Genomic DNA, 54,366 nt, shown 5'->3' on the forward strand with positions numbered 1-54,366 from the left:
CGGCAGATGCTCGATGACGTTGTAGCAGATCACGAGATCGAAAGTCTCGCGCCCGAAGCGGTAGGTCTGGACGTCGCCGAGGATCGCCTCGTCGGCGTAGGTGTTGTTACGGACCTGGTCCTCGTCGATGTCGACGACGGTGACTCTGCTGCGGCCCAGCAATTCCGGCGGCAGGACGCTGCACGAGCCGCCGCCGGCTTCATAGATGGCGAGCCGGTCCTGCGGCAGCTCGCGGCACAGCACATCGTGCACGGCGAGCAGGCTGTCGCGTGCTTCGCCGGGGACCAGATCGTGCAGCGCCTGGGTGGGTGGTGTGGCCGCGGAGACGTTGATTGCCGTGGCTGTCGCGAAGTCGATCGTGGCTGGCTTGTTCATGATTTTCTGACCGCGCTTGTTCTATTCAAATTTACAGGAAAAGACTTGCTTGCCCGAAGAGCAAATCTGATGCCGCGCCGTCTCACTGATCGCAGTGCTTACGGGCAGGTTAATGCGTATAGGCGTTAACTACGGCGTTGTTCATGTTGAGATGCTGTCGGCGCACTGGACCGCGAATTGCACTACCACGCGTGCGAGGTTCTGCGGCAGAAGCACGCGAAGGCGGTTAACTGCATGGTGTTGGGCCAAGATGACTGCAGATGGCCGGCGTGGCGTGGCGGATGTGCCGCGCGCCGACCGTTCATTTTGGCACGCATCTGTTCCGCTGCGGCGTGCCATCGCGGGACGAGGTCGATCCGCGCGATCGAAGCAGGGCTTTTTCAATATATCTCGGACATCTAGGACGTCATGACATTGATCCCGACAGACCTGTCCGCCACGCGCATCTCGGACGTCGTGTGCGATCCCAACCGGGAGATCGTGGCGAGCTCCCGCGTCATCGACCTGTCGGTTGGAATTGTCGTCTGCATTCCCTGTTTCCGGCGCCCGCAGCATCTGCGGCTGACCCTGGACTCGCTTGCGAGCCAGCGTACACCCCGCTCTTTCGCCGTCGTCATGGTCGAGAATGACGCTGCGCGGCGCGAGAGCGCGCCGGTCGCCGCCGAGTATCTCGCCGATGGCCGGCTCCAGGGCGTCTGCCTCGTCGAGAAACGGCAGGGCAATTGCCAGGCGATCAACGCCGCGTTCGAGACGGCGCAAGCGTTGTTCCCCGCCGCGACCCGCTTCCTGATGATCGACGACGACGAGATCGCCTCACCCGACTGGCTCGAGCTGATGGTTCGCACCGCGGAGGCGACCGGCGCCGACGTGGTCGGCGGGCCGGTGCTGCCGGTGTTCGACGACGACAGCCAACCCTGGCTGGCGCGGCATCCGGCCTTCTGTCCCGCCTATGACTATAGCGGGGCGGTGCCGCTGATCTATGGCTGCGGCAACTGTCTGATCACCCGTGCCGCTTTCGAACGATTCGAGCGTCCCGCGTTCGATCTGCGCTTCAATTTCCTCGGTGGCGGCGATTGCGACTTCTTCGTGCGGTGCCGTGACGCCGGCCTGCGCTTCCACTGGACTGCGGAGGCCGTCATCACCGAGACCGTTCCGCACAACCGCACCAGCCTCGGCTGGATCGCGAAGCGCGGCCTGCGCATCGGTGCGATCAACTATCGTGTGCAGTACAAGGCCGCGCAGAGCGCGGCGGCGCGGGCGCGGGTGTTCGCGCAGATGCTTGGACGGCTGCCGCTGTCGCTGGTTCGCACCGCAGCCTTGTTGACGTCGTCGAAAGCCGTCGTCGCGATGCATCCCATGATGGTTGCGTTTGGCGCTGCCTTGGCGGCTTTCGGCGTCGAGCCGAAGCCTTATGAGGCCTCAAAGATCGTCTCTTGAGGCGGCGGCGGACTAGATGCCGAAACGGGCGAGGGCGACCCTGATCGCGGAGCGTGGCAGCGATTTGAGCGACCGCCGGCCGATCATCGCGAGATAAGCGAAGGCCTCGCGATACCTGCCGAAGCGAACCGCTTGCATCGCCGAATAGGTGACGAGATGGATCTCGGCTGCCTGGCGCAACCCGCTCGCCGTGCCCTCGGGCAGTCTCGCCAGGATCAGCCCGTCGTCGAACACCCGTGCGACCGCCGGCAAGAAATCCTGCGGTGTTCGCACCGCCGCGTTCATCGTGTTGGCGGTGTGCAGGCGATAGTCCAGCAGGAGCTTTGGCGCGAATTCGAACTCGCCGATTGCCGCAAGGCGGCACCAGCAATGCCAGTCTTCGCAATATTTGAGGGAGACGTCGAAACCGCCGATGGCGCGGAAAGCCTCCGCGCGGGTAAGCGCGATGCCGCCATTGACGATGAAGTTGCCGCTCGCGAGCCGCTCCAGCACGTCGCCTGATGGCTTGCGGCGTGCTTTCAGCAGGTCGCGCCGACCGATCTGCCGTCCTTCGCTGTCGATCGTGTTGTAATCGCCATAGACGAGAACCGCGCGTGGAGCACCGCGCGCTGCCGCCAGCAGCGCCGCCACCGCGCCGGGCCGCAGGCGGTCGTCGGCATCGAGGAAGATGAGCCACTCGCCGCTCGCATGCCGGGCGCCGAGATTGCGCGCCGCCGAGACGCCGGCGGAGTCGTTTTGGATCAGGCGCACCCGCGAGTCGTGCACGTCACGGACGATCGCAACAGTGTCGTCGGACGAGCCGTCGTCCACGACGATCACCTCGCCGACATCGGCTTGCGCAAGCGCGCTCGCAATGGTTTCCCCGACATAGGCTGCAGCGTTCTTGGCGGGAATGACGACGGATACCGCGACCGGGTTCGCCGGCAGCGGGCTACGTATGCCGGCAGACGCGCGCGGTGCGACCGGCAGTTCGAGAACGTCGTCGGCGGTGATCACGAGGCAGCTCGCCTTCTTAATGGACTATTAACCAGGGCGCATCTGCCGCGCTTGCCAACGCCAGCGGACGCAACCTCGGGCGCTGCGGATGATATCCCCATTGTGGTCGAAGCGTTGCCGCGAAGGTCTGCACGGCGCCGGTTTCGTGTATTAGCGTTAAGCCGGAGCCATCGAGCCGATGGCAAGCCTGGAAGAATGCGGCCGCAGCTCGATTGCACGAGTGTCCGCCATCGTCGGGATGCTGGTTGACGGATGGTTAACGGGGACGAGCTAGAAATTGAGGCCCCCCGCCCATCACTTGCCTATGGATTGCAGTTTGGATCGCAGCGCCGCAGACACGACTGAGATCGAGGCGAGATCGCTCGGCCATGTCCTGCGCCACGCCCTTGCGGGGCTCAACGCCTTGCACGCAGCGCGCTGCGTCGTGGCGGTCGGGTCGCTGCTGCTGGTGCTGGTGACGCTCGATCCGTTCCCGGACCTGCGCAATCCCGACGTCACCGCCATCGTGGGCGGACGAATGGCACTGACCTATGTCTCCTGGGGGCTCCTGGCTGCGGTCGCGATGCTGTGTGTCGCAATCTCGGATGCGCCTGCGCTGAAGAGCCTGCTGACACCGCTTCATCTCTGTCTCGTGGGGTGGCTGATGGTCAACATCGTCTTCTCCGAGAGCCGCGGCGTCTCGCTCCAGCGGTTCGTGCTCACGGCCAGCGTGACATCGCTCGCCGTCTTGCTGCCGTTGCTGCCGCCGACGCAGCGCAGTTTCAACCTTTGCCTCGGTGCCGCCGCGCTGGCGCTGCTAGCGCTGTGCTATCTCGGCGTCTTCCTCGCGCCGCAATATTCGATCCACACGGCGCTCGATATCACCGAGCCGCAGCTCGCCGGCGACTGGCGCGGCAGTTTCGGCCACAAGAACGTCGCCTCGCCGGTGATGACCATACTGGTCTATGTCGGCATCTACCTGTCCGCCGTCGGCTCCTTCGTGATGGGCCCGGCGATCGCCGCGCTTGCCGGCATCTTCCTGATCTTCACCGGCGGCAAGACGTCCTCGGTGCTTTGCGTTGCGATCTACGCGCTGGCGTCGCTGGTCTTCGTCACGCGGAGCGCGTGGCTGAAGCGGATCATCTGCTTCGTGCCGCTGATCCTGATGAACCTGCTCACGGTCGGCAGCGTCATGAGCCCGGCGCTCGGTGGCTTGACGCGGCTGCTTCCGCTCGATCCCACCTTCACCGGCCGCTCCGCGATCTGGGAGTTCGCGCTCGCGGCCGTCGCGGAGAAGCCGATCATCGGTCACGGCTATGCGGCGTTCTGGGACGACGTGACGGCACGTCAGACCGCGCAAGGTGCCGAATGGGCGACCACCGCGGCTCATAGCCACAACAGCTATCTCGATCTCGCAGTCACCATCGGCCTGCCTGGCCTGTTGCTGGTCGTTCTCGTCTTCGTGCTGGCGCCGCTCGGCAATTTCCAGACGGCCCAGGCGCACAGCCGCAGCAGCGCGCTGGCCAAGCTGTTCCTGACCGTATGGCTGTTCGGTCTGTACTACGGAGCCACCGAGACCTTCCTGCTCGATCGGCAGAATCCGATCTGGTTCATGTTCGCTTTTGCCGTGGCCGGCCTCCACTTCCTGGCGAGGTTCCAATGCGTCGAGCAGATGGAACCAAAACCCTGACAGCTTGTCGCAGCCGGGCCGTCCCGAGTGGCAACTGCTTAAGGATGAGCAGAGACGTTGCTTGTGGTCTGCAGCAGAACATCATCTATCTGGAAACACTCAGTAGTCGTATGCGCAACGAATGACCTTTCTCAGCGTCGAGCAATTGGATGGTCGGGCGTCGAGCACGTCGGGAATCGCGATCGATTTCCTGCGTGACTGGCGGCAGGTGGCCTCGCGCCTGAATGGCGGACACCGCACCGCGTTCCAGCATGTCTACTGGCTGGGCGCCTGGTACGAGGCGTTTCGCGAAGTCACCCCGCTGATCGCCGTGGTCTCCGATGCCGCCAGCGGCAAGGACATCGCGATCGTGCCGATGATCAGCCACGTCAGGCGCGGCATCCGCGTCGTCGAATTCGCGGACCTCGGCGTCTCCGACAATAACGCGCCGATCCTGATGCTCGATGCTGCGTTGGACGCGGGGGCAGCGGGTGCGTTCAACAGGGCCCTGATCGACGCGCTGCGGGCGCTGCCCGACGGTTTCGATCTGCTCCGCCTGAGGAAGATGCCGGCGCAAGTCGGCGGCAAGCCCAATCCGCTGGTGTCGCTCGGCCGGATCGGATCCTCCTCGCTCAATGGCAATCTCGTGCTGATGGGCGACGACTACGAATCCTACCAGGCCTCGATCAAGCGCATGCAGATGCCGCGCTGCTGGCGCGTCTTCACCCGTCATACCGGCGCGCGGTTCGAGATCGCCACGGATATCGCGCGCGCGCTCGAACTGCTGGACGTGATGGATGTGCAGCAGCAGGCGCGCATGCAAAAGCTCGGCTCGCCGTTCGTCCTCAACGACGAGACCCATGCGCGGTTCTATCGTGAGGTTGCCCGCCAGGGCATCAGAGAAGGTTATGCCGTCGTCTCGGCGCTGGTTTGCGACGAGGGCGTCATCGGCACCTCGTTCGGCGTCAGGCAAGGCGCAACCTATTATCTGCTGCGCATCAGCCACGGCGGCGATTCATGGTCGAGTTGCTCGCCCGGGCTGCTCGTCATCGAGCGCACCATGGCGGCGCTGCATGCAAAGGGCGTGCGTCGTTTCGATCTCAGCATCGGCAACCAGGATTACAAGCGCCGCTTCGGCGCCACGAAGATCCCGCTGACCGATGTCAGCGTCGCGCTGTCCTGGCGCGGCCTGCCCTATGCATGGCGGGACCATGCCGCGCAGGGCTTGCGCCGCCACCCGAAGCTCGCCTCACTCGCGGCGCGTGCGATTGGCAAGGGACCACGCTGATCGTTGCCGTCCTTCTCGCCGTCACCTCCGCAGGCCCGCACTGAAAGCGTCCAGCAATGCGCGTCCCTGCGGCCAGTCGCCGAGCCCGCTCGAGGCATTGATGTGGCCGAGTGCGCCAGCCACGATCAGGCCGGACTGCCAATCATGTGCCCGTTGCCGGGTCGCCTCGAGCGCGCCATAGGGATCATTGGTGCTCGCGATGACGAGCGCGGGAAAGCGCAGCGTGCCGTTCGGGACCGGCCGGAACGCGGCGGCCTCCGCGGGAAAGTTGGCGCCGTCCGGATCGGGGACAGCGACCAGAAAGGCGCCCGCAATCGCGGAGGGGAAGCGAGCGGCCCAGTGCGCCACCAGCAGGCAGGCGAGGCTGTGTGCGACCAGGACAGGCGGCCTCGCGCAGCGCTCGACCGCGCGCTCCAGGGACTGCTCCCAGTCGCGGAGGTCCGGCTGGTCCCAGCTCGCCGGCTGAAATCGCCTGGCGCGGGCATCAGCCTGCTCCCATAGCGTTTGCCAATGGGCATCGCCGGAGCCGCCGAGGCCGGGCAAAGTGATGATGTCGTGCATGATCGTCCCGTGATATCTGAGGTGACGTCGCAGTGTGGCCGATCGCGGTCCTGCATCACATGGCAAGTCATCGGCGGAAGCGGCCGTCTGCCGATGATCTCAAGGTGGAACGGAGAATTTTGTTGGATCGCTTCGGGAGCGTCGACGCCAAGGATTTGAAGATCCTCGAGGCACTGCAGGCCAACGCGCGGGTGCCGCTGTCCGAGCTTGGCCGCTCCGTAGGGCTGTCCCAGCCGGCCGTCTCCGAACGGGTCAAGCGGCTCGAGGAAGCCGGGATCATCGAAGGCTACGGCGCCCGTATCAACCCGCGCGCCCTCGGGCTCGGCCTGATGGCGCTCGTGCGCCTGCGCACCTCGCATGAGCATATCAAGACCTGCCTCAAACGGTTCAGCGAAATTCCCCACATCGTCGAAGTCCATCGCGTGACGGGCGATGACTGCTTCGTGTTGAAAGTGCTGGTGCCGGCGCCGGAAGATCTCGAAACGATCGTGGATCGTATTGCCGGTTTCGGCGCCGTCACGACCTCGCTGGTGCTGCGGAGTGAGCCTGCGCGGCCGATCGGCAAGGAGCTTGTCAGGAAGAAAGCCGAACGCGCTTGAGGCTGGCGCCCGGCTTCAAGATCCCGCGCAGCCGGCGCACATCCGGCCGCGTGACGCCCGGAACAGGCTGCGGCAATACCAGCGCCGCATCAGTGCCTGGGCGGGCCTGCGGATCGTCTGCGCAATCAGCAAGAGTTCGAAAGCCATTCTCGTCGTCTTCGTCCAATATGATCCGTCAAATAGATGGGGCGGCATCCTCGAATCAGAATGCCGCCCAGATCGCATCAGCCATGCAGTCGATCGTAAGGCTTTGACTGCGCGGCTTGGCCATACAGCTCAGCCGTGCAGTTTCTTCGCGGTCTCCGCGATCTGGCGGCCCTGATAGCGTGCGCCGGCGAGCTCGTTGGCGCTGGGCTGGCGGCTGCCGTCGCCGCCGGTGATCGTGGTAGCGCCGTAGGGTGCGCCGCCGGTGACCTCGTCGAGCTTCATCTGGCCGGCGAAGCCGTAGTTCATGCCGACCACCACCATGCCGAAATGCAGGAGGTTGGTGATGATCGAGAACAGCGTCGTCTCCTGGCCGCCGTGCTGGGTCGCGGTCGCAGTGAAGGCGCCGCCGACCTTGCCGTGCAGGGCGCCCTTGGCCCAGAGCCCGCCGGCCTGGTCGAGAAAGTTCGCCATCTGCGAGGCCATGCGGCCGAAGCGTGTGCCGGTGCCGACGATGATCGCGTCGTAGTTCGCGAGGTCCTCGATTTTGGCGACTGGCGCGGCCTGATCGAGCTTGTAGTGCGAGGCTTTCGCGACCTCGGCCGGCACCAGCTCCGGCACGCGCTTGATGTCGACAATGGCGCCGGCTTCGCGCGCGCCTTCCGCGACGGCGTTGGCCATGGCTTCGATGTGGCCATAGGCGGAATAATAGAGGACGAGAACTTTGGTCATGGGTGGTCTCCGTTGGGATTGGGATAGATGATGGATTGCTTGGATCGTTACGCCGCGTCGACGAGCACGAGCTCGGAGTCTTCCAGAGCCGTGATCTTCAGCCTGGCCTCGTCGTGGATCGCGGCGCCGTCGCGCGCATTGACGCGCACGCCGTTGATCTCGACGGAGCCGGCCGCAGGCACGAGGTAGAGATGCCGCGACGTCTGCGGCTCATACTCGGCGCTCTCGCCGGCCTTCAGCGTGGTGGCGAGCACCCGCGCATCGGCCCGGATCGGCAGCGCGTCCGCGTCGTCCTTGAACCCGCTCGCAATGGTGACGAGCTTGCCGGAGCGGTCCGACTTCGGAAACGGCTTCGAGCCCCAGGTCGGCTGTCCCCCGTGCTCGGTCGGCTCGATCCAGATCTGGAAGATCCGCGTCCTGGTCGGCTCGAGATTGTACTCGGAGTGGCGGATGCCGCTGCCCGCGCTCATCACCTGCACGTCGCCTGCCTCGGTCCGCCCCTCGTTGCCGAGGCTGTCCTGATGGGTGATCGCGCCCTCGCGCACATAGGTGATGATCTCCATGTTGGCGTGGGGATGGGCGGGAAAGCCGGTGTTGGGCGCGATTTCATCGTCGTTCCACACCCGCAAGGCGCCATGGCCCATGTTGTTCGGGTCATAATGGCTGGCGAAGGAGAAATGATGCTTGGCCTTGAGCCAACCGTGGTCGGCGCCGCCGAGCTTTGCGAAAGGTCTGAGTTCGATCATCTGCGTCACTCCTGATGACGCTTGGATAAGCCGTCCAGCCTGGTATAGAAATAGAAACTGCTGAAACCCATTGTTTCCCAAAGAGACCCGGTGCCGCCATGGCCAAACTCCCCGATTTCGAGGCGCTCGCCATATTCGCGAAGGTGGTGGAGCTGCGGTCGTTCGCGGCCGCGGCCGGTGAGCTCGCCACCTCAAAGGCGACGGTCTCCAAGGCGGTCACGCGGCTGGAGGAGCGGCTCGGCGCCCGGCTGTTCAACCGCACCTCGCGTCGCCTCGCGCTGACCGATGCAGGGCACAAGCTCGCGGAGCGCGCGACGCGCCTGCTCGTCGATGGGGAAGCCGCGGAGAACGAGGCGCTGGCGCAATCGGTGGCGCCACGCGGGCTGGTCCGGCTCGCCGTGCCCATGACGTTCGGGATCAAGGCGGTAGCGCCGCTGTTGCCGGAATTCTTCCAGGCCTATCCGGAAGTCTCGGTCGATCTTCATCTGAGCGATGCGACCGTCGATCTGATCGGCGAAGGCTTCGACATGGCCGTGCGGATCGCGCGGCTGCCCGATTCGTCGCTACTCGCACGCCAGCTCTTCACCATGCCACGCTATACCGTGGCCGCGCCGTCCTATCTCAAGCGCCACGGCAGGCCGACGCATCCGATGCATCTCGCCCAGCACAAGTGCTTCAGCTACGCCTATCTCTCGACGCCGAACGTCTGGCACTACACCAATTCGGCCGGCGAGCAGGCCAGCGTGCGCCCGGGCGGCCCGCTTCGCGTCAACAACGGCGAAGCCGTGATGCCGGCGCTGATCGCCGGCCTCGGTATCGCCGAGCTGCCCGAGTTCATCGTCGGTGAGGCCATTTCCTCCGGCGAGGTCGAAGTCATCCTGAAGGACTGGAAGCAGGCCGAAGGCGCGGTGCACCTGGTGACGCCGCCCGGCGGCCCGCGGCCCGCGCGGGTCGAGGCGCTCGGCGATTTCCTTGCGGCCAAGCTGCCGGGCACCTGCAAGCGGCGGATGCGCGGAAAGGCAAAGGCGTCGTAGAACGAGCACCTTCAACGACCTCGTCATTGCAAGCACAGCGAAGCAATCCAGAATCGTTCCGCGGAGGGATTCTGGATTGCTTCGTCGCAAGAGCTCCTCGCAATGACGGTGCTGAACTACGACACCTCCACGCCGTCGATCGCGACGATGCGCAGGCTTGGCTTCAGCGTTTCTTCCAGCTGCGACTTCAATTCGTGGACGCGAGGGTCGCTCGAGCGTTTCGCGCAGACTGCATATTGATGGACGGATTGCGCCAGCGCGCGCCGCGCTTCCGGCGTTCGCGTCAACTCGGGCTTTGAAAGCCGCAAGACGATCGCGGCGAGATTCACCAGCATCTCGTCCAATGCAACGTCGATGGTTCCGAGATTGCGCATCGCTCCCTCCGTCCGTTGGGAGGGCAACAGCGGGTGCTGGCACGCGTTCCGGGCTCGATCGAACATGGCTAACGCTTCGTAAACATCTCGGGCGCGATATCAGGATGCTCCCGCTTTTGCCGAGTTCGTCGTGACCGACAGCGCCCTGCTGATCGCGGCAGTGAAGAAGATCGGCAAGGTGGAGCGGTCCTAGAACTCGCTGCGGACCACGCCTCGCACCGTGTGCCGGTCATATCCCGGCGCAAATGCGCCCTCATAGGACGCCTTGAACGAGGTCGCAGTCGTGAGATCCCACCGGATCTCCGCGCCGGTGAGCGCGACCGTGCGTGCACGCTCGACGCCGGTGATCGCGAACGAAATGCCGGGGGCGCCCTCCAGGGCCGCGGTGGTGGACGCCGCGCTGCCGGTCAATTGGTGGCGGACGGCGAGCGTGGCGCCGAGCTGGGCCGTCTGGCCGTTCGGCATCATCACTTGGTGATGGGTGCGCAGACCTGCCGTGCCATAGGCGACGTCGAAGCTGCCGGCCTGCACCAGCTGGTTTACGCCCGGTGCCCCCGCTTCGGATAGACTGCCCTGCCGCGTCGAATACCAGTCGGCCTCGGCGAACGGCTCGGCCGTAAAGCCCCATCCAGTCGCGAAGGGACGTGCGACGCCGAGCGAGGCGGCAAAGGTGTTCGCGCGCGAGGAGGCGGTCGCAGTTTCGCCCAGGAATCCGATCGTACGAGAGGATTCGAGTGCCGCGAAGGAGTAGCTGATGGCGGATGCGAGATTGAAGCCTCCGCTCTCGCCGCGCGCGTAGAAGCCCGCATGACCGGAATTGGCGTCGATCCGGTCGGCACGGCCGGCCATCCGCAGCTGGCCCGTCGATGCGCCGATCGCAAGCCCTGCCGTGAAGCCCGGCATGTGCCAGAGATCGGCGCCAAGCGCGGCGCCAGCGACGGTCGTGTTCGTTCCGAAGGCAATGCCGCTCGTCGCCACCTTGTCCCAATTGCCGTAGCCGCCGAACCAGACGCTCCGCGCCGGCGTGGCGCGCCGGCCCGCGAGGGCCTTGCCGATCGGATCGGCCGGCTCCGGCGCGTAGGCCGTGGCCGACATGCGCACCGCTTCGCCGCGCGATTGCGTGCCGGCATTCCACATGAATGTCTGGAACATGTCGGCCTGATCGGCGACGAAGCGGCGTCCATCGGCGTGAACCTGACCGGCGAGATCATCGAGACCGGCCTTGATGCCAGACGCATTGAGCGCGGCGAGGGTGTTGATCGCCGTGGTCAGCGTCCCCGATGCGCCGCCGAGCTGCGCCTGGTCCAGCGCGCCGGCCACTGCGGTCTGATTCGGCGTCAGGCCCGACAGCGTGCCGAAGCCCCCGATCTGCTGAAGAATGAAGTAGACGTTGTTGACGTCGTAGCTGAGCTGTCCCGAGACCAGCGGGCTGCCCGAAGTCGTGAGGCCAGCGAAAGTCCCGTTGACGCCGCCGGTGGCGGTCAGGATCGTATATTGGGTGTTGGCGATGAAGCCGGCGCCGAGCGGCAAGATCTGCACGGTCCCGCCATTGAGCGTGGCGGTCCCGGTTGCCGCGATCTTGTCGGACTGGCCGGCGGCATTGATCTCGACCTGATAGATCGATCCGGCGTTGAAGGCGACGTTGCCATTGACGTTGAGAGTCCCAATCGAATTGCCGGGTGCGACCGTGCCGCCACTGCTGACGACGAGACCGCCCACCGTGCCGGTGCCGCCGACATAGCCGCCATTCACGGTCACGACGGAGGGCAGCGTGCCGTTCACGACGAGGCCGCCGGCGTCCACCGTGGTGGTGCCGTTGAAGGCGGTGGTGCCGGTCAGGGTCCAGACCGACGAGCCCGTCTTCGCCAGCTGCTCGAACTCATCATACTGGAGAGCCGGGCCGCCGAGATTACCGAGGTCGAACGAGGCGCTGCCGCTGCCGCCGAAACTCAGCGTGTCGGTGCCGGTCCCGCCACGTACGGTCCCGGTGATCGTCGAGCCTGGGGCGAGGGCGAGCACGTCATCGCCCCCGAGCAGGTCAATCGCTCCGCTGCCGCCGCCTGAGATTGTTCCGACATTGAGGATTGTGTCGGCGCCGGAAGAGCCCTGGATCGCGATCATGAAGCCGCCGGAAATCGTGCCGGCATTGATGAGAGTGTTGCCCCCGGCAGCGAATTGCACGCCGGTATGGTCGCCGCCGATCGAACCGCTCTCGTAAACGAGGACGACGTTGCCATTCGAGGTCCCGCTTATTCGGAGTCCCGTTGTGTTTGGTCCGGTGCCGACTGCCGTCCCGCGAATGTTGATGACGTTGTTGTTCGAATTGTCGATGACGATCGCCGCTTCGACGTTGCCCGTACCCTCCGCGATCCCGCCGGCTGCGATCGTCACAGTGTTACTGTTCGATCCATTGGAGAGCAGGACGGCTCCGCCGTAGGTCGAGACCGTGGCTTGATCGCTCACGGTTACATGCGAAGCGATGGTGCCGTCGAACACGATGGCCGGAGTTACGGCTCCCGGTGTGAGCGAGGTCGTCGCCCCGTTGCCGACGTTGACCGTGACGTTGCTTTCGCCCGTGGCGTTGATGTGATCGGTGTTGCCGACGCCGGTGCAGGTCGCCACGTCGCCTGAATTGAGCGCGCCGATCGTGCCGGTACCGGCCACGGTGCAGGCGGCAAACGCCGGGCCGGGCAGCAGGACCGGCAACGCGGCGAGCACCAGCGGCGCCAGCGCCGTGGTGACGAGCATGTTGCTCAGGAAAGCGGCTCTTCTGGCGTTAAAGGTATAGACCGGCATTGCGTTCGGCATCGACGATTCCTCATTCCAGCACGATTGCTAGCGGGGACGTCGCCAGGCTTCTTGGCGTTATGCGAAGCGCCCTATGGAGAAAGGTGCAGGATGCTCTTTTGCACGACCCTGTTGCGGCGATGCCACGGACGGTGGCGCCGGCGGCGCGGCCGGTGCCGCAGGAAATGGACTGACGCGCAAATTCAGTTTGCCTGATGCGCAACGTTAATCGAAACGTATTGCGCGCTGCAACCAAAGCGATATCAGTGCTTTCGGAAGAGGAGATGCGCGTTGACGGCGACCGACGGCCGATCGATCCCCGATGTGCCGCGCCTTGGCTACTCCGGCGACCCGAGCGGACCGGCCTATGAAATGTGGCGGGAGGAATTTTGCCGCCGCGTGATGGCAGCCGATCTTGCGCCCTTGTCCGACGGCTCTTTTCAGTGCGACGTCAAAGCGTTGATGCTGCCACAGGCAACGATATCCTCCTGCAACGGCACGCCGATCAGGTTTATGACGCTCGGCGTCAGCGATAATCTGGCCTTGCTGATGGCGCCAGATTCGCCGTTGCATGCGGTCATGGGCCGTCGCGCGCTCGAAGTCGCGCCGCTGGGAGTCACTCTCATCGACGCCTCCATCAAGGGTGCATTCGTCTCGCAGCTCGGGGAGGGCAGCAACAAGGCCGCTTTGTTCGATCGCAAGACGCTGCTGTCTTATTGCCCCGATGCCGAAGATAGAGTTGCGCGGCCGCTCGATCATGACCCCGGGCTCACTGCGCTTCTTCGTCAGTATTACGACTTCGCCGTTCAACACGCCCCGGGACTGGATGCGCTGGCGCAGCACGCCGTTTCGCAACACCTGATGGACTTGATGGTGTTGGTGCTCGGCGGCAGGCGCGACGCCAGCGAAGTAGCGAAGGAGCGCGGCCTCGCTGCGGCTCGGCTGGAAGCCATAAAGGCCGACATTCTGGCGCGGCTCGGCGACGGCAATCTGACTCTCAGCGACCTCACGCGGCGCCACCGCGCCAGCACGCGTTCGATCCAGATGCTGTTCGAGCGCGACGGCACCACGTTCTCGGAATTTCTCCTGGAGCAACGACTGATGCGGGCGGCGCGGCTGCTGCGCGATCCGCTGCACCGGCTGAGCAAGATCAGCGAACTCGCCTATCTCGCCGGCTTCAACGACGTCTCTTACTTTCATCGGACATTCCGGCGACGCTTCGGAATGACACCTTCGGATGCGAAGGGGCACCAATTGGGCGCGGGCAGCTAGCCCTGATCGGAATGACGCTCGAACGCACCGAGTTTTCACAATTTGTTGTTGGTCCAGAACCTTTCGCCCGCCTCATTGATTGAGGAGGTTTGGGGAACTTGGAAGGACCGAACATGCGAACAGAGCGGATTGCGCTGGGTATGGCGATCGCGATCGGCGGCATCCTCGCGCAGAGCGCGGCTTCCGCGCAAGAATACCGCGGCACGATGGAACAGCAGATGGCCTGCACACCGGATGTGTGGCGGTTGTGCAGCGACCAGGTCCCGGATGTGAATCGCATCGTGGCATGCCTGCAGCAGAACACGCCGCAGCTCTCGAGCGGTTGCCGTGCCGTGTTCCAGTCCAACAATCAGGCGCAATCGCCGCAGTCGGCGCCGCGCAATCGCGCCGCGCCGCCGCCGCGCTACAACACCGCGCCGCCGCCCGCTATGGCACCGGCACCCTACGACGAGGACGATTAGAGCTCTTGGCAGGTCGGTCGTTTGTGTTCACCTCTCCCCAGCGGGGAGAGGTCGGATTGCGCTCGGCGATGCAAAGCATCGTCCGCAGCAATCCGGGTGAGGGCCGCAGCGATTGGTGAGACCTGATCCCCCTCACCCGGATCGCATCTTTCGATGCGATCCGACCTCTCCCTCCGGGAGAGGTGTACTCGCCGCCACCATCGCTTCAGCCCAGACTCATCGCGCTTTAGCCGCCCTAGGGTCGGTGTTCGCAGACGTCGACCCATTCAGCCGCCGTCAGCTCGGCCATCCGCTCGGGCGTGATGCGCACGGCGCTGTGGGTCGAGCCCGCCGCCGGCACCACCACGTCGAACGCCTTCAGCGACACGTCGCAATAGACCGGCAGCGGCGACTTCAGTCCGAACGGGCAGACGCCGCCGACCTCGTGCCCGGTGATCTCTGCGACCTCTTCCAGTCCCAGCATCTTCGGCTTGCCGCCGAACTGCGCCTTGACCTTCTTGTTGTCCATGCGCGAGGTGCCCGCGGCGACGATCAGGATGACGCGCTCGCCGATCCGCAAGGACAGCGTCTTGGCGATCCGCCCCGGCTCGACCCCATAGGCTTCGGCCGCCAGGGCCACGGTCGCCGAGCTGATCGGGGATTCGATGACGGATATGTCGGGGGCTTTCTCGGCGAAGAAATCACGAACGGATTGAAGGCTCATTCCAGGCAGCTCATTCCAGGCGGCTCATGACAAACTCATAGGCGGGCCGCGACGCCTAGGCGATCCCGGGCAGCTCCAAGAGCGCGCGGACACGATGATCCGGCGCAAAGCCGAGCTCGTCCATCTGGGTGCGGATCGCCTTGAACATGGTGAGCGGTGCCACGAGTTCGGTCTCGACGCAAGCCAGCGCCATGGCCTCGGGCGTGACGCGCTCGATCCAGGCAACGTTCAATCCGAACGATTTCGCACCAGCCACGTCCCAGGGATTGGAGGAGACGAACAGAACCTCATGCGGCGCGGTGCCGAGCACCTCGCCGATCAGCTCATAAGCTTCCGGGCTGGGCTTGAAGATCTTCTTCGCGTCCACGCTGATGGTGGCGTCGAGCAGGGTGTCGAGGCCGGAATTGCGCACCAGTGCGTTCAGCGTGTCCGGACTGCCGTTGGAGAGGATGGCAAGCTTTCGCGGTTTCAGTGCGGTGAGCGCTGCGGTCGCATCCGGATAGAGGTCGAGTTGCAGATATTTCGCAATGACGCGCTCGAACGCGTCGTTCTCGTAAGCGAGCCCGAGGATACGCAGCGTATAGGCGAGCGAGTCGTGGGTGATCGCGGCAAAGTCCTGGTAGCGTCGCATCAGCGAGCGCAGCCAGGTGTATTCGAGCTGCTTGATGCGCCAGACCTGCGTGATGATCTCGCCATAGCCCGGAAACGCATCCTCGGTGATCTCTGCGACCGACTGGATGTCGTAGAGTGTTCCGTAGGCATCGAAGACGACGGCGTTGATGGTCATCGGTTCGCTCCCTTTGTCGTCCAGCCCTCCCGCTCGGCGAAGACCCGGCTCACCTCCGCCATATGCTCCGTGCCCCAGGAGCAGAGCGGCACGAGGGCCTGGGCCAGGCTGCCCCCAAGAGGCGTGAGACCATAGTCCACGCGCGGCGGCACCTCCTTGTAGTCGGTCCGCTTGACCAGACCGTCGGCCTCCAACTCCTTCAGCTGCTGGATCAGCACCTTGTCGCTAACGTCGCGCACGGCGCGCCGCAGCTCGCCGTACCGGGTCGGGCCGTCCTGGGCGAGGAAGTACAGGATCAGCGGCTTCCACTTGCCGGAGACGACCCGCAGGGTCGCATCCAGGCCGCACGTGAAGCCGGGCAGGTTCGGCGTGCAACGCTGGACGTCTGCTTGAGCCTGCGCCGGTGGGAAAATTGAGGCTGAACGATCTGAAGACATTTTTCGGGTACTTACCAAAAGGTGCATACTTGTCGATAGGTGGGTACACCGCCAGCTCAGTGCAACCTCAATGAAGGAGCACATCATGAGCAGACTAAAAGGCAAGACGGCGGTGGTGACCGGCGGTGGAACCGGCATCGGGCTCGGAGCCGCCAAGCGGTTCGTCGATGAAGGCGCGTTCGTCTACATCTTCGGGCGGCGGCAAGAGCCGCTCGACGCTGCCCTCGCGCAGCTGGGGTCCTCGGCGCGCGCGGTCAGGGGCTCGGTCACCGATCTGTCCGATCTCGACCGACTATACGCGACAGTGAAAGCCGAACGCGGCAGCCTCGACGTGCTGTTCGCCAATGCCGGGACCGGGGCGTTTGCGCAGCTCGGCGAGATCACGGTTGAGCACTACGATCAGATCTTCGACGTCAATGTAAAAGGGCTGGTGTTCACGGTGCAGAAAGCCCTGCCGCTGATGCGGAAGGGATCGTCGATCATCCTGACCGGTTCGAGCACGGGCGTGATGGGAACGCCGCAGTTCAGCATCTACAGTGCGACCAAGGCCGCGATCCGCAATCTGGCGCGGAGCTGGGCGCTGGACCTGCGCGGCACTGGCATTCGCGTCAACGTGCTGTCGCCCGGGCCGACCAAGACGGAGCTTGCGCTGGAGGTCGTGGGCGAGGAGGCTTTTGACGCGCTCGGGAGCACGACGCCCATCGGGCGCGTCGGCGATCCGAGTGAGACCGGCGCGGTGGCCGCGTTCCTGGCGTCCTCGGACAGCAGCTACATGACGGGCGGCGAGGTCTTCGTCGATGGCGGCCTCGCGCAGGTCTGAGGCCACGAGCATGCGAGCCTGAGGGCTTCGATCGCGAAATCGAAGCCCTCAATGCTCTGCCAAATGAGTGAGCGCCTAGATCCCCAGCAGCTTCCTTGCGTTCGCCTTCAGCACCTTCGGCCGGATTTCGTCGCGGATGTCGATCTTGGCGAAATCCGACAGCCAGCGGTCCGGCGTGATCACCGGCCAGTCCGAGCCGAACAGCATCTTGTCCTGCAGGATCGAGTTGATGTAGCGCACCAGGATCGGCGGGAAGTATTTCGGCGACCAGCCGGAGAGGTCGATATAGACGTTCGGCTTGTGGGTCGCGACCGACAGCGCCTCCTCCTGCCAGGGGAAGGAGGGGTGGGCGAGGATGATCTTGAGGTCGGGGAAATCCGCCGCGACGTCGTCCATGTACATCGGGTTGGAATATTTCAGCCGCATGCCCATGCCGCCGGGCATGCCGGAGCCGACGCCGGTCTGGCCGGTATGAAACAGCGCGATCGCGCCGCCATTGTTGATCTCTTCGTAGAGCGGATAGGCCATGCGGTCGTTGGCGTAGAAGCCCTGCATGGTCGGGTGGAATTTGAAGCCGCGCACGCCGTATTCCTCGATCAGCTTGCGCGCCTCGCGCGCGCCGAGCTTGCCCTTGTGCGGGTCGATCGAGACGAAGGGGATGAGGACGTCGAGATGCTCGGAGGCCACTTCCAGCATCTCGTAATTGTTGTAGCGGCGGAAGCCGGTCTCGCGCTCGGCGTCGACCGGGAAGATCACGGCGGCGATGTTCTTGGAGCGGTAATAGGCCGCAGTCTCCGGCACGGTCGGCGGATGCTTGTTCGGCGACTTGAAGTACTCGGCCATCTGCGCCTGGAAATCATCGTAACCGTCGTCGGGATGGCAACCGCACGGCTCCTCGGCATGGGTGTGGATGTCGATGGCGACGACATCGTCGATAGCAGGCAGCTTCAGCTTCGGCATTGGTTTCCTCCCGACCGGTTGCCAAATTGATTATAGGATATAACGAATTTGGCAAGGCATTGCCGCAGGTTGCGATTGGGCAAATCAGGCCGATCCGGGCGGTTATGCTGTGTACGGGTTGTTTTCCGGAATTTGCTGGCCCGGAACGGGGCAGTTAACATTGACATCACCTCCTGCCATGCCTTAAGAACCGCCCCGTCCCGGGCGGTCGGTCCGCCAGCGGGAAAGATCTCATTTTGCCACATTCGCGCGTGCCGAAACGGTAGTGCCGAACACGGCCTTTCGAACGTTCAGGATTCCGCCATGAAGGTCCGTAACTCGCTGAAATCGCTGCGCGGTCGCCATCGCGCCAACCGCTTGGTCCGCCGCAAGGGCCGGGTCTATGTGATCAACAAGGTGCAGCGCCGCTTCAAGGCGCGGCAGGGCTGATCTGGCAGAGGGCTGATCTCGCCCGGCCGGACGCCTTCGCGCGCTCCGCAAGACCACGCTCACACGAGTTTGACGCCGCCTTTGCTTTGCAAGGGCGGCTTTGCGTGTTTAGACTTTCACCATGGCAGTGAGATTCCCTCGTCCGCGTACCCTGTGCCTAGCCCTCGTGCTGGGCACCGCCGGTCTGGCTCCAGCCTTGGCGCAGCAGGTTGAACCGCCCGGCAAGCAGAAGAAGCTTCCCGAAGCGCCGGCCAAGCTGCCCAAGGTCGATCGCGGCAAGAATCTCGATTTCCTGTTCGGCGCGCTGAAGGCGGCCCCCGATGAGGCCAGCGCCAAGCATGTCGAGGCGCGGATATGGGCGATCTGGCTCCAGACCCCGAGCGACACCGCGGCGCTTCTGATGTCACGCGCCAAGACCGCGGTTGATGCGAAGAAGATCGAGGTCGCGATCAAGCTGCTGGATTCCGTCATCAAGCTCAGGCCCGATTACATCGAGGCCTGGAACCGGCGCGCGACGCTCTATTACATGCAGAACGACTATGGCCGCTCTCTCGCGGATATCCAGCAAGTGCTGATCCGCGAGCCGCGCCATTTCGGCGCGCTCGCCGGTCTCGGCATGATCATGCAGGAGGTCGGCGACGAGAAGCGCGCGCTCGACGCCTATCGCAAGGCGCTCGCCGTCAATCCGCACCTCGAAAAGATACCCGATCAGGTCAAGGCGCTGACCGAGAAGGTCGAGGGTCGCGACATCTAGCGGATAAATTGATCATTTCCCGAGTGATCGGAGCCTGCGCCGATTAACCACATTCGCATGCGCCGCGTCGGAAGGACTATGGCCGGCGCCGCCGCAGGCCTACCTGCATGGCAGGAGCGAAAGCCATGAAGCGTTTGATGGTCGCAGCCGTCGTGCTGCTCGGGTCCGGGACGGCGAGCTTCGCCGACGGACTGTTCTGGGTGGTCGGTAACCGCGCCACCGGCAAATGCACCATCGTGACCAGCAATCCGGTCATCATCGGCGACATCTGGTTCGGCGACGGTCCCTACAAATCCCGGGCCGATGCCAAGCTTGCCCGCTCGACGATCCGCGTCTGTCCCCCAGTCACGCCCGAGGAGGAAAAGGAGGAGGACGGTACGAACTAGCCTGTTCTCAATGCAGGACGCTGCTGCCGCGCTCGACGAGGCCGCGGTCGGCGGCTGCGGCATAGGCCTTTGCAAGCTCGGTCTCGAGATGCTCGTTGATCAGGAGCAGCGCCCGCACGGCACCGCGCAGGTCGCCGTTGCAGCTCGCAACGATTTCGTCGATCGCAGTGTCGTTCGATCTGAAGCTCATCGAAATTCTCCGGTTCAAACCAGGACAAATCCTGCCGGTCTCCACATCGCCTGAGTTTGCGAGGAGGATCGGCGCCCACCCGCGCCTAGATGGCGGAACCGACCATGGCGATTATATGGAAGCCGTGATGACGGCCGCATGAAGCTGTTCCGGGGCGTGTGTGCGCGCCAGAATATCATTGATTTCATTGAGTTTTTCCGGTCGTCAATTATGCACATATCCACAGCCCCGGGTTTTCCAGTGGAAGCGTGTCGAGCAGACGGCGAAACTGCCGCCCATACAGAACCGTAACTGCCCTGTGCCCAGGAACATCCGGATTCCCTCCATGATCGTGATGTCAGTCGTGACGGCGCTGGTTCTGCTGGCGCTGGTCACGCAGGCGGGGATCGTCGCCGTGCAACGCACCTATCCGCCGCAGGGCCGCATGATCGAGGTCGACGGCGCGAGGCTTCATGTCGTCGATATCGGCCCACGCGATTCGGGCCTGCCGATCGTGATGCTGCACGGCGCGAGCTCCAATCTCGAAGCGATGCGGCGGCCGCTCGGCGACATCCTCGCCGGCGATCGGCGCGTGATCCTGATCGACCGCCCCGGCCACGGCTGGAGCACGCGCGGGCGGCGCCAGGACTCGACGCCGCAAATCCAGGCGCGGATGATCGACGAGGCGCTTCACAAGCTCGGGATCGATCGCGCGGTCTTCGTGGTGCATTCCTGGAGCGGCGCCCTCGGCGCGCGGATCGCGCTCGATCATTCGCACCGCGTTGCCGGTCTCGTGATGCTCGCGCCCGTCACTCATCCCTGGCGCGGCGGTGTCGGCCGCTACAACGAGATCATAGCAACGCCCGTGATCGGTCCGCTGCTCGCCTACACGATCACGCTGCCGCTCGGCTACGCCCTCGCTGAATCCGGCGCGCGCAACGTCTTCCTGCCGCAAACCATGCCGGACGGCTTCGTCAAGGACTCCGCGACGCCGCTGCTGCTGCGTCCGCGCGAGTTCATCGCCAACGCCCATGATCTGGTGACGCTGAAGGAAGCGGTGGCCGCGCAAGTCGCGCGCTATGGAGAGATATCGGTGCCGGTGACGATCATCGCCGGAGAGCCCGACAAGACCGTGAAGACCGACATCCACGCACGCCCCTTTGCCGCGACCGTGCGGAATGCGAAGCTGATCGTGCTGCCCGACCTCGGCCACATGGTGCAGAATGCGGTGCCGGATCTCGTGAAGGCGGAGATCGAGACGATGATCGGGAGGATCGTCCCGGCGCGGGCGGCCGCAGATTAGAGCGTATTCGAGCGAAGTGGATGCCGGTTCGCGTGAAGAGAAGAGTCACGACAAAACTGCTACAGCTTCGGTTCTGGCTCAACCGGAACCGAAGCCGTAGCGGCCGCCTCTTGGGCGCTTATTGCTTGATCTTCCCGTCCTTGTCGTATTGGGCGAGGAAGGCCCAGAGATTGTTGATCTCTGTCTCGTTCTTGATGCCGGCGAACGCCATCTTGGTGCCGGGGATCTTGGCCTTGGGGTCCTTGATATATTCCTTGAACGTGGCCTCGTCCCAGGTGATGCCGGAGTTCTTGTTCGCGTCCGAATAATTGTAGCCCTCAGCGGTGCCTGACTTGCGGCCGTTGAGGCCGTTGAGCTCGGGGCCGACCTTGTTCTTGGCGCCTTCGCCGATCGCGTGGCAGGCCAGGCATTTGTTGAACGATGTCTTGCCGGCCGCGACATCCTGCGCCATCGCGGCGGGTGCGGTGGCAATCACGGTGAGGATCGTCAGTGCGCCAAAAGTCAGTTTTGTCATCGGGTGCTCTTCGTCTCTTCCCTGGTGGGTCTGATCGGTCTTTTGCCTGCTCGACAATCGCCGGCCCGCCGCTTTTGGCAGGCCTGCTCGGCTTGGACAAGCCACCAAACCATGACAGGTTTCACGATTTCCTACTTGTCCCAGAGCGAACTCGCGGAACATCTTCGATCCGACTTTCGGATGGCCTACCCAAACACGTGCGGACGTGGTTGATTTGCCGCGACAAATTTGATCGTGGGCTACGAGCCGGAAGGATATGTCATGGCCATCATGATGCCTGCGAGTGACCAGGTGGTGCTCGCGCGCCGCGCGGAGATCATTGCTGCGTTGCGTGCAATCGTGCCTGGCGAGGGCGTGATCGACAGTGCAGCCGAGATGCGGGCCTACGAATCCGACGGGCTGACGGCCTACCGACAGCCGCCGATGGTCGTGGTGCTGCCGGATACGACCGAGCAGGTCTCGCTCGTCCTGAGATATTGTGCAGAGCAGGGCATCAAGGTGGTGCCGCGCGGCTCCGGTACCTCGCTGTCCGGCGGCGCGTTGCCGCTCGAAGACGGCGTGCTGCTGGGGCTCGGCAAGTTCAAGCGCATCCGCGAGATCGATTTCGACAACCGCGTCGTCGTCACCGAGCCCGGCGTCACCAATCTGGCGATCAGCCAGGCGGTCGCGCATGCCGGCTTCTATTACGCGCCCGATCCGTCCTCGCAGATCGCCTGCTCGATCGGCGGCAACGTCGCGGAGAATTCCGGCGGCGTCCATTGCCTCAAATACGGCATGACCACCAACAACGTGCTGGGCTGCGAGATCGTGCTGATGAGCGGCGAGATCCTGCGTATCGGCGGCAAGTCGGCGGAGACCGCCGGTTACGATCTGATGGGCGTCATCACCGGTTCCGAAGGCCTGCTCGGCGTCATCACCGAGATTACGGTGCGCATCCTGCAAAAGCCGGAGACGGCACGCGCGCTCATGGTCGGCTTTGCCGAGGTCGAGGCGGCCGGCGAATGCGTGGCGCGCATCATCGGCGCCGGCATCATTCCCGGCGGCATGGAGATGATGGACAAGCCGGCGATCCACGCCGCCGAGGCTTTCGTCCATGCCGGCTATCCGCTCGACGTCGAGGCGCTGCTGATCATCGAGCTCGACGGTCCCAAGATCGAGGTCGACGAGCTGATCACGCGCGTCGAGACCATCGCCAATGCCTGCGGCTCGACCACCTGCCAGATTTCGACCTCGGAGACCGAGCGCAACCTGTTCTGGGCCGGCCGCAAGGCCGCATTTCCGGCCGTGGGCCGCATCTCGCCCGACTATCTCTGCATGGACGGCACGATCCCGCGCGGCGCGCTGCCGAAGGCGCTCGCCCGCATCCGCGAGCTCTCGGAAAAATACCAGCTCGGCTGCGCCAACGTGTTCCACGCCGGCGACGGAAATCTGCATCCGCTGATCCTCTACGATGCCAACAAGCCCGGCGAGATCGAGCGGGCCGAGGCCTTCGGCGCCGACATCCTGCGGGCCTGCGTCGAGTTCGGCGGCGTGCTCACCGGCGAGCACGGCGTCGGCATCGAGAAGCGCGATCTCATGCCCGAGATGTTTTCCGAGATCGACCTCAACCAGCAGCAACGCCTGAAATGCGCCTTCGATGCGCAGGGCCTGCTGAATCCCGGAAAGGTGTTCCCGACATTGCACCGCTGCGCCGAGCTCGGCCGCATGCATGTCCATGCCGGCAAGCTCGCATTCCCGGATTTGCCGCGGTTCTAGCTCCGCCACGAACGAATTGCTTTCCCTTGTAAACTTCGATACCGGCTCAGTCGTGGATACGCTCAAGGTCAGAGACGCCAAAGACGTCGAAGAGGTGGTGCGCGCGGCGATTGCCAATGAGCAGCCGCTCGAGATCATCGGTCATGGCAGCAAGCGCGGCATCGGGCACACGATGGCGACCAATGCGGTGCTCGACGTCTCCGCGCTGAATGCCGTCACCTCCTACGAGCCGAACGAACTGATCGTCACGCTTCAGGCCGGCGCACCGCTCGCCGACGTGCTGTCGCTGATCGATGCCAAGAACCAGCAATTCGCCTTCGAGCCGATGAACACCGCCCCGCTGCTCGGCACCCCCGCGCTCGGCACCATCGGCGGCATGATCGCGGCCGGCCTGGCGGGTCCGCGGCGCATCAGGGCCGGCGGGGCGCGCGATCACCTCCTCGGGGCGCACGCCGTTTCCGGTTTCGGCGACAGCTTCAAGACCGGCGGCAAGGTCGTGAAAAACGTTACTGGCTACGACCTCTGCAAGCTTCTCGCCGGATCCTGGGGGACGCTCTCGGTGATGACCGAGGTCACGCTGAAGGTGATGCCGAAGCCGGAAGCCGAGCGGACGCTGCTGCTGCGCGGGCTCGACGAAGCCGCGGCCAACAAGGCGATGACCGCGGCGCTCGGCTCGCCCTTCGACGTCTCCGGCGCGGCGCATCTGCCCAAGTCGGCATTCCGGGCCAAGGCCGACGGACTCGGTGAAATCGCCGGCGGGGGTGAGGCGCTGACCGTGCTGCGGCTTGAGGGCATCACGGCTTCCGCCGCTCATCGCGCCGGCTCGCTGCGGGAATTGCTTGCGCCGTTCGGAACCGCGACGCTGGTCGAGGATGCCGCCTCCGCGGCGCTGTGGGCCACGATCCGCGACGTGCTGCCGTTCGCGGCCAGTGGCGCGCTCGGCGCCTGGCCGGTCTGGCGGATCGTCTGCCCGCCGGCTTCAGGCGCGGCACTCGGGACCCAACTGGCGCGCGAGACCGGGGGCGAGGTGATCTACGACTGGGGCGGCGGATTGATCTGGGCGGCCCTGCCGCCGGGGCCGGACGCGCATGCGCCGGCCGTGCGCCAGCGCAGCGAGGCATTCGGTGGGCACGCCACGCTGATCCGGGCGGCCGAGGACGTCAGGCGCGATGTCGATGTATTCCATCCGCAAGCGCCGGGCGTGGCTGCGCTGAGCGAGCGGGTGCGCGTCAGCTTCGATCCGAAGGCCATTCTCAACCGGGGACGCCTGAGGCGGGGCGCTTGCTGAATGAAGACCGAATTCTCACTGGCGCAGCTCGCCGACCCCGATATCGCCGAGGCCGACAAGATCCTGCGGGCCTGCGTCCATTGCGGCTTCTGCACGGCGACCTGTCCGACCTATGTGCTGCTCGGCGACGAGCTCGATAGCCCGCGCGGCCGCATCTACCTGATCAAGGAGATGCTGGAGAAGGACCAGGCGCCGACGGCCGAGGTGGTCAAGCATATCGACCGCTGCCTGTCGTGCCTTGCCTGCATGACGACCTGCCCCTCGGGGGTGAACTACATGCACCTCGTCGACCAGGCCCGGGTCCGGATCGAGCAGCGTTATCAGCGGCCGCTGGCCGAGCGCATGCTGCGCCAGGTGCTGGCCTTCGTCCTGCCGGACCCCCAGCGCTTTCGCATCAGCATGTGGCTGGCGCGGCTGGCCCGTCCGCTGAGCGTCCTGCTGCCGACACCGCGGCCTTCGGCGACGCCCGGATTGATCCAGCGGATCAAGGCGATGCTGGCGCTGGCCCCGAACCGGCTGCCGCCGGCAGGGCCTGCCTCGGGCAGTGTATTCGCAGCGCTCGGCAAGAAGCGCGGACGTGTTGCGCTGCTGCAGGGCTGCGCCCAGCAGGTGCTGGCGCCGCGCATCAACCAGGCTGCCATCAGTCTCCTGACCCGCCACGGCATCGAGGTTGTCCTGGTCCGGGACGAGCAGTGCTGTGGCGCGCTGACCCATCACCTCGGCAACGACCAGGATGCGCTGGCGCGTGCTCGCGCCAACGTCGCGGCGTGGCGGAAGGAAGCGGCGGGCGAAGGGCTCGACGCCATCCTGGTGACGACGTCGGGCTGCGGCACCGTGATCAAGGATTACGGCTATCTCCTGCGCGAGGACACCGCGTTCGCGGCCGATGCGGCGAAGGTGTCGGCGCTCGCCAAGGACATCACCGAATACGTCGCCGGCCTCGGTCTCGCGACGGCTCCGAGACAGGACAACATCGTCGTCGCCTATCACTCAGCGTGTTCGTTGCAGCACGGGCAGAAAATCACGGCCCTTCCGAAAGAATTGCTTTCCAAGAATGGATTCGTGGTGAAAGATGTGCCCGAGAGCCATTTGTGTTGCGGTTCGGCGGGCACCTACAACATTCTCCAGCCCGAGCTTGCGGGCCGGTTGCGCGATCGCAAGGTCGCCAACATCGCCAGCGTCAAGCCGGACATGATTGCCGCGGGCAATATCGGCTGCATGGTGCAGATTGCCAGTGGCACGTCAGTCCCGGTCGTACACACGATTGAGCTTCTCGATTGGGCTACGGGCGGGTCGCGGCCGACATTGAACGCGCAAGTTTGAGCTTTCAAAGGCTGAGCTTTCGTCCGGAGGTGACGGCAGAACGACGCCCGATCGACCATTGTTCGGCACAACAGGAGGACCACGATGGCGAAAGCGAAGAAGAAGAAAAGCAAGAAGGCCAAAAAGGCGAAGAAGGCCGTAGCAGCGAAGAAGACCGCAAAGAAGGCAGCCAGGAAATCCGCGAAGAGGCCTGCCAAGAAGGCGACGAAGAAAGCCGCAAAGAAATCTGGCAAGAAGGCCGCGGCAAAGTCGGCCAAGAAGGCCGCCCCAAAGAAAGCCGCCAAGAAAGCCGCCAGGAAAGCGGCACCGAAGAAGGCGAAGGCAGCACCTGCTCCGAAGCCGTCAGCACCGATGGAGGCTCCGGCTCCCGAGCCTGCCGAGACAAGCTGGGCGATGCCTTCGTCTTCTGCGGAATCGGCGCCGGCCGAGGGACAGGGATAGGGACCCGGCCTCCCCCATCTGCTCTTGGATGGATATGGAAACAGAAGGGCCGCGGCACTGGAGGCTGCGGCCTTTTCGCATCATCGCAGGCGCGTTTGGTCGCCGCCATTCCCGGCGCCAGTCTGATTCGTAGCCTGGGTGTCACGCTGCCCGGCGATCCCCGGACTTTCACGGGACTCCTGCGCACTTTGGAATGCAAATAATGTGATCAAGAAGCAACACAGGCCGACAACCTTTCGTGGAATCGTCAAAACGCCTAAAAAGTCGGCAGATGCCCGCGCTTTTTGCTTCACGGTTCGCGCCCCCCGATCCAGATTGTCGCAGTAACGCGATTTTGCAGACACATCGTTTGCCCCGGGGGGCTTCCGGGATCCGACTGGTAAGAATTGGTGATGGGGATCGAAATGAAAAAAGTGGCTTTGTTGGCAACGGCGCTGGCAATGGTGACGACGGGTTCGGCTTTCGCGGCAGACTTGCGGGTGAAGGCGCTGAAGGCCCCGCCGCCGCCGGCCTTCGATCCCTGGGACATCGCCTTCGGCGGTGGGATCATGAGCGATTACATCTTCCGCGGTATCACCCAGTCGAACCACAAGCCGTCGGTCACGGCCTATTTCGAGCCGCGCTACAACGTCACCAAGGACCTCCAGCTCTACGTCGGTACGTCCGCCTCGAGCATCTCGTTCCCGAACCGCGCCGCGGCCGAAGTCGACATCTATGGCGGTATCCGCCCGACCTTCGGTGCGTTCGCCTTCGACATCGGCGTCTGGGGTTACCTGTATCCGGGTGGGACCTGCTACTACGGTGCGCCCGGTATCGACTTTGCCGGCAACTTCCAAGGCGCCGATTGCGCCGAGAAGGCCTTGGTGAACACCAATGTCATCAAGAAGGACCTGAGCTTCTTCGAAGTCTATGGCAAATTCACCTACACGGTGAACGAGAACTGGTCGTTCGGCATCAACGAATACTACACCCCGAGCTACCTGAACTCGGGCGCGTGGGGCAACTACACCTCGATCGTGGGCAAGTACATCGCGCCCAGCACCGTGTTCGGCTCGAGCGGCGTCGGCATGTACGTGTCGGGTGAGTTCGGCCGTCAGTGGCTCGGCACCTCCGACAGTTTCTACGGCGTGGCGGCTTTCCCGAACGGCATCAAGTATGCCGATTACAACACCTGGAATATCGGCGTCGGCTTCACCTACAAGGTGATGACGCTGGATCTGCGCTACTCCGACACGGACCTGTCGAAGGGCGACTGTAACGCCTTCACCAGCGATTTCTCGGCGCGTGGCAACATCACCGCTTCGAGCGGCACCTTCGTGACGCCCATCAACCCGACGGGCGTCGGCTCCAACTGGTGCGGCGCGGCCGGTATCGCCAAGCTGTCGTTCGACCTGACAGCGATGACCAACCTGAAGTAAGTTTCTTCCCGAAACGACTTAGCTGGGGCGGCAGGGCAACCTGCCGCCCTTTTGCTTTTGAGGGAGCCACTTGCGTTGACGGCCGCTCCAGATGCCCGTCATGGCCGGGCCTGTCCTGGCCTGTCCCGACCATCCACGCAGCCGCCCCACGGAACGTGGATGCCCGGGACAGGCCCGGGCGTGACGATGTGACTGCCTGAGCGCCGACTCAGCTCGCCGCACTCGGCTCCTTCTCGGCCAGCGCGCCGCCGCCGAGGACGTGGATCGCACCATCCTTCACCAAGGCCACCTTACGCGTGTGGAAGGCATCCAGCGTCGAGCGGTGGCCGATCGAGACGATGGTGGCCTGCGGCAGCTTCTCCGTCAGCAGCCGATAGAGCCGGGCCTCCGACGGCTCGTCCAGCGACGCCGTCGCCTCGTCCAGGAACAGATAGTCCGGCACATGCAGCAGCGCGCGCGCAAGCCCCAGGCGCTGCTGCTCGCCGAGCGACAGCATCCGGTTCCAGTGGCCGTCCTCCTCCAGCCGCTCGGCAAGGTCGGGCAGCCCGACGGCGATCAGCGCGTCGCGGACTTGCGCGGGGTCGAACGCGCCGGGCGCTGCCGGATAGACCACGGCGTCGTGCAAGATGCCGACCGGAAAATAGGGCCGCTGCGGCAGCATCATCAGCTTTGCCTTCTCCGGGACGAAGATCGAGCCGGTCCCGAACGGCCAGATCCCGGCAATGGCCCGGAACAGTGTCGACTTGCCGGAGCCGGACGGTCCGGTCACCAGCACCCGCTCCGGCGCCCGGATGGCGAAGGCGTCGGCGGCGACCAGCGGCGTGCCGTTGGGCAGGTTCACGCAGAGCTGCTCGAGCTCGATATTGCGGCTGCCGCCGGCGGCCTTGAGCGCGATCGCCGGTTCGTGGGCCGGCAGGTTCGCGGCTGATTCGACCGACATCTCGAAGCCGTCGAGCCGCGCAACGATCGAGCGCCACTCCGCCAGCGACCGGTAGGCCGTGACGAAGAACGACAGCGCGCCCTGTACGCTGGAGAAAGCGGATGCGGTCTGCATCATGTCGCCGAGCTGGATCTTCTTGGCGAAGAAGGCCGGCGCCACCAGCACGTAGGGAAAGATCACCGCTGCCTGCTGGTAGCTGGCCGTGAACGCGGTGAGGCGTTTGGTCCGGCTCATGATGGCGTACCAGTTGGCGATCACGAAGCCGAAGCGATCGAGCAGGCGGGCGCGTTCGGCGCCTTCGCCCTTGAGCAGCGCGATCTGCTCGGAATTCTCGCGGACGCGGACGAGGTTGAAGCGGAAGTCGGCCTCATAGCGTTGCTGCTCGAAATTGAGGTTGACCAGCGGTGCGCCGATCCAGTGCGTCAGCGCTGTGCCGAAGATCGCGTAGATCAGCGCGCCCCAGCACAGATAGCCGGGGATCATGACATCGGTGCCGAACAGGCGCAGCGGCGCGGCGTTGGAAAGGCCCCAAAGGATGATCACGAAGGAGAACAGCGTCACGATCGATGAGAGCAGGCCGAGCCCGATGGTCAGGGTCTGCTCGACGAAATTCTTGACGTCCTCTGTGATGCGCTGGTCCGGGTTGTCGGCCGCATCGCCCTTGAGCTGCATGCGGTAATGCGTGGCGCTCTGGAGCCATTCGCCGAGATAGTGCCGGGTGAGCCATTGCCGCCAGCGAATCTGGAGCCACTGGTTCAGGTAAAGCTTGTAGACGGCCAGCGCGATATAGGTGGACGCAAGCGCGACGAAGATCCAGATCTCCCTGACGAAGTTGTCCCAGTCGCTGTTCTGGAGCGCGCTGTAGAACCGGTTCTGCCACTGGTTCACCAGCACGTCGATCGCGACCAGTGTCAGCTCCATGGCGACCACGGCGGCGAGCAGGCCGCGGCCCGCCCATTTGTCCTCGGATCGGAAGTAGGGGGCGGCGATTCGCCAGACGATCGCGAGCGTGGCGCTGATGTTCTTCACAGAGCAGGGTCTCCTCGGGGAATGTGCGCAACGGTCCAGAGCCAAATCGCTGAAGCAATGGCGGAAACGGGCGCGCCTAGACTAAAGTCGAAAGTTCTGCAATTTGCGTTGGATTGTCGCAGTCTGCAACCTTAGCATGGGCGCGACGGCGCGGGGCGGGGTGCTTCCGGGTTTCGCGCGCTTGTGAGCGAAGGGGAACCGCCCGCATCGCGGGGTAGCCCCGTCCAATCGGGGGTGTCGCTTTCAGCGTCAAGCAGGACCGGCTCTCCACGCGGGCCGCCTGCGGCAACATGCGTGGGGAGGAAGACCATGTGGAATCAAATCTATGATCCGCTGAACAGCCCGGTGCTGTCGACCATCGCGGCGGCGGTGCCCGTCGTCACGCTGCTGGTCCTGATTGCGAGCGGCCGGGTCCAGGCGCATATCGCGGCCATCATCGCCGTGATTGTGGCCAACCTGATCACGATCTTCGTCTTCACCATGCCGGCGAACATGTCGATCCGGGCCTCGGTGCTGGGCATCGTCACCGGCTTCTTCCCCATCGGCTGGATCGTCCTCAACGTCATCTTCCTCTACCAGGTGACGGTGTCGACCGGGCGCTTCGAACTCCTCAAACGCGCGATCGGTGGCGTCACCGAGGACCGGCGGCTGCAATTGCTGCTGATCGCATTCTCCTTCGGTGCCTTCTTCGAGGGCGCCTCGGGCTTCGGCACGCCGGTCGCGATCACGGGTGCAGTGCTGATCGGCCTCGGCTTCTCGCCGCTTGCGGCAAGCGGCCTGTCGCTGATCGCCAACACCGCGCCGGTCGCCTATGGCGCGCTGGGCACGCCGATCCAGGGTCTTGCCTCGGTTACCGGGTTCGATCCCTACATCCTGGGCGCGATGGTCGGACGGCAGCTGCCGTTCTTCTCGCTGATCGTGCCGTTCTGGGTGATATGGGCTTTTGCCGGATGGAAAGGCATGAAGGACGTCTGGCCGGCGATCCTGGTCACCGGCGTATCCTTCGCGATCCCGCAATTCGTGATCTCGAACTACATCAATCCCTGGATCGTCGACATCGGCGCGTCGCTGATCTCGATGGGTGCGCTGATCCTGTTCCTGAAGGTGTGGCAGCCGAAGCAGCTCTGGCTGTCCCCGGCGCTACGCGGCAATGATGAATCGGCCTCCACCATGGCCGCGGCAAGACCGCTCGACAAGACGCCGCTCACGCAGAGCGAGCTGTTCAGCGCGCTGCTGCCTTGGATCATCGTCTGCATCGTGATGCTGATCTGGGGCAACGGTGGCTTCAAGACCTGGGCGAACTCGATCTTCACCTGGAACTATCCGGTGCCCGAACTGCACCAGATGATCAACAAGATGCCGCCGGTCGCGCCAGCGCCGACGAAAGAGAGCGCGGTGTTCGGCTTCACCTACCTCTCCTTCACCGGCACGGGCATGCTGATCGCCGCGATCATCTCCGGCCTCCTGATGGGCGTCGGTCCCGGACAACTCGTGACCCAGTATGGCCGCACCATCCGGCTGTGCGCGATCTCGCTGATCACGATCTCGGCGATGCTCGCGATCGGCACGCTGACGCGGCTCTCCGGTGTCGACGCGACGCTCGGCCTCGCCTTCGCGGCCACCGGCGTGCTCTATCCCTTCTTCGGCACACTGCTCGGCTGGCTCGGTGTTGCGCTGACGGGGTCGGATACGTCGTCGAACATCCTGTTCGGCAACCTTCAGAAGATCACGTCCGAGCAGCTCGGCCTGTCGCCGATCCTGATGGCTGCGGCGAACTCGTCCGGCGGCGTGATGGGCAAGATGATCGACGCGCAGTCGATCGTGGTCGCCTCCACCGCCACCAACTGGTACGGCCACGAGGGCACCATCCTGCGCTTCGTGTTCTGGCATTCGATCGTGCTGGCGTGTCTCGTCGGTGTGCTCGTGACGTTGCAGGCCTATGTCTGGCCATTCACGGCGATGGTTCTGAAGTAGCGGTCAGCGCCTCGCTTCGACGCAACCCCCCGCGAGGTCTGCCCCGCGGGGATTTTTGCGCCGCGGCCGGGCGAACCTTCTCAACGGCGCAGCCGTCTTATAGAAGGTGCCGCAGGTCAGGTCGGTCGAGAGGTCTCATGGTTTTGCTCAGTCGGTTGGCGTATGCGGCACTTGCAATGCTCGCGATGTCCTCGCTCGCTCGCGCCGAGGAGGGGTTCCCCTTCGGCACCGAGATGACGCTGGAAGCGCTGCCGCAGCCTGGCTCGAAGCGAATTCCGAACATCGAGATCGGCGACCATGGCGAGGTCGTGCTGGAGCTCTGGTGCAAGGGCGGCAAGGGCCAGTTCTCCGTTGCCGGCAACACCGTGATCTTCGTTCCCGGGCAGATCCAGGATCGCAACTGCCCGCCGGCGAGAGCGCAGGCCGATGACGAACTCGTCGCGGCGCTCGGCAGCGTCGAGACCTGGAAGCGCCAAGGCGATGTGCTCACGCTCGTCGGTCCCAAGCCGCTGCGCTTTCGCACGACGGGGAATTAGCGTCTCGCTGGCTGTCGTACTCCGGCTTGACCGGGGTACCCAGTACGCCGTGACCCATCGATTCAACTACTGCCGTCTCGGAGTACTGGATCGCCCGGTCGAGCCGGGCGATGACACCGACCTGGGGCTATCTCACTTCCACTCCGATTTGTCGGCGTCCCAGCGCTGCCCCTTGAGCTCCTTGGCGAGCGCCTCGATCGAGCCGTTGTCGTCGGGCAGATCGCCTTCTTCGTCCAGGCTCGCGTCTTCTGACAGATTGAGCTTTGGACCGCTGCTCTCGTCGGCGGTCGTGGTCGCGGGGCTGCCGATCCACAGCATGAGCTTGTCGGTCGTGCCGGGCTTGTCCGGCGAGACGAGCCCTGCGACCTCGACCGTGTCGGTGAGCTCGAGCGCCGGAAAATCCTGGTTGGGGCGCTTGAACACGAGCTTGAGCTTGCCGGTCGCCGGGTTGAAGCTCTGCGAGACCGGCTTGGCGGCGAGCGTCCTGCTCAGCACGCTCGCCACCTTGGTCGCAAGCTTGCCCTTGTCGATCTTGTCGCCCTCGCGCCAGTCCGCCGCGGGGAAGCGGATGGTGCGGTCCATCTCGGTCATGCCAGCGGTCCAGCCTGCGGCCGTGACGCCGGGCATCGCCTTGAATTTCGACAGCAGCGCGCCGGCGCGCTCGGGATCGACCGACATGTTGATGGTCTGCTCCCCCGCGCGCAGCGCATCGCAGCCGACGGTGAGGCTGGTCAGCGTCACCTCGATCTCCTGGCCCTTCAGGCTCTTCAGGAAGTCGGTTGCAGTGTCGAGCTTGACCTTGACCGCGATCGCTTCCGGCGAGACGTCGGTGAAATCCTTCGGCTGCGGCGTGATGCCGTCGTCGGAAGTCTGGTTGTCCAGAAATTCCCTTTCGCTGAGATCCGAATTGTCGGAGGAGGTGACCTCCGTCACCGCCTGGCCGACCGCGATCTGGCCGCGGAATTCGAACGCGTCGCCGGACTGTTTGCGCAGCAGCTTGACGCTGACCGGCGACTTCTCAATGATGCTCTGCGTCGTCCCCGTCAGAGTCTGGCCGGCGACCTGGAGATTGACCACGAAGCGGTCCTTGCGGTCGGAATTCTTCGCGACCGGATAGCAGACGTCGAGCACCGCCGCGGTGACCGTCTTGCCCTGGCGCGTCTCCTTCAGGATCACGTCGGCATTGCCGTCCATCAGCCCGTCGAGCGAGGTGAAATAGCGCGTCTCGGTTCCGCCCGGCGCCGCGGCTTTCGGCGACAGCTTCATCTGGGCGGGCGCGGGGTGCGGCGAAACGGCGAGCAGGGCCGCCAACACGGCTGTCGAACAAACCAGAAGCGCACGCATTGATGGGAACCTCGCGCAATCGAATCGGCGCGCCACCGTAGTGGGTTTTGCCCGCTGGTTGAATCGGAAAGCGAAAGAGCAGGGTGGGCAAAAAAGAAGGCCGCCCGGAGGCGGCCTTCGCAAAACTGTCGTGATTAGGAGGCTTAGAAGCCGCCCATGCCGCCGCCGGCCGGCATGGCGGGCGGGGCTTCCTTCTTCGGCGTCTCGGCGACCATGGCCTCGGTGGTCACCAGCAGGCCGGCCACGGAGGAGGCGTCCTGGAGCGCGGTGCGCACCACCTTGGCGGGATCGATGATGCCCTTCTCGACCATGTCGACATAGTCCTCGGTCTGGGCGTCGAAGCCGAAGGTCTCGGACTTGTTCTCGAGGATCTTGCCGACGACGATCGAACCCTCCACGCCCGCGTTCTCGGAGATCTGGCGGATCGGGGCTTCCAGCGCCTTCAGCACGATGTTGATGCCGGCCTGGACGTCGTCATTGGCGTTGGTGAGACGGCCGACCGCCTTCTTGGCGCGGAGCAGCGCGACGCCGCCGCCGGGGACGATGCCTTCCTGCACCGCGGCGCGGGTGGCGTTGAGCGCGTCCTCGACGCGATCCTTCTTCTCCTTGACCTCGATCTCGGTGGCGCCGCCGACGCGGATCACCGCGACGCCGCCGGCGAGCTTGGCGAGGCGCTCCTGGAGCTTCTCACGGTCGTAGTCCGAGGTGGTCTCCTCGATCTGGGCCTTGATCTGGCCGACGCGGGCCTCGATGTCGGGCTTCTTGCCGGCGCCCTTGACGATCGTGGTGTTCTCCTTGTCGATCACCACCTTGCCCGCGCGTCCAAGCATCTTCACCGTGACGTTCTCCAGCTTGATGCCGAGCTCCTCGGAGATGAGCTGGCCGCCGGTCAGGATCGCGATGTCCTCCAGCATGGCCTTGCGGCGATCGCCGAAGCCCGGCGCCTTCACGGCGGCGACCTTGAGGCCGCCACGCAGGCGGTTGACGACCAGGGTGGCCAGCGCCTCGCCCTCGACGTCCTCGGCGATGATGACGAGCGGCTTGCCCGACTGCACCACGGCTTCCAGCACCGGCAGCATGGCCTGCAGGCCCGAGAGCTTCTTCTCGTGCAGGAGGATGTAGGCGTCCTCGAGCTCGGCGGTCATCTTCTCGGCGTTGGTGACGAAGTAAGGGCTGAGATAGCCGCGGTCGAACTTCATACCCTCGACGATGTCGACCTCGGTTTCGAGGGACTTGTTCTCCTCGACGGTGATGACGCCCTCGTTGCCGACCTTCTGCATCGCCTGGGCGATCATCTTGCCGATGGCGGCGTCGCCGTTGGCCGAGATGGTGCCGACCTGGGCGACCTCGGAGGAGGCGGCGACCGGCTTGGCGCGCTTCTCGATGTCCTTGATCACGGCGGCGACCGCGATGTCGATGCCGCGCTTGAGGTCCATCGGGTTCATGCCGGCGGCCACCGCCTTGGCGCCTTCGCGCACGATGGCCTGGGCCAGCACGGTCGCTGTGGTGGTGCCGTCACCGGCGAGGTCGTTGGTCTTGGAAGCGACCTCGCGCACCATCTGGGCGCCCATGTTCTCGAACTTGTCCTCGAGCTCGATCTCCTTGGCGACGGTGACGCCGTCCTTGGTGATGCGGGGCGCGCCGAACGACTTCTCGATGACGACGTTGCGGCCCTTCGGGCCGAGCGTCACCTTGACGGCGTTGGCGAGAATGTCGACGCCGCGCAGCATGCGATCGCGCGCGTCTCCGGAAAACTTGACGTCTTTGGCAGCCATGTCTGCAATCCCTCGTGTTTCGTGATGTGTCGGCCGCTTTTTCTTCGTCATTGCCGGGCTCGACCCGCCTGCGCGGCCGAAGCCGCTTCGGCGTGGCGTAGGCCCGGCAATCCATCATCTTGCGACAATGCGATGGATGCCCGGGTCATCTAGCGCGAAGACGCGCTTCGCGCTTTTGCCCGGGCACGACAGCGACCCATTCAGCGGCTGTTCAGGCGGATGGCCTTAGGCCAGCACGCCCATGATGTCCGACTCCTTCATGATCAGGAGCTCTTCGTTGTCGATCTTGACCTCGGTGCCCGACCACTTGCCGAACAGCACGCGGTCGCCGACCTTGAGGTCGATCGGAATCAGCTTGCCGGTCTCGTCGCGGCCGCCCGGGCCGACGGCGACGATCTCGCCCTGGGAGGGCTTTTCCTTGGCGGTGTCGGGAATGATGATGCCGCCCTTGGTCTTTTCCTCGGCGTCGATACGTTTGACCACGACACGGTCATGCAGCGGACGAAATTTGGATTTAGCCATGACGTTTCCCTTTGGAGGCTCGCTTCGGAAGTAGTGGAAGTCGGTGGGGCGGCGCTTCCGTCCACCCCCTCCTCGAGGACTGAACGGCGCGCTTAGCAATCGGGCTTTCCGAGTGCTAATAGTGGGCCCGGAAATATGGCTTGGCCGCGATCCTGTCAAGCAAAGGTGGTTAAGCGATTGTTGAGGCGGATATAGGATGGTGGGATTGGAAACTCGTTCGGGGCGCCGGCGTATACAACGACGTCATTGCTCCGGCAGCGGTTTTGCGCTTGGCTGCGGGAGGGGTGCGGCCATGGTTTTGTTCGGGGGAATGCCATGATCAGTTCGGCTCACGCGCGCACGGTTGCCAATCTGGCAGCCGCCTCTTGTCTGGCGCTGTTGCTGGGCGCCTGCGGCGGCGGCATGAGCCTGCCGTCCTTCTCGTCGTCCTCGCCGCCGCCCGAAGCCGAGCCCGGTACAGCTCCGGAAATGCCCGCCACCATCCGCGCCGACGAGATCGTCGGCCGCTGGGGTCTCGCCTCGTTCCAGAACCCGGCCGACCGCGCCCGCACCGAGAAGATGGCGCGTGAGCAATGCAGGAATCCCTATGTGATCACTGCTGGTTCCTCCGGCGGCGTGATCATGCATCTCGCCGACCAGGCGACGCCCCAGGAGCTGCGGCTGAAAGGCTCGCCGAGCGGCAAGAACTACATCGGACCCGCCGGCCCCACTCCGGGCGAGCAGGACCGCGAGATCATCTCCTTCGACGGCCGCGTCCTGATCACCCGTTTCATCGACAAGGACGCAGCCAACCGCTACGGCAACATGGTCTACGTCCGCTGCGCGCCCCGGGCGTGAGTTTCTCTCCGTCGTCATGCCCCGCGAAGGCGGGGCATCCAGTACGCCGCGGCCCTTCGATTCAATCACTGCCGTCTCTGGAATACTGGATCGTCCGCCTTCGCGGACGATGACAGCGAGGACGAGGACAACAAAAAACGCCGGCTTTCGCCGGCGTTTTGTTTTTCTCCGTGTCCCGTCCGCTCAGTCGAACAACGCGTCGATGTCGTCCTGCGAAGCATGGCCGACCTCGCCGGCGAGCTTCGGGCCGTTGAGGAGCTTCTCGTCCTCGCTGCGGTTGTCGACCTGCGCGGGCACATGGGCCTTGATCGCGTCGACGCCGCCCCAGATGTCCATCATCGCATTGATGTGCTGCTCGATGAACTTCATGGTGGTCATGACCTTGCTGATGCGCTGGCCAGTGAGGTCCTGGAAGTTGCAGGCTTCGAAGATCGAGATGACGCGTTCCTGGATGTCGTCGGCGAGCCGCTTCTGCTGATCGGCCGAGTCCACCTTGGACATTGCGCTGGCGGCCTGGTCGATCGATTCCGCGGCTTCGAGAATTTGCTGGGTCGCCTGCTCGGTGCCGCCGACCACCGCGCCGAGCTCGCCATTGACCTTGGCCATCTCGCCGCCGTCGAAGCTCTTGCCGTGCAGCGTCGCGATCTCGCGCTTGGTGCGATCGATGGCGTCGTGGATGAGGTCGAGCTCGACCTTCAGCTTCTCGCACTGCTCGATCTGCGCCCGGTAGGTTTCGAGCATGGTACGCGCTTCGGCAAGCTCGTGCGCCGTCGAGGCGTCGATCGCCGCCATGGCGGCGCTTCCGGACAGCGGAGCCGCGGCGACGCCCTTCGCCATCTGTGCGCGGATCGCGCGCAGCTCGGCCATGATCTCGCTGTGCATCGGGGGTACCTCTTCAGCCACGTCTAGTGTGGGCATCTCGCCACCGACGATATCTTCGACACGAAAACGCTTGCGGTGAACAGCCATCAGGATACTCCCCCCACCTCACTCACGCGTCTTTGTAGACAGAAGCGATTTAACACGAGGTTCACAACCGGAACTGAAGGGGCGGCTGCGCGCGACGCTGCGCAAAGAAGCGGTTAACCATGGAGGCGCGGCGTTCATCGAAAATAAACGCTGATCGCCAAATTGCGCCGCCACTCGCGACGTGGTGAATCCAAAAGCCCGTTTCGTTTACCAAACAAAACGGCTTTTGCTTTTTATTGACCACGTCGCCGGCGCCGTCCAGCCGGGCACCTTCCAACGGCGCGTGCGATCCAGACGAAACAGTACAGAGTACGTCGATGTTCAAGAAAATGTCCGTCGCGCTGCTCGGCAGCGCTTGCACCTTCATTGCCGGCGCGAACGGCGCCAGCGCCTTCGACAACAGCGTGCCGAACGATCCGCCGGCGGTGCTTTATGCGCCGCAGGTGCCGCCGGCACCGGTGCGCGTCGCCTCCAATGCGAACATGGGTGGCGGATTCATCGAGTTCCTGTTCGGCGATGGTCCGGGTCGAGGTCCGGCTTACGCGCCGCAGCAGCCGGTGTATCAGCAGCAGCCGGCTTACTACGACCAGCGTCGCCTGCCGCCGATGGGCGAGCCGCAGATGCAAGGTGCAGCTCTTCAGCAGGAGGCGGTGGACCCGCGGCAGCGTCCGCTCGATCCGAAATTCGAGAAACAACTCGTTGACTATAACGGCAATGAAAGTCCCGGCACGATCGTGGTCGATACGCCGAACAAGTTCCTCTACCTCGTCGAGGGCAATGGCAGGGCGATGCGCTACGGCATCGGCGTCGGCCGTCCCGGCTTCACCTGGTCCGGCGTGAAGTCGATCACCGCCAAGCGGGAATGGCCGGACTGGACGCCGCCGAAGGAAATGCTCGCGCGCCGTCCCGATCTGCCCCGGCACATGGAAGGCGGTCCGGAAAATCCTCTCGGCGCCCGCGCGATGTATCTCGGCTCGACTCTCTATCGCATTCACGGCTCCAACGAGCCCTGGACCATCGGCACCAACGTCTCATCCGGTTGCATCCGCATGCGCAACGAGGACGTCATCGACCTCTACGGCCGCGTCAATGTCGGCACCAAAGTCGTGGTGATGTGATCGCGCCACCTTCTCCCACAAGGGGAGAAGGGAAGATACCTGCGCGATAGCTGAAAATATAAACGGCCGCCCTGTAGGCGGCCGCTTTGCTTGGGGCGTTACACAGCAGCCCTTACGCGTAATCGCTGCCGCCGTCGTCTCCGTCGCCGAAATCGCTGTCGTCGGCCATGTCCATGTTGTCGTCGTGATCGTCGTAGTTCTGATCGTTGTTGTTCCGGTCGTCATTCGACGCCTGGTCGAAGAAGCCCTGGCGGGAATCGCGGTTCGATCCGATGTCGTTGACGCCGGCCTCGCGCGCGAGCGATCCGCCCGACTGGTCGCCGCCGCCCCAGGGGCTGCGGTCGCCCGCGGCGTTGGTGTCGCCAAAAGCCTGCTGATGCGATCCACCCATCATGCCGCGGATGCTGGAGAGCAGCAGCGAGCCGCCGACGACGCCGGCCGCCGCCGCCGCCGCCGTGCCCAGAAACGAGCCGCCGCCACCGCCGACCGGCGGCGCGCCAAAGCCTTGGCCGGGAGCTTGGCCCGGACCTTGGCCGTAAGCCGGCGGCTGGCCATAACCCGGCTGACCCTGTTGCATCGCCTGACCGCTATTCCAGGTGGGGCGCGAATCGCGCGGAGGCACATTCGGAACCGAGCCCCGCGACGGGCCTCCGCCGAACAGCGTATCGCGCATCGAATCCAGGAAGCCGCCGGACTGGGCCGGCTCGGGCGCATGACCCGCTTCCAGTTCCTGGATCCGGGCATGGGCGCGCTTCAGCGCTTCGTCCTGCAGCAGCACGGTCTGCGTCAGCGCATAGACGGCGCCGGGCGCCTTGCGCAGGCCGTCGGAGATCGCGGCGATCGCATCGGGATCGCGCGGTGCATTTTCCAGCTTTGAAAGCCGGTCGAAAAGGTCGTCGACGAGCTGGCGTTCCTGCGGCGTCATGATCTGTCTCCTTCGCGCAAAATCAAGCGCGCAGCAGATGTAGGGTTCCATTGTGGCCCCAACAGTGCCGGCCGGATTAAATTTCCGTATGCGACAAGCTGCCTCCAGGCCCGCTCTTCCCCGGTTTCATCCCAGCGTCACGTTGCTGTCCGTCAGCAAACGCGCAAAGGCGTCGCCGGCGAGATACGCATGCTCGCGCTCGCGCACGTCGGTCATCGGGTCGAGGCCGGCGAGCACGTCATCGACGAAGCCGGGGTGGCACATCACGAGGCCGCCGTCCGGCAGGCCGTCCAGGAACTGCCGCATCAGCGCGCCGAAATCGGCGGCGCGTGAAAAATCATAGGCGCCGGCGAAGCCGGGGTTGAAGCTGAGGCCGGCACCGCGGGCGCGGCGGCGGAATTGCGCGCTGAGACTATCGAGCACCAGCGCCTTTGGTGAGGCCAGCCGCTGCCGGAGCGGCAGATCGCGACCGCCCTGACGCACCCAGGCGTTCGGCGCAGTCTCAACGACCGCATCGACGAAGCCGTCGCGCACCTGCGGGTAGAGCTGCACATGCTGGTGGCCGTCGACGAAGTCAGGAGTGCGCCCGAACGCGTCCGCAAACGCCGCCAGCTGCGCCTTGACCTCATTGCGGAAGAACTCACGGTCGAGCCGTCGCAAGACGCCCGCGCGCAGCAGCTTCGGAAAGGCCATGAACATGTCGCCGTCGAGCGGCCTGAAATGCATGGTGAGCGGCCGGAACGGCGCCGACAGCGTCACGTGCAATCCGATCGTGCAGCGCGGGCTCGTCCTGGCTGCGGACTGAAGCGCCTCGATCTCGCTGCGCGCGATCGCCGGGCCCACCATCATCACCGAGGTGGCGTTGAGGCGGCCGCGCTCGATCAGGTCGCGGATGGCGCGGTTGACGCCCGGGCTGATGCCGTAATCGTCGGCGCAGAGCCAGATCCGCCGCGGCCTTGCCGCCGCGCTCATTCGGCCGCCGTCCTCTTGGAGACGTCGTCGGCCTTGTCGGTCTCGAAATGCTTTTCGCTGTGCTCGGCGACGAAGTAGATCGGGCGCGCCTTCAGCTCGGACAGGATCTTGCCGATATATTCGCCGACGATGCCGATCATGATCAGTTGCACGCCGCCGATGGTCATCAGCCCGATCACGAGCGAGGGATAGCCGGGCACCTGCTTGCCGGTCGTGAACACCTCCCAGAGGATCGAAAGGCCGAACAGGAAGGCGCCTCCGGCGAGAATGACGCCGAGCAGGCTGGCGAAGCGCAGCGGTGCCACCGAAAACGAGGTCAGGCCTTCGATCGAGAGGCCGAGCAGGCTTGCGGCGTTGAACGTGGTGACGCCATGGACGCGCGCCGCAGGCTCGTAGTCGACGCGGATCTGGCGGAAGCCGATCCAGCTGGCGAGGCCCTTGAAGAAGCGGTTGCGCTCCGGCAACTGCCTGAGTGCGGCGACCGCGCGCGGGGAGAGCAGGCGGAAGTCGCCGGCGTCCTCGGGAATCTTCTGGCGCGCGCCCCAATTGATCAGCGCGTAGAAGCCGTGCACCGCGACCCGCCGCAGGAAGGGCTCGTTGTCGCGATGCGCCTTGGCGGTGTAGACGACGTCATATCCGTCCTCGATCCAGTGCCGCACCAGCTGTTCGATGAGTGCCGGCGGGTGCTGGCCGTCGCCGTCCATGAACATGACGGCGCCGAGCCGGGCATGGTCGAGGCCCGCCATCAGCGCGGCCTCCTTGCCGAAATTGCGCGACAGCGACACCACCTGGACGTCGACGGCGTCGGCCGGCAGCGCCCGCGCGATCGACAGCGTCGCATCCTTGCTGCCGTCGTCGACATAGACGACCTCGCAAGACAGCCGATAGCGTTGCCGCAGCGTCTTCGCGAGATCGCAGATGCGCTGATGCAGGGCAGCGAGCCCCGCCGCCTCGTTGTAGACGGGGACGACAATCGACAGTCCCTTCGCGGCGGCGCTGGCCGCCGTGGTCGTCATGCCGGAAACGTCAGAGCCCAGCGTCATCGATCAAGGTTCCAGAGGTGTTAGGTCTTCTCAACAGCATATGGTAGCTGCCGTTTGCTGTCGCTACGCTGAACGAACCCCCGGGGCTCACCGCCCCAGGAACGTTTCGAGCTTGGCGAACAGCGGATTCTCGCGGTCGAACACGTAATCGAGCGAGACAACCGAGACGGTCTCCGCGCCATGCTCGCGCAGGAAGCTCGCCAGTGCGTAGAGCTGCCCCGGCGGGCAGTGCAACGTCAGCATGCCTGATGAGGTTGGCGCGCCGAACGGTGCCTCGACACCGAAACGACTGTGGGCCTCAGCGAGCAAAGCCGCGTCGCATTCCCGGAAGCGGGTGCGGACCTCGCGGTATTTGTTGGCCCGGGCCCGTGCCGCGATGTGATCGAGGATGACGCGCGCCGTCTCCCGCGCCTGCGGCGACCAGTCGGCCTCCTTCGAGGCGACCAGATTGGCCTGGCTGCGCAGGATCACGCCGTCGTCGAGCACCCGGAGGCCATTGGCGGCGAGCGTCGCGCCCGTCGTGGTGATGTCGACGATCAGCTCGGCGCTGCCGGCGGCCGGCGCCCCTTCGGTCGCGCCTGCGCTTTCCACGATGCGGTAGTCGGTGATGCCATGCGTCTGGAAGAAGCCGCGGGTGAGGTTGACGAACTTGGTCGCGACCCGCATCCGCATGTGATGCTGCTCGCGGAAGCCGGTGGTGACGTCGTCGAGGTCGGCCATGGTGCGGACGTCGATCCAGGCCTGCGGCACCGCGACGACGACGTCGGCATAGCCGAAGCCGAGCCCTTCGATGAGAGACACGCGCTTGTCGGCATCCGCGATGTTCTCGCGCACCAGGTCTTCGCCGGTGACGCCGAGATGCGCAAAGCCGCGCGACAGTTGCGAGGCGATCTCGCTCGCCGAGAGATAGGCGACCTCGACATTGTCGAGGCCCGCGATCGTGCCGCGATAGTCGCGGGCGCCGCCGGCCTTCGACAGCTTGAGCCCTGCGCGGGCGAAGAAGGCCTCGGTATTCTCCTGAAGGCGGCCCTTGGAGGGAACGGCCAGAACGAATGGCGCGCTCATGACTTAAGCTCCCACCTTGCGGCCGATCCGCGTCAGCGCGTCAACCCAGACCGAGAAGCCGACCGCGGGGATCGGCGCCGTCGAGCCGAGCTGGGTCATCAGGCCGTCATAGCGGCCGCCGGCGACCAGCGGCTCGGCGCCGTTGCCCCTGTGATGAAGCTCGAATTCGAAGCCGGTGTAATAGTCGAGGCCGCGCCCGAACGCCGTCGAGAAGCGGGTCTGCTTCACGTCGATGCCGCGCGCGGCCATGAAGCCGACCCGGCTCTCGAACTGATCGATCGCCGAGGCGAGATCGAGCTTCGCGTCGGCGGTGAGCGCGCGCAGCTCGGCGATCGCCTCGTCGGGATTGCCCGCGATCGACAGGAAGCGCTTGAGCACGGCGATGGCCTCGCGCGGCAGCGCGCCGCCCTTCAGCGTCGATTGCTCGAGGAAGCGATCGGCGATCTCCGCCGTGGTGCGCCCGCCGACATTGGTGGTGCCCGCGATCGACATCAGATCGGTGACGAAGGCGAGCGCCGCCTTGCGGTCGGAGCCGGCGAGGGCGGCCAGCACGCCCTCATATTCGCTGCGCGTCGCGGTGGTTGCGGCCGCCAGTCGCTCCAGATCCTTTTCCAGGCTGATCTTGCGGTTGAAATCCTTGACCAGGCGGCGGCGCCAGACCGGATAGAGGTTGAGTGCGTCCAGCAGGGCATTGAACAGCGCGACGTCGCCGGTGCGGATCTCGACATCGCGGACGCCGAAGGCGGCGGTCGCCTCCAGTGCCAGCGCGAGCATCTCGGCATCGGCGGCGGCACGGTCCTGGCGGCCGAACGATTCGATGCCGGCTTGCAGGAATTCGCTGGCCTGGCCGCTGCGGTAGCGAAACACCGGGCCGAGATAGCTGAACCCGGCCGGCTGGCCGGCGCGCCCCGAGGCCAAATAGTCGCGCGCGACGGGGATCGTCAGGTCCGGGCGCAGGCAGAGCTCCTCGCCGGTGAGGTCCGTGGTCAGATACAGACTCTTGCGGATGTCCTCGCCCGAGAGGTCCAGGAACGGCTCGGCCGGTTGCAGGATGGCGGGCTCGGCCCTGACATAGCCGGCCTGCGCGAACGACAAGAGCAGCGTATCCGCCCAGGCGGCGGAGCCGGCAGCATTTGAGGTGGCAGTCGCGGTCATCTCAGGGTCCATCATCCCGGTGGAACCGGGCAGGCTAAGGAAGGGATGGGAGTTGGCGCAGCCCTTAGCATGGCCCGAATGCGGTTTCGACCTCCAAAGGATCAATCGCTTAACGAGTTTGGCGCGGCACCGGCCCCGTCGCCAGGGCGTGACACGCCACGTCGCTTGTATCTCGATCAGGTAATATAATACTTATCCCGTGTCTGCTCCCGTTTCGTCGCGGGGTGCGCGCCGCACGAGACGATTCGGCTTCATTCGTTCGGGCTGCGGAGTGGGGGTGCCTCGGTCGCCGCACAGGTCGCGCCTGCTGCGGCGGACACCGCTTCTGCCGCAAGTTGCTCCGCCAGGTCGAGGACCCTTCCCCTTCTGCCGGGGTCCGTGAGGCGGAGAAACGCCTTGATGAGTCGCAGCGCCTCGTATCGTCCCGCCTCGGGCACGACATCGTCATTCGTCGCCAAATCTTCCGTCGCCAAGTCTTCCGTCGAGTCTTGCATCGCCAAGTTCTTCCATCGCGATCGCCCCTCGGCGGCGCCGCCTTCGTCGAAATCGTTGGATGAGTGGTCGCGCACCAAAGACGCGGCGGTCACCGCTCCGGCAGGCACGCCGAAGGTCCAACCTTCACTGCTGTTCGCGAACTCGTCGGCGAACCATGTCCGATGCAGCCGAAGGCCAGCGTCACAATGGGAAATTGAGGACGGCTGGCAAGTCGCCGCATACTCATTTTGGGTATGGCAGATGATCCGTTCGCTGCTGCAGTTCGTTACAATGTGAATCACGGTTTCAGATTCATGCGCAATGCCTCAGATATTATCCGGACGGTCTCGCGACACACGCTGGCCTACATGCTGTTTTCGATCAGCGAGCTCTTCCGGCACTACGAAGACTTCGATCCGCTGGACCTTCTGATCGTTCATGCGGTCCTGAATGCGAACGTCATTCACGTGATGAACAATCCGGCGCTGGACGAGAAATTCTCCAGCATTCATGCGGTCGAGCCGGATTTGATCAAGCAGGGGGTCTCTCGTGCGGCACTCTCCCGCTTCCTCAGCCTGCCACTGGAGACGGTTCGCCGTCGCGTGACAGGACTGAAGAGGCGGAAGATTCTCGCCGAGACGAAGGCCGGACTCATCGTGACCGAGCAGAACGCATTCAGGTTTGGAAACAACCACGAACTGCAGAAGACGAACATGCTGTTGCTCACGAAGCTGCTTCGCGATCTCAGGCGTGCCGGCATCAGCGGGCCGGATGATCTGCGCGCCTCCAAGGGCGCCACGTCCGCCAAGAAGGCAAAGTAAGCGGGATGGATCAAGGCTGTCTCGATACTGCGCGCGAGGGAGCGCAAGAGCTGGCGACGGACCGCTTGATGTCCTTCCAGGAGCTCAAGCCATCGTCAGCCCTCGAGCTCAGGGCGTATGACATCGACCATTTCGGCGAGACCGAGCGATATGCCGGCGCATCCAGCATGCCGTTGTCGGTCGGGGCGACGGCAATCATGCGGGCCCGGCTCAGCCTGCCGACCCTGACCCTCTCTCTGGTGAAGACCTTCCCGAGGATCGTTCGCGGCTATCAGTTGAACAATGCCGTCGCCGTCGTGGTGCCTATGGATCACGTCACCTCGGCGCGCATCAACGGGCAATCGATGGGCCGTTCCATCGTCGTCCTGAAGGGCAGCTCCGATTGCCTGGTCTACGAGCCGGAGGGCCGGCTGATGGCTGTGCTGTATTTCAGCCTGCCGCAGCGCGAACCCTGGGTGCAACTGGATGATGGCTATCGCCTGGTGAACCCGCCATCGGACGTCCTTGCCTCGCTGCGCCGCCTGATCTCAGTCACGCTGGAAATCGCGGCGCATGACCCGGACTTCCTGAACCAGCCGATGTCGCTGACCGCCGTCGAGCAGTCCCTGCTCAGCACGATGGACGCCGCGCTGCGCACCGGCGTGAGCTGCGGACCTGCGTCGTCCGCCACGGACGGCTATCGGCGGATCGTCGCGGACATGGAAAGATTGATCCGGCAAGATCTGACGGTCTGGCCCAAGACGACCGAACTGGCCGCGCAGGTGGGCGTGTCCGTCCGGACTCTCCAGAGCGCGACCCAGGCCATTTGCGGCATGAGCCCGCATCGCTATAGCCGGATCCTGCGGCTCTGGTCGGTGCGCAAGCAGCTGCGCATCGGTCCCGGGCCGCGCAGCGTGAAGGCGTGCGCGATTGCGCACGGCTTCTGGCATCTGAGCGAGTTCGCGGCGAGCTACAGGGCGGCCTTCGGAGAGCTGCCGTCCGAGACCTTGCACCGGGCGGTGCAGGAAACGATCTAGCCGCTTCCCCCGCCCCAGTCGCCCAGCACCGCCTGCACCAGCGCCAGGGCTGCCACGGCGGCGGTGTCGGCGCGCATGATCCGGGGGCCGAGGGCCAGCCGCAGGATGTTCGGCTGCCGCAGCAGCAGCGCTCGCTCCTCCTCGGCGAAGCCGCCTTCGGGGCCGATCAGCACGTCAATACCTCCGCCGGCCTCACGGGCGCGTTGCAGGTTTTGGACAGGGTCCTGGACCTCCGCCGCCTCATCGCAGAAGATCAGCAGCCGGCCCGCGGCGCGCTGGCTCAAGAAGCGCTCCAGCGGCACCGCCTCGGCCACGGTGGCGATGCTGAGGATGCCGCATTGCTCGGCCGCCTCGACGACGTTGGCGCGCATCCGCTCGGTGTTGACCCGGGCGGCCTGGGTGTACCGGGTGAAGACGGGTTGCAGGGCGGCGGCACCCATCTCGATGGCCTTCTGCACCATGTAGTCCAGCCGGGCATGCTTGAGCGGCGCGAAGACGTAAACGAGGTCGGGCAGTCGGTCCTGGGGCCGGGTCTGCTGCAGGACGACGAGGCCATCCGGCCGCTTGCGGCCTTCGAGGGCGGCCTGCCATTCGCCGTCGCGGCCGTTGAAGGCCAGGACCTCGGCCCCGGCGGAAAGCCGCAGTACATTGCCGAGATAATTGCTCTGGTCGCGGTCGAGCTCGACCCTGGCGTCCTGGGCGAGGGGGGCGTCGACGAACAGGCGAGGGGCGCGAAAATCGTGGGAAGGCATCGTTCAAGGTCCAATTTACCGCCGTTCTTAGCCGAAAGCCGCCATTTCGGGGTTAAATATTGCCAAAATGGTGCGTCCCGGCGCCGCGCTCTTGCCCTATTCAACGGGTTGTTAAGCGCTGGCGGGAATCGTAAAAACGCGAACACGCTGGTTGCGCTTCAATTGCAAGACGCCGAACCCCGTAAGCTCCTGCCGGAGAAACCAATTTGATGATCCGTCATTTGATGGTTCCGATCACTGCCGCCATGCTCGCCATGGGCACCGCGGGTGCCTATGCGCAAAGCGCCTTCCCGGCGCCGCTGCCAAACCAGGCTCCGAGCAGCTCAGCCTTTCCGCCCGTGAACGGCTCAGCGCCCGTCGCCTCCGTCGGCGCTGCGCCGCAATCCTCCTTCCCCGTGAACGGCGCGGCCCCGATCGGCGGTGCCGGTCCCGGCGAGGATTGCATGAAGGCCTTCGTTCCTCTGCGCGAGGAAGCCGAGAAGCGGGGCAAGCTGATCAAGGCCGCAAGCGACCGTCACGCGCCGCCTGACGAGGCCTGCAAGCTGATCCGCAATTTCAGCCAGGCTGAAGTCAAGATGATCAAGTACATCGAGACCAACGCCGCCAAATGCGGAATCCCGCCGCAGATCGGCGCGCAGATGAAGGACGGCCACAAGAACACCGAGGCCATGGCGACGAAGGTCTGCAACGTGGCGATGCAGATGCAGCAGCAACAGGCGCGTCCGGCCGGCCCGTCGCTGAGCGAGGTCCTGGGTTCGGGCTCGGCGCCGGAAATCAATGCAGCCAAGAAGGGCGGCAGCACCTTCGACACGCTCAACGGCAACGTCCTGACCCGATGAGCGATACATCCGCCCGCGTTGCCGATTCCACCGGCAACTGGGTCGATACCGTCGCGCCGCATTGGGCGCGACCCTACCTGCGCTTGTCCCGCTTCGACCGTCCGATCGGCTCCTGGCTCCTCTTGATGCCGTGCTGGTGGTCGGCGGCGCTGGCCGCCGGCATGGCGCACGACGTCCGCGGCCTGCCACTCACCATCGCGCTGTTCTTCGTCGGCGCCTTCGTGATGCGCGGGGCCGGCTGCGCCTGGAACGACATCACCGACCGTGACCTCGACGCCAAGGTCGAGCGTACCCGCTCGCGGCCGTTGCCCTCGGGGCAGATCAGCGTGAAGCAGGCGCTGGCTTTCCTGGTCGCGCTGGCCGTGACCGGTCTCGTCGTGTTGCTGCAATTCAACCGTTTCGCCGTCCTGACCGGCATCGCCTCGCTTCTGGTCGTCGCGATCTATCCCTTCATGAAGCGCATCACCTGGTGGCCCCAGATCGTGCTCGGGCTGGCCTTCTCCTGGGGCGCCCTGATGGGATTTGCCGTCACCTTCGGACGGATCGACGTCACCGCGCTCGTGCTCTATGGCGGCGCGATCTCCTGGGTGATCGGCTACGACACGATCTACGCGCATCAGGACGCCGAAGACGACGCGCTGATCGGCGTCAAGTCGACCGCGCGCCTGTTCGGCGCGCATACGCACCAGGCGCTGATCCTGTTCTATGGGCTCGCTGTGATGTTGATCGGCGTCGCGCTGGCCTCCGCCGATGCGCGCTGGCCGGCCTGGCTCGGCCTTGCCGCCTTCGCCGCGCATCTGGCATGGCAGATCGTGCGGCTGAGGATCGACGATCCCGAGCTGTGCCTTCGCCTGTTCAAGTCGAACCGGGATGCCGGGCTGCTGCTGTTCGCGGGATTGCTGGCCGACGCGGTGCTGCGGGCGGCCTGATGGCCACTCAATTCCTTGCGATGATCTCGCGTTCGCCGCGATGAACCGGTAGCTCGCGGACGCGGTAATGAGGGCGTCGTAGCGGCTGCGTAGGGTGGATTAGCGAAGCGTAATCCACCTCTTCTGTTGCCGCGGAAATATAAGAGGTGGGTTACGCCTACGGCTAACCCACCCTACGGCACCGTGATTGCCGTTTAATTCCTCGCGATGATCTCGCGCTCGCCCTGATGAACGGTGAGCTCGCGCGCCATCGCAACGCGGCGGCGCATCAGGAATTTCGGCCGGCGGGCGCGGATCGCGTTGGCGCGGCGGCGGCGCGGTGCCGGTTTGCGTGCGCCTTCGTCGAGCTGCGGCAGCGCGAATATCTCGCTCCAGATCGCCCAGGCCTGCGCGATCTCGTCGGCATCGGCGCCGACCAGCAGCGGAATGGACAGGGAGGGATCGCGATGCACGAGGACGAGGGTCTGCGCCTCGTCGTTGCCGCGCAGCGCGACGCCGGTGAAGTCGCTGACGCGCACGTTGATCGCCATCTGCATGCCGCGCACGGCACGGCGCAGCACGACACGCTCGCGATGAAGCTCGATCTGCCTGACATGTCCGTCGGCGCGCGGATCGTGCGCGTCGAAGCGGACCGGAAGGGAAAGAGGGTCGAGCCGCAAGGAGCGGCTCGACCCGGCGGGAGCGATCCCGCATGTTGCTGTTTGACGCCTCACGGCTTGGTTCTCCCCGCCGGGATTATGTTCCCGGTCGATGCGAGGACCCTAGCGCGCCCCTTTCCGAAACCGCTTAAAAAGGCTGGTTAACCCACCGTCACTGCAGCTCATGATTGACAAGACCTTGGCGCGCATGATTGACGAGACGTTGCCCCGAAGCCGCGAATCTGAGCTTTGGCGAGCTGAAAATGCTTGAAGTCCCCGCTATCAGGGCACATCTGTGGGTTCCGGTCCCGAACCCCGCCCCAACAGGATTTCGTTCGTGAACTCTTCACCAAGCTCGACGACCACGGCCCATCGCGACCTGTTCGATCAGTCCGCTCTCTCCGATCTCGCGCAGCGGCTGGTCGAGGCGGCCAGGCGCGCCGGCGCCGACGCGGCCGATGCGGTCGCCGTGCGCGGCGTCTCGCAAGGCGTCGAGGTGCGCGACGGCCGTGTCGAGGAATCTGAGCGGTCCGAGGGCGACGATGTCGGCCTGCGCGTGCTGGTCGGCCAGCGCCAGGCGGTGGTCTCGACCAACGACGTCAGCGGCGATGCCGTCACCAAGCTCGCCGAGCGCGCGGTCGCGATGGCGCGTGTTGCGCCCGACGACAAATATGTCGGCCTCGCCGATCCCGCGCTGCTCGCGCGCGACTTCCCCGATCTCGACCTGCTCGATCCCGACGTGCCCGCGACCGCCGAGCTGGAGCGCCGCGCGCTTGCGGCCGAAGCTGCGGCGCTCGGCGTGAAGGGCGTGACCAAGTCCGGCGGCGCCTCGGCTTCCGCCGGCATCGGCGGCATGGTGCTCGTCACCTCGACCGGCTTCCACGGCACTTACCTGCGCTCCAGCCAGGGCATTTCCGCCACCGCCATATCGGGCGAAGGCACCAGCATGGAGCGCGACTACGACTTTACCTCGGCGCCTCACGGCGCCGATCTCTTGTCGCCGGAGACGGTCGGCCGCTCCGCCGGCGAGCGCACCGTGGCGCGCTACAATCCGCGCAAGGTCGAGACCTGCAAGGTGCCGGTGGTGTTCGATCCGCGTGTTGCCGGCTCGCTGGTCGGCCATCTCGTCGGCGCCATCAACGGTGCCTCGATCGCGCGCAAGACAAGCTTCTTGAAGGACAAGCTCGGCCAGCAGCTCTTCGCGAAAAACATCCGCATCGTGGACGATCCGCTGCGCAGGCGCGGCCTGCGCTCGCAGACCTTCGACGCCGAAGGCGTCGCGGTGAAGAAGACCGCGCTGGTCGACGAGGGCGTGCTGACGACCTGGCTGCTCGATTGCGCGACCGCGCGCGAGCTCGGCCTCACCACCACCGGCCACGCCCATCGCGGCGTCTCGTCCTCGCCGTCGCCCGGACCGTACAATCTGCATCTCGAAGCCGGCGCGCCGACGCCAGCCGAGCTGATCTCCGACATCAAGCAAGGGTTCTATGTCACCGATTTGATCGGCTCCGGGGTCAACGGCGTCACCGGCGATTACAGCCGCGGCGCCTCCGGCTTCTGGATCGAGAATGGCGAGATCACCTATCCCGTCAGCGAAGTGACGATCGCGGGGCATCTGTTCGAGATCTTCAAGTCCATGCAGCCCGCGAACAATCTCGAGTTCCGCTACGGCATCAACGCGCCGACGGTGCGCATCGAGGGTTTGACGCTTGGCGGACGCTGATCGCGCAGATGCTGTTTGGCCTACCTCTCCCATGGGGAGAGGCGGTCCTCGGATGCGGCTCGGTTGACCCGATGACGCCTGTTCTCGATGAAGCCATCCTTATGCGCGATGCGGCGCTGCTGAAGGACACGGTACGGGAAGCGGGCGCGCTCGCGCAGTCGATGTTCCGCACCGAGCTGAGGAAGTGGACCAAGGGTGCCTCCTCGCCGGTGTCGGAAGCCGACATCGCCGTCAACGATCTGCTCGAGGCGCGCCTGCGCGCTGCAACCCCCGACTATGGCTGGCTGTCCGAGGAAAGCGCCGACGATGCGGCGCGGCTGTCGCGGCGGCTGACGTGGATCGTCGATCCCATCGACGGCACGCGCAATTATCTGGGCGGTCATGACGAGTGGTGCGTCAGCGTGGCGCTCGTGGAGGACGCCTCGCCGGTGCTTGCCGCGGTGTTCGCGCCGACCAGCGACGAGTTCTTCTTCGCGGTGCGCGGCCAGGGTACGACGCTGAACGACAGGCCGGTGCGGGCGACGTCCGGATCCGCGCTCGACTTCGCCCGCGTCGCCGGCCCGAAGCCGCTGGTCGAGCGGCTGAAGCCCTCACTCGGCGAGATCACGCTGCATCGGCGAATCGGTTCGCTCGCGCTGCGTCTGTGCCGGGTCGCCCATGGCGCGCTGGATGCGGCTTTTGCGGGCGGCAACAGCCATGATTGGGACCTTGCGGCGGCCGATTTGATCGTGCAGGAAGCGGATGGTAGGATGAGCGATCTCTCCGGAGAACCCATCCTCTATAACCGCCGGGAAGTGGCGCACGGGGTGCTGGTGGCAGCGGGACGCGATCGTCATGCGGGCATTGTCGCGCATTTTCGAAACCGTCCCTTGCCGTGAAGCGCTTCGTCGTGCTTGTCGGACACTGCTTTGCCGGGCAGCCCCTTAGGAACAGGACCCATGCCAGATAGTGCCCCGCAACAACTGCTTCACCTCGTCATCGGCGGCGAGCTCGTCGATCTCGAGCACAACACCTTCAAGAATCTCGACGACGTCGAGGTCGTCGGGCTCTATCCGAACTATGCGACCGCTCACGCCGCCTGGCGGGCCAAGGCGCAGAGCACGGTCGACAACGCGCAGATGCGCTACTTCATCGTCCACCTGCATCGGCTGCTCGACCCGAATCAAGATTCGGCGCGTTGAAAAAACTGCTTCGCAATACGCTGCGAAGCAGCTTCGTTCAGCGTGCCGTCGGGGTCCTGGCGGCCGAATATCTGCGTCTGGTCTGGCGGACCAACAAATTCACGTTCGATCCGCCGGACGTCTATGAACGCGTCGAGCCCCAGATCCCCGCCATCTTCGCCTTCTGGCACGGTCAGCATTTCCTCACGCCCTTCATCAAGAACAAGGACTGGTACAAGGCCAAGGTGCTGATCTCCCGGCACCGCGACGGCGAGTTCAATGCCATCGCCGCCGAGCGGCTCGGCATCGGCACTATCAGGGGGTCCGGCGACCATGGCGGCGCGTTTCACCGTAAAGGTGGCGTCGGCGCCTTCAAGGAAATGGTGCGGACGCTGGAAGCCGGTTGTAATGTCGCGCTGACCGCCGACGTCCCCAAGCGCTCGCGCGTGGCGGGGCTCGGCATTATCATGCTGGCACGGGAATCGGGGCGGCCGATCATGCCTTTCGCGATGGCGACCAGCCGATTCGTCCGGCTCAAGAACTGGGACCGCACAACGATCAATTTGCCGTTCGGGCGGGGCGCATTGGTCGGCATCAAGGAAATCCACGTTCCTCCGGATGCCGACGCCGCGACGATGGAAGCGTTGCGGCAGGAGCTGGAAGACACGTTGAACGAAGCGACCCGCCGCGCCTACGCGCAACTCGGCCGTCCGGGACCGGAAGATGCCTAAATCGCTGCCCATTGCGCTGCCGATCACGCTGCGGATGTATCGGCGCCTGGCCTCCGGCCTGGTGCCGCTCGCGCCTGCGCTGATCAAGCGGCGGCTGAAGCAGGGCAAGGAGGATCCCGCGCGCGTCGGCGAGCGGCGAGGGCTGTCCCGGGATGTGCGGCCGCATGGCCCCCTGGTCTGGATCCACGGCGCCAGCGTCGGCGAGGTGCTGGCCGCGGCGGCGCTGATCGAGCGCCTGCGCGATCTCAATCTGCGCATCCTGCTCACCTCGGGCACCGTCACCTCGGCGGCCGTGGTGGCGAAGCGCTTTCCGCCTGACGTCATCCATCAATACGTGCCGTATGACTCTCCGCGCTATGTCGCGCGCTTCCTCGATCACTGGAAGCCGTCGCTGGCGCTGTTCATCGAGTCCGACCTGTGGCCGAACCTGATCCTCGCCGGCGCGGCGCGCCGGGTACCGATGGTGCTGATCAACGGGCGGATGTCTCCGCGCTCCTTCCCGCGCTGGCGGCGCATGCACGGCACCATCTCGGCGCTGCTGTCGCGGTTCGACATTTGCCTCGCGCAATCGAAGACCGATGCCGAGCGCTTCTCTGCGCTCGGCGGCCGCGACGTCGTCACGACGGGCAATCTGAAGCTGGACGTGCCGGCGCCGCCGGCCGATCCCGCAAAGCTCGAACGGCTGATGGCGATGACGCGCGGGCGTCCGATCATCGTCGCGGCCTCGACCCATCCGGGCGAGGACGAGATGCTGATCGCGGCGCATCGCAGCCTCTCCGGTTTCTTCCCGCAGCTCCTCACCGTGATCGTGCCGCGGCATCCGGATCGCGGCTCCGCGATCGCAGGCGTGGTCACGGCGTCCGGCCTGAAGCCGACGCTGCGCTCGCGCGAGGAGCTGCCGACGGCGACGACCGACGTCTATGTTGCCGACACCATGGGCGAGCTCGGCCTGTTCTATCGCCTCTCGCCGATCGTGTTCATGGGCGGATCGATGATCCACCATGGCGGCCAGAATCCGATCGAGGCGATCAAGCTGGGCGCCGCGATCGTCCACGGACCGCACGTCTTCAACTTCGCCGACGTCTATGAGGCGCTCGACGGCAGCGGCGGGGCGCTCCTGGCCGAGCCGACCGTGCGC

General features: G+C 65.0%; 57 protein-coding genes and 1 pseudogene (2 of these 58 running past the window's edge). 31 read left to right on the forward strand and 27 right to left on the reverse strand.

The features are described 5' to 3' along the window. On the reverse strand, positions 1-375 hold the start of the coding sequence (locus tag AX729_RS23400; protein ID WP_061026645.1) for a class I SAM-dependent methyltransferase. The gene continues 426 nt to the left of window position 1, outside the view; only the first 375 of its 801 coding nucleotides appear in the window; the start codon lies at positions 373-375; the stop codon falls past the left edge of the window. A 408-nt stretch (positions 376-783) separates the two neighbouring features. Here AX729_RS23400 and AX729_RS23405 point away from each other — a divergent pair, with 408 nt between their 5' ends. Next, positions 784-1,812, forward strand: a complete 1,029-nt coding sequence (locus AX729_RS23405; protein ID WP_061026646.1) for a glycosyltransferase family 2 protein — start codon at positions 784-786, stop codon at positions 1,810-1,812. A gap of 12 nt (positions 1,813-1,824) precedes the next feature. Here AX729_RS23405 and AX729_RS23410 read toward each other — a convergent pair whose 3' ends face one another. Further along, on the reverse strand, positions 1,825-2,808 hold the full coding sequence (locus AX729_RS23410) for a glycosyltransferase (protein ID WP_061026647.1): 984 nt from the start codon (positions 2,806-2,808) through the stop codon (positions 1,825-1,827). Positions 2,809-3,124: 316 nt separating this feature from the next. Between AX729_RS23410 and AX729_RS23415 the strand changes: the two genes are divergently transcribed. Further along, positions 3,125-4,477, forward strand: a complete 1,353-nt coding sequence (locus AX729_RS23415; protein WP_061026699.1) for an O-antigen ligase family protein — start codon at positions 3,125-3,127, stop codon at positions 4,475-4,477. A 121-nt stretch (positions 4,478-4,598) separates the two neighbouring features. Further along, positions 4,599-5,744 carry a GNAT family N-acetyltransferase gene (locus tag AX729_RS40600; protein ID WP_061026648.1) on the forward strand — a complete coding sequence of 382 codons (1,146 nt, stop codon included), beginning with the start codon at positions 4,599-4,601 and terminating at the stop codon, positions 5,742-5,744. Between the two features lie 21 nt (positions 5,745-5,765). On the opposite strand, the gene AX729_RS23425 is transcribed toward AX729_RS40600, so the two are convergent. Beyond that, positions 5,766-6,338 carry an RBBP9/YdeN family alpha/beta hydrolase gene (locus AX729_RS23425; protein WP_502686915.1) on the reverse strand — a complete coding sequence of 191 codons (573 nt, stop codon included), beginning with the start codon at positions 6,336-6,338 and terminating at the stop codon, positions 5,766-5,768. A gap of 89 nt (positions 6,339-6,427) precedes the next feature. On the opposite strand from AX729_RS23425, the gene AX729_RS23430 reads away from it, so the two are divergent. Then, complete coding sequence (locus AX729_RS23430) at positions 6,428-6,904, forward strand: Lrp/AsnC family transcriptional regulator (RefSeq protein WP_061026650.1); 477 nt, start codon at positions 6,428-6,430, stop codon at positions 6,902-6,904. Positions 6,905-7,180: 276 nt separating this feature from the next. On the opposite strand, the gene wrbA is transcribed toward AX729_RS23430, so the two are convergent. Both wrbA and AX729_RS23440 read right to left on the reverse strand, forming a co-directional pair. After that, on the reverse strand, positions 7,181-7,780 hold the full coding sequence (gene wrbA, locus AX729_RS23435) for an NAD(P)H:quinone oxidoreductase (RefSeq protein ID WP_061026651.1): 600 nt from the start codon (positions 7,778-7,780) through the stop codon (positions 7,181-7,183). Positions 7,781-7,827: 47 nt separating this feature from the next. After that, on the reverse strand, positions 7,828-8,526 hold the full coding sequence (locus tag AX729_RS23440) for a pirin family protein (protein ID WP_061026700.1): 699 nt from the start codon (positions 8,524-8,526) through the stop codon (positions 7,828-7,830). A 98-nt stretch (positions 8,527-8,624) separates the two neighbouring features. Here AX729_RS23440 and AX729_RS23445 point away from each other — a divergent pair, with 98 nt between their 5' ends. After that, positions 8,625-9,560 (forward strand): LysR family transcriptional regulator, encoded by a 936-nt coding sequence (locus AX729_RS23445; protein ID WP_061026652.1) that lies wholly within the window; start codon positions 8,625-8,627, stop codon positions 9,558-9,560. A gap of 116 nt (positions 9,561-9,676) precedes the next feature. On the opposite strand, the gene AX729_RS23450 is transcribed toward AX729_RS23445, so the two are convergent. Continuing rightward, positions 9,677-9,934, reverse strand: coding sequence for a hypothetical protein (locus tag AX729_RS23450; protein ID WP_061026653.1), 258 nt, complete (start codon positions 9,932-9,934; stop codon positions 9,677-9,679). 85 nt (positions 9,935-10,019) lie between these two features. Between AX729_RS23450 and AX729_RS41840 the strand changes: the two are divergent. After that, positions 10,020-10,127, forward strand: a pseudogene (locus AX729_RS41840) (tripartite tricarboxylate transporter substrate binding protein); the annotation flags it as partial. On the opposite strand, the gene AX729_RS23455 reads toward AX729_RS41840, so the two are convergent. After that, positions 10,124-12,742: an autotransporter outer membrane beta-barrel domain-containing protein gene (locus tag AX729_RS23455; protein ID WP_061026654.1), complete on the reverse strand. Its 2,619-nt coding sequence runs from the start codon at positions 12,740-12,742 to the stop codon at positions 10,124-10,126. The pseudogene AX729_RS41840 and the gene AX729_RS23455 overlap by 4 nt on opposite strands. Before the next feature lie 270 nt (positions 12,743-13,012). Here AX729_RS23455 and AX729_RS23460 point away from each other — a divergent pair, with 270 nt between their 5' ends. Both AX729_RS23460 and AX729_RS23465 read left to right on the forward strand, forming a co-directional pair. Next, complete coding sequence (locus AX729_RS23460; protein ID WP_082770521.1) at positions 13,013-13,993, forward strand: helix-turn-helix transcriptional regulator; 981 nt, start codon at positions 13,013-13,015, stop codon at positions 13,991-13,993. Positions 13,994-14,106: 113 nt separating this feature from the next. After that, positions 14,107-14,454, forward strand: a complete 348-nt coding sequence (locus tag AX729_RS23465; RefSeq protein ID WP_061026655.1) for a hypothetical protein — start codon at positions 14,107-14,109, stop codon at positions 14,452-14,454. A 235-nt stretch (positions 14,455-14,689) separates the two neighbouring features. Here AX729_RS23465 and AX729_RS23470 read toward each other — a convergent pair whose 3' ends face one another. The 3 genes from AX729_RS23470 to AX729_RS23480 are packed head-to-tail and all read right to left on the reverse strand — an operon-like array spanning position 14,690 to position 16,306. Then, complete coding sequence (locus AX729_RS23470; protein WP_061026656.1) at positions 14,690-15,157, reverse strand: YbaK/EbsC family protein; 468 nt, start codon at positions 15,155-15,157, stop codon at positions 14,690-14,692. Between the two features lie 55 nt (positions 15,158-15,212). Continuing rightward, entirely contained in the window at positions 15,213-15,944 is a 732-nt protein-coding gene (locus tag AX729_RS23475; protein WP_061026657.1) for a haloacid dehalogenase type II, read from the reverse strand. Next, positions 15,941-16,306, reverse strand: coding sequence for a winged helix-turn-helix transcriptional regulator (locus AX729_RS23480; RefSeq protein ID WP_061026702.1), 366 nt, complete (start codon positions 16,304-16,306; stop codon positions 15,941-15,943). Before AX729_RS23480 ends, AX729_RS23475 begins: the two co-directional genes overlap by 4 nt. A 160-nt stretch (positions 16,307-16,466) precedes the next feature. On the opposite strand from AX729_RS23480, the gene AX729_RS23485 reads away from it, so the two are divergent. Next, positions 16,467-17,201 carry an SDR family NAD(P)-dependent oxidoreductase gene (locus AX729_RS23485; RefSeq protein ID WP_061026703.1) on the forward strand — a complete coding sequence of 245 codons (735 nt, stop codon included), beginning with the start codon at positions 16,467-16,469 and terminating at the stop codon, positions 17,199-17,201. Between the two features lie 75 nt (positions 17,202-17,276). Here the strand turns inward: AX729_RS23485 and AX729_RS23490 are convergent, their stop codons facing one another. Then, positions 17,277-18,161, reverse strand: coding sequence for an amidohydrolase family protein (locus tag AX729_RS23490; protein WP_061026658.1), 885 nt, complete (start codon positions 18,159-18,161; stop codon positions 17,277-17,279). A gap of 303 nt (positions 18,162-18,464) precedes the next feature. Between AX729_RS23490 and ykgO the strand changes: the two genes are divergently transcribed. The 3 genes from ykgO (at position 18,465) to AX729_RS23505 (ending at position 19,730) form a co-directional block, all read left to right on the forward strand. After that, the gene (gene ykgO / locus AX729_RS23495) at positions 18,465-18,590 is read left to right on the forward strand and encodes a type B 50S ribosomal protein L36 (protein WP_006611362.1); all 126 of its coding nucleotides are present in this window, start codon (positions 18,465-18,467) and stop codon (positions 18,588-18,590) included. Between the two features lie 121 nt (positions 18,591-18,711). Then, positions 18,712-19,344, forward strand: coding sequence for a tetratricopeptide repeat protein (locus tag AX729_RS23500; RefSeq protein ID WP_061026659.1), 633 nt, complete (start codon positions 18,712-18,714; stop codon positions 19,342-19,344). 125 nt (positions 19,345-19,469) lie between these two features. Further along, a complete protein-coding gene (locus AX729_RS23505; RefSeq protein ID WP_061026660.1) occupies positions 19,470-19,730 on the forward strand; it encodes a hypothetical protein in 261 nt (86 codons plus the stop codon). 7 nt (positions 19,731-19,737) lie between these two features. Here AX729_RS23505 and AX729_RS23510 read toward each other — a convergent pair whose 3' ends face one another. Further along, positions 19,738-19,920 (reverse strand): hypothetical protein, encoded by a 183-nt coding sequence (locus AX729_RS23510; RefSeq protein ID WP_028180446.1) that lies wholly within the window; start codon positions 19,918-19,920, stop codon positions 19,738-19,740. Between the two features lie 325 nt (positions 19,921-20,245). On the opposite strand from AX729_RS23510, the gene AX729_RS23515 reads away from it, so the two are divergent. Beyond that, positions 20,246-21,202: an alpha/beta fold hydrolase gene (locus AX729_RS23515; RefSeq protein WP_061026661.1), complete on the forward strand. Its 957-nt coding sequence runs from the start codon at positions 20,246-20,248 to the stop codon at positions 21,200-21,202. A 118-nt stretch (positions 21,203-21,320) separates the two neighbouring features. On the opposite strand, the gene cycA is transcribed toward AX729_RS23515, so the two are convergent. Continuing rightward, complete coding sequence (cycA, locus tag AX729_RS23520; RefSeq protein ID WP_061026662.1) at positions 21,321-21,716, reverse strand: cytochrome c-550 CycA; 396 nt, start codon at positions 21,714-21,716, stop codon at positions 21,321-21,323. Between the two features lie 261 nt (positions 21,717-21,977). Here cycA and AX729_RS23525 point away from each other — a divergent pair, with 261 nt between their 5' ends. From AX729_RS23525 to AX729_RS23545, 5 genes are all read left to right on the forward strand, one after another. Next, positions 21,978-23,471, forward strand: a complete 1,494-nt coding sequence (locus tag AX729_RS23525) for an FAD-linked oxidase C-terminal domain-containing protein (RefSeq protein ID WP_061026704.1) — start codon at positions 21,978-21,980, stop codon at positions 23,469-23,471. A gap of 52 nt (positions 23,472-23,523) precedes the next feature. Beyond that, a complete protein-coding gene (locus AX729_RS23530; protein ID WP_061026663.1) occupies positions 23,524-24,759 on the forward strand; it encodes an FAD-binding protein in 1,236 nt (411 codons plus the stop codon). Further along, positions 24,760-26,082, forward strand: a complete 1,323-nt coding sequence (gene glcF / locus AX729_RS23535) for a glycolate oxidase subunit GlcF (RefSeq protein WP_061026664.1) — start codon at positions 24,760-24,762, stop codon at positions 26,080-26,082. It abuts the gene before it with no gap. An 84-nt stretch (positions 26,083-26,166) separates the two neighbouring features. Continuing rightward, positions 26,167-26,523, forward strand: a complete 357-nt coding sequence (locus AX729_RS41230; RefSeq protein WP_061026665.1) for a hypothetical protein — start codon at positions 26,167-26,169, stop codon at positions 26,521-26,523. A gap of 404 nt (positions 26,524-26,927) precedes the next feature. Next, positions 26,928-27,941, forward strand: a complete 1,014-nt coding sequence (locus AX729_RS23545; RefSeq protein ID WP_061026705.1) for a TorF family putative porin — start codon at positions 26,928-26,930, stop codon at positions 27,939-27,941. A gap of 208 nt (positions 27,942-28,149) precedes the next feature. On the opposite strand, the gene AX729_RS23550 is transcribed toward AX729_RS23545, so the two are convergent. Continuing rightward, the gene (locus AX729_RS23550; RefSeq protein WP_061026666.1) at positions 28,150-29,910 is read right to left on the reverse strand and encodes an ABC transporter ATP-binding protein/permease; all 1,761 of its coding nucleotides are present in this window, start codon (positions 29,908-29,910) and stop codon (positions 28,150-28,152) included. A gap of 309 nt (positions 29,911-30,219) precedes the next feature. Here AX729_RS23550 and AX729_RS23555 point away from each other — a divergent pair, with 309 nt between their 5' ends. Together AX729_RS23555 and AX729_RS23560 are read left to right on the forward strand one after the other, a co-directional pair. Further along, positions 30,220-31,884: an L-lactate permease gene (locus tag AX729_RS23555; RefSeq protein ID WP_061026667.1), complete on the forward strand. Its 1,665-nt coding sequence runs from the start codon at positions 30,220-30,222 to the stop codon at positions 31,882-31,884. Between the two features lie 137 nt (positions 31,885-32,021). Continuing rightward, complete coding sequence (locus AX729_RS23560; RefSeq protein ID WP_061026668.1) at positions 32,022-32,420, forward strand: META domain-containing protein; 399 nt, start codon at positions 32,022-32,024, stop codon at positions 32,418-32,420. A 132-nt stretch (positions 32,421-32,552) separates the two neighbouring features. On the opposite strand, the gene AX729_RS23565 is transcribed toward AX729_RS23560, so the two are convergent. The 3 genes from AX729_RS23565 to AX729_RS23575 form a co-directional block, all read right to left on the reverse strand. Then, the gene (locus AX729_RS23565; protein WP_061026669.1) at positions 32,553-33,764 is read right to left on the reverse strand and encodes a hypothetical protein; all 1,212 of its coding nucleotides are present in this window, start codon (positions 33,762-33,764) and stop codon (positions 32,553-32,555) included. Positions 33,765-33,907: 143 nt separating this feature from the next. Further along, positions 33,908-35,539, reverse strand: coding sequence for a chaperonin GroEL (gene groL / locus AX729_RS23570; protein ID WP_061026670.1), 1,632 nt, complete (start codon positions 35,537-35,539; stop codon positions 33,908-33,910). Positions 35,540-35,764: 225 nt separating this feature from the next. Next, positions 35,765-36,061, reverse strand: coding sequence for a co-chaperone GroES (locus tag AX729_RS23575; protein ID WP_008544107.1), 297 nt, complete (start codon positions 36,059-36,061; stop codon positions 35,765-35,767). 315 nt (positions 36,062-36,376) lie between these two features. Here AX729_RS23575 and AX729_RS23580 point away from each other — a divergent pair, with 315 nt between their 5' ends. Continuing rightward, entirely contained in the window at positions 36,377-36,898 is a 522-nt protein-coding gene (locus AX729_RS23580) for a hypothetical protein (protein WP_061026671.1), read from the forward strand. Positions 36,899-37,081: 183 nt separating this feature from the next. Here AX729_RS23580 and AX729_RS23585 read toward each other — a convergent pair whose 3' ends face one another. Next, positions 37,082-37,867, reverse strand: a complete 786-nt coding sequence (locus AX729_RS23585) for a protein phosphatase CheZ (protein ID WP_061026672.1) — start codon at positions 37,865-37,867, stop codon at positions 37,082-37,084. A gap of 61 nt (positions 37,868-37,928) precedes the next feature. After that, the gene (locus AX729_RS39910; protein ID WP_156457165.1) at positions 37,929-38,192 is read right to left on the reverse strand and encodes a hypothetical protein; all 264 of its coding nucleotides are present in this window, start codon (positions 38,190-38,192) and stop codon (positions 37,929-37,931) included. Between AX729_RS39910 and AX729_RS23590 the strand changes: the two genes are divergently transcribed. Beyond that, on the forward strand, positions 38,185-38,985 hold the full coding sequence (locus AX729_RS23590) for a L,D-transpeptidase (RefSeq protein WP_061026673.1): 801 nt from the start codon (positions 38,185-38,187) through the stop codon (positions 38,983-38,985). The genes AX729_RS39910 and AX729_RS23590 overlap by 8 nt on opposite strands. A 112-nt stretch (positions 38,986-39,097) precedes the next feature. On the opposite strand, the gene AX729_RS23595 is transcribed toward AX729_RS23590, so the two are convergent. The 6 genes from AX729_RS23595 to AX729_RS41235 all read right to left on the reverse strand — a co-directional run bounded on the left by AX729_RS23595 (position 39,098) and on the right by AX729_RS41235 (position 44,921). Beyond that, positions 39,098-39,910, reverse strand: coding sequence for a DUF2076 domain-containing protein (locus AX729_RS23595; protein ID WP_061026706.1), 813 nt, complete (start codon positions 39,908-39,910; stop codon positions 39,098-39,100). A gap of 126 nt (positions 39,911-40,036) precedes the next feature. Next, positions 40,037-40,882, reverse strand: a complete 846-nt coding sequence (locus AX729_RS23600) for a ChbG/HpnK family deacetylase (protein WP_061026674.1) — start codon at positions 40,880-40,882, stop codon at positions 40,037-40,039. Beyond that, positions 40,879-41,925, reverse strand: coding sequence for a glycosyltransferase family 2 protein (locus tag AX729_RS23605; protein WP_061026675.1), 1,047 nt, complete (start codon positions 41,923-41,925; stop codon positions 40,879-40,881). Before AX729_RS23605 ends, AX729_RS23600 begins: the two co-directional genes overlap by 4 nt. Positions 41,926-42,012: 87 nt before the next feature. After that, a complete protein-coding gene (hisG, locus tag AX729_RS23610) occupies positions 42,013-42,990 on the reverse strand; it encodes an ATP phosphoribosyltransferase (RefSeq protein ID WP_061026676.1) in 978 nt (325 codons plus the stop codon). A 3-nt stretch (positions 42,991-42,993) separates the two neighbouring features. Next, positions 42,994-44,145: an ATP phosphoribosyltransferase regulatory subunit gene (locus AX729_RS23615; protein WP_061026707.1), complete on the reverse strand. Its 1,152-nt coding sequence runs from the start codon at positions 44,143-44,145 to the stop codon at positions 42,994-42,996. A 251-nt stretch (positions 44,146-44,396) separates the two neighbouring features. Next, positions 44,397-44,921 (reverse strand): hypothetical protein, encoded by a 525-nt coding sequence (locus tag AX729_RS41235; RefSeq protein WP_245325353.1) that lies wholly within the window; start codon positions 44,919-44,921, stop codon positions 44,397-44,399. Positions 44,922-44,933: 12 nt separating this feature from the next. On the opposite strand from AX729_RS41235, the gene AX729_RS23625 reads away from it, so the two are divergent. Together AX729_RS23625 and AX729_RS23630 are read left to right on the forward strand one after the other, a co-directional pair. After that, positions 44,934-45,440 (forward strand): hypothetical protein, encoded by a 507-nt coding sequence (locus tag AX729_RS23625; RefSeq protein WP_061026677.1) that lies wholly within the window; start codon positions 44,934-44,936, stop codon positions 45,438-45,440. A 167-nt stretch (positions 45,441-45,607) separates the two neighbouring features. Further along, on the forward strand, positions 45,608-46,456 hold the full coding sequence (locus AX729_RS23630; RefSeq protein WP_245325355.1) for a helix-turn-helix domain-containing protein: 849 nt from the start codon (positions 45,608-45,610) through the stop codon (positions 46,454-46,456). Here AX729_RS23630 and AX729_RS23635 read toward each other — a convergent pair. Next, positions 46,453-47,208 (reverse strand): 16S rRNA (uracil(1498)-N(3))-methyltransferase, encoded by a 756-nt coding sequence (locus tag AX729_RS23635; RefSeq protein WP_061026679.1) that lies wholly within the window; start codon positions 47,206-47,208, stop codon positions 46,453-46,455. The two genes, AX729_RS23630 and AX729_RS23635, sit on opposite strands and share 4 nt — an antisense overlap. Positions 47,209-47,417: 209 nt before the next feature. Here AX729_RS23635 and AX729_RS23640 point away from each other — a divergent pair, with 209 nt between their 5' ends. Beyond that, the gene (locus tag AX729_RS23640; protein ID WP_061026680.1) at positions 47,418-48,047 is read left to right on the forward strand and encodes a hypothetical protein; all 630 of its coding nucleotides are present in this window, start codon (positions 47,418-47,420) and stop codon (positions 48,045-48,047) included. Next, positions 48,044-48,976: a 4-hydroxybenzoate octaprenyltransferase gene (gene ubiA, locus AX729_RS23645; protein ID WP_061026681.1), complete on the forward strand. Its 933-nt coding sequence runs from the start codon at positions 48,044-48,046 to the stop codon at positions 48,974-48,976. Before AX729_RS23640 ends, ubiA begins: the two co-directional genes overlap by 4 nt. Positions 48,977-49,170: 194 nt before the next feature. Here the strand turns inward: ubiA and AX729_RS23650 are convergent, their stop codons facing one another. Continuing rightward, the gene (locus AX729_RS23650) at positions 49,171-49,689 is read right to left on the reverse strand and encodes a DUF6101 family protein (protein ID WP_061026682.1); all 519 of its coding nucleotides are present in this window, start codon (positions 49,687-49,689) and stop codon (positions 49,171-49,173) included. Positions 49,690-49,951: 262 nt separating this feature from the next. On the opposite strand from AX729_RS23650, the gene AX729_RS23655 reads away from it, so the two are divergent. The 5 genes from AX729_RS23655 to AX729_RS23675 all read left to right on the forward strand — a co-directional run. After that, on the forward strand, positions 49,952-51,337 hold the full coding sequence (locus tag AX729_RS23655) for a TldD/PmbA family protein (protein ID WP_061026683.1): 1,386 nt from the start codon (positions 49,952-49,954) through the stop codon (positions 51,335-51,337). 71 nt (positions 51,338-51,408) lie between these two features. Then, positions 51,409-52,215 (forward strand): 3'(2'),5'-bisphosphate nucleotidase CysQ, encoded by an 807-nt coding sequence (locus tag AX729_RS23660; protein ID WP_061026684.1) that lies wholly within the window; start codon positions 51,409-51,411, stop codon positions 52,213-52,215. A 60-nt stretch (positions 52,216-52,275) separates the two neighbouring features. After that, complete coding sequence (locus AX729_RS23665) at positions 52,276-52,518, forward strand: DUF4170 domain-containing protein (protein WP_061026685.1); 243 nt, start codon at positions 52,276-52,278, stop codon at positions 52,516-52,518. Further along, positions 52,515-53,228 (forward strand): lysophospholipid acyltransferase family protein, encoded by a 714-nt coding sequence (locus AX729_RS23670; protein WP_061026686.1) that lies wholly within the window; start codon positions 52,515-52,517, stop codon positions 53,226-53,228. The genes AX729_RS23665 and AX729_RS23670 overlap by 4 nt, the downstream gene beginning before the upstream one ends. Next, positions 53,221-54,366: the 5' portion of a 3-deoxy-D-manno-octulosonic acid transferase gene (locus AX729_RS23675; protein ID WP_061026687.1), read on the forward strand. Its footprint extends 126 nt past the window's final position; the window shows 1,146 of its 1,272 coding nt (coding positions 1-1,146); its start codon is at positions 53,221-53,223; its stop codon lies off the right edge, out of view. Before AX729_RS23670 ends, AX729_RS23675 begins: the two co-directional genes overlap by 8 nt.

The sequence above is a fragment of the Bradyrhizobium sp. CCH5-F6 genome (genome assembly GCF_001556045.1).
Taxonomy (GTDB): domain Bacteria; phylum Pseudomonadota; class Alphaproteobacteria; order Rhizobiales; family Xanthobacteraceae; genus Bradyrhizobium.

Bases quoted from the DNA above. Each gene is read 5' to 3' on its own strand.
- AX729_RS23405 (WP_061026646.1), top strand. From the start codon at position 784: ATGACATTGATCCCGACAGACCTGTCCGCCACGCGCATCTCGGACGTC.
- AX729_RS40600 (WP_061026648.1), top strand. From the start codon at position 4,599: ATGACCTTTCTCAGCGTCGAGCAATTGGATGGTCGGGCGTCGAGCACG.
- wrbA (WP_061026651.1), bottom strand. From the start codon at position 7,780: ATGACCAAAGTTCTCGTCCTCTATTATTCCGCCTATGGCCACATCGAA.
- AX729_RS23440 (WP_061026700.1), bottom strand. From the start codon at position 8,526: ATGATCGAACTCAGACCTTTCGCAAAGCTCGGCGGCGCCGACCACGGT.
- AX729_RS23445 (WP_061026652.1), top strand. From the start codon at position 8,625: ATGGCCAAACTCCCCGATTTCGAGGCGCTCGCCATATTCGCGAAGGTG.
- AX729_RS23450 (WP_061026653.1), bottom strand. From the start codon at position 9,934: ATGCGCAATCTCGGAACCATCGACGTTGCATTGGACGAGATGCTGGTG.
- AX729_RS23455 (WP_061026654.1), bottom strand. From the start codon at position 12,742: ATGCCGAACGCAATGCCGGTCTATACCTTTAACGCCAGAAGAGCCGCT.
- AX729_RS23465 (WP_061026655.1), top strand. From the start codon at position 14,107: ATGCGAACAGAGCGGATTGCGCTGGGTATGGCGATCGCGATCGGCGGC.
- AX729_RS23470 (WP_061026656.1), bottom strand. From the start codon at position 15,157: ATGAGCCTTCAATCCGTTCGTGATTTCTTCGCCGAGAAAGCCCCCGAC.
- AX729_RS23475 (WP_061026657.1), bottom strand. From the start codon at position 15,944: ATGACCATCAACGCCGTCGTCTTCGATGCCTACGGAACACTCTACGAC.
- AX729_RS23485 (WP_061026703.1), top strand. From the start codon at position 16,467: ATGAGCAGACTAAAAGGCAAGACGGCGGTGGTGACCGGCGGTGGAACC.
- AX729_RS23490 (WP_061026658.1), bottom strand. From the start codon at position 18,161: ATGCCGAAGCTGAAGCTGCCTGCTATCGACGATGTCGTCGCCATCGAC.
- ykgO (WP_006611362.1), top strand. From the start codon at position 18,465: ATGAAGGTCCGTAACTCGCTGAAATCGCTGCGCGGTCGCCATCGCGCC.
- AX729_RS23500 (WP_061026659.1), top strand. From the start codon at position 18,712: ATGGCAGTGAGATTCCCTCGTCCGCGTACCCTGTGCCTAGCCCTCGTG.
- AX729_RS23505 (WP_061026660.1), top strand. From the start codon at position 19,470: ATGAAGCGTTTGATGGTCGCAGCCGTCGTGCTGCTCGGGTCCGGGACG.
- AX729_RS23510 (WP_028180446.1), bottom strand. From the start codon at position 19,920: ATGAGCTTCAGATCGAACGACACTGCGATCGACGAAATCGTTGCGAGC.
- AX729_RS23515 (WP_061026661.1), top strand. From the start codon at position 20,246: ATGATCGTGATGTCAGTCGTGACGGCGCTGGTTCTGCTGGCGCTGGTC.
- cycA (WP_061026662.1), bottom strand. From the start codon at position 21,716: ATGACAAAACTGACTTTTGGCGCACTGACGATCCTCACCGTGATTGCC.
- AX729_RS23525 (WP_061026704.1), top strand. From the start codon at position 21,978: ATGGCCATCATGATGCCTGCGAGTGACCAGGTGGTGCTCGCGCGCCGC.
- glcF (WP_061026664.1), top strand. From the start codon at position 24,760: ATGAAGACCGAATTCTCACTGGCGCAGCTCGCCGACCCCGATATCGCC.
- AX729_RS41230 (WP_061026665.1), top strand. From the start codon at position 26,167: ATGGCGAAAGCGAAGAAGAAGAAAAGCAAGAAGGCCAAAAAGGCGAAG.
- AX729_RS23545 (WP_061026705.1), top strand. From the start codon at position 26,928: ATGAAAAAAGTGGCTTTGTTGGCAACGGCGCTGGCAATGGTGACGACG.
- AX729_RS23555 (WP_061026667.1), top strand. From the start codon at position 30,220: ATGTGGAATCAAATCTATGATCCGCTGAACAGCCCGGTGCTGTCGACC.
- AX729_RS23560 (WP_061026668.1), top strand. From the start codon at position 32,022: ATGGTTTTGCTCAGTCGGTTGGCGTATGCGGCACTTGCAATGCTCGCG.
- AX729_RS23565 (WP_061026669.1), bottom strand. From the start codon at position 33,764: ATGCGTGCGCTTCTGGTTTGTTCGACAGCCGTGTTGGCGGCCCTGCTC.
- groL (WP_061026670.1), bottom strand. From the start codon at position 35,539: ATGGCTGCCAAAGACGTCAAGTTTTCCGGAGACGCGCGCGATCGCATG.
- AX729_RS23575 (WP_008544107.1), bottom strand. From the start codon at position 36,061: ATGGCTAAATCCAAATTTCGTCCGCTGCATGACCGTGTCGTGGTCAAA.
- AX729_RS23580 (WP_061026671.1), top strand. From the start codon at position 36,377: ATGATCAGTTCGGCTCACGCGCGCACGGTTGCCAATCTGGCAGCCGCC.
- AX729_RS23585 (WP_061026672.1), bottom strand. From the start codon at position 37,867: ATGGCTGTTCACCGCAAGCGTTTTCGTGTCGAAGATATCGTCGGTGGC.
- AX729_RS23590 (WP_061026673.1), top strand. From the start codon at position 38,185: ATGTTCAAGAAAATGTCCGTCGCGCTGCTCGGCAGCGCTTGCACCTTC.
- AX729_RS23595 (WP_061026706.1), bottom strand. From the start codon at position 39,910: ATGACGCCGCAGGAACGCCAGCTCGTCGACGACCTTTTCGACCGGCTT.
- AX729_RS23600 (WP_061026674.1), bottom strand. From the start codon at position 40,882: ATGAGCGCGGCGGCAAGGCCGCGGCGGATCTGGCTCTGCGCCGACGAT.
- AX729_RS23605 (WP_061026675.1), bottom strand. From the start codon at position 41,925: ATGACGCTGGGCTCTGACGTTTCCGGCATGACGACCACGGCGGCCAGC.
- hisG (WP_061026676.1), bottom strand. From the start codon at position 42,990: ATGAGCGCGCCATTCGTTCTGGCCGTTCCCTCCAAGGGCCGCCTTCAG.
- AX729_RS23615 (WP_061026707.1), bottom strand. From the start codon at position 44,145: ATGACCGCGACTGCCACCTCAAATGCTGCCGGCTCCGCCGCCTGGGCG.
- AX729_RS23625 (WP_061026677.1), top strand. From the start codon at position 44,934: ATGCGCAATGCCTCAGATATTATCCGGACGGTCTCGCGACACACGCTG.
- AX729_RS23630 (WP_245325355.1), top strand. From the start codon at position 45,608: ATGCCGTTGTCGGTCGGGGCGACGGCAATCATGCGGGCCCGGCTCAGC.
- AX729_RS23635 (WP_061026679.1), bottom strand. From the start codon at position 47,208: ATGCCTTCCCACGATTTTCGCGCCCCTCGCCTGTTCGTCGACGCCCCC.
- AX729_RS23640 (WP_061026680.1), top strand. From the start codon at position 47,418: ATGATCCGTCATTTGATGGTTCCGATCACTGCCGCCATGCTCGCCATG.
- ubiA (WP_061026681.1), top strand. From the start codon at position 48,044: ATGAGCGATACATCCGCCCGCGTTGCCGATTCCACCGGCAACTGGGTC.
- AX729_RS23660 (WP_061026684.1), top strand. From the start codon at position 51,409: ATGACGCCTGTTCTCGATGAAGCCATCCTTATGCGCGATGCGGCGCTG.
- AX729_RS23665 (WP_061026685.1), top strand. From the start codon at position 52,276: ATGCCAGATAGTGCCCCGCAACAACTGCTTCACCTCGTCATCGGCGGC.